Annotated in this window: 56 protein-coding genes (1 of these 56 only partly in view); 23 read left to right on the top strand and 33 right to left on the bottom strand. The window is 71.3% G+C overall.

Translation table 11 applies throughout. From position 1 onward, the window contains the following. Positions 1–529, bottom strand: partial view of a hypothetical protein gene (locus tag BC793_RS43870; RefSeq protein WP_109602566.1) — the start only. 701 nt of this gene lie to the left of the window's left edge; only the first 529 of its 1,230 coding nucleotides appear in the window; its start codon is at positions 527–529; its stop codon lies off the left edge, out of view. Next, positions 526–1,032, bottom strand: a complete 507-nt coding sequence (locus BC793_RS43865) for a SigE family RNA polymerase sigma factor (RefSeq protein WP_109602565.1) — start codon at positions 1,030–1,032, stop codon at positions 526–528. Before BC793_RS43865 ends, BC793_RS43870 begins: the two co-directional genes overlap by 4 nt. A gap of 79 nt (positions 1,033–1,111) precedes the next feature. Here BC793_RS43865 and manD point away from each other — a divergent pair, with 79 nt between their 5' ends. Beyond that, the gene (gene manD / locus BC793_RS43860; protein ID WP_109602564.1) at positions 1,112–2,320 is read left to right on the top strand and encodes a D-mannonate dehydratase ManD; all 1,209 of its coding nucleotides are present in this window, start codon (positions 1,112–1,114) and stop codon (positions 2,318–2,320) included. A 7-nt stretch (positions 2,321–2,327) separates the two neighbouring features. Here manD and BC793_RS43855 read toward each other — a convergent pair whose 3' ends face one another. The 6 genes from BC793_RS43855 to BC793_RS43830 all read right to left on the bottom strand — a co-directional run bounded on the left by BC793_RS43855 (position 2,328) and on the right by BC793_RS43830 (position 7,600). Then, complete coding sequence (locus BC793_RS43855) at positions 2,328–2,741, bottom strand: MarR family winged helix-turn-helix transcriptional regulator (RefSeq protein ID WP_211340664.1); 414 nt, start codon at positions 2,739–2,741, stop codon at positions 2,328–2,330. Between the two features lie 59 nt (positions 2,742–2,800). Further along, complete coding sequence (locus BC793_RS43850; protein WP_109602562.1) at positions 2,801–3,862, bottom strand: alkene reductase; 1,062 nt, start codon at positions 3,860–3,862, stop codon at positions 2,801–2,803. A 145-nt stretch (positions 3,863–4,007) separates the two neighbouring features. After that, positions 4,008–4,784: an aminotransferase class IV gene (locus BC793_RS43845; protein ID WP_109602561.1), complete on the bottom strand. Its 777-nt coding sequence runs from the start codon at positions 4,782–4,784 to the stop codon at positions 4,008–4,010. A 4-nt stretch (positions 4,785–4,788) separates the two neighbouring features. Beyond that, positions 4,789–5,673: a GNAT family N-acetyltransferase gene (locus tag BC793_RS43840; RefSeq protein ID WP_239170663.1), complete on the bottom strand. Its 885-nt coding sequence runs from the start codon at positions 5,671–5,673 to the stop codon at positions 4,789–4,791. A gap of 166 nt (positions 5,674–5,839) precedes the next feature. Next, entirely contained in the window at positions 5,840–6,598 is a 759-nt protein-coding gene (locus BC793_RS43835; protein ID WP_109602560.1) for an NAD-dependent epimerase/dehydratase family protein, read from the bottom strand. An 84-nt stretch (positions 6,599–6,682) separates the two neighbouring features. After that, complete coding sequence (locus tag BC793_RS43830) at positions 6,683–7,600, bottom strand: EamA family transporter (RefSeq protein ID WP_109602559.1); 918 nt, start codon at positions 7,598–7,600, stop codon at positions 6,683–6,685. A gap of 84 nt (positions 7,601–7,684) precedes the next feature. Between BC793_RS43830 and BC793_RS43825 the strand changes: the two genes are divergently transcribed. Further along, positions 7,685–8,578, top strand: coding sequence for a LysR family transcriptional regulator (locus BC793_RS43825; protein WP_109602558.1), 894 nt, complete (start codon positions 7,685–7,687; stop codon positions 8,576–8,578). Positions 8,579–8,615: 37 nt separating this feature from the next. Here the strand turns inward: BC793_RS43825 and BC793_RS43820 are convergent, their stop codons facing one another. The 3 genes from BC793_RS43820 to BC793_RS43810 all read right to left on the bottom strand — a co-directional run bounded on the left by BC793_RS43820 (position 8,616) and on the right by BC793_RS43810 (position 10,258). Continuing rightward, entirely contained in the window at positions 8,616–9,362 is a 747-nt protein-coding gene (locus BC793_RS43820) for a class I SAM-dependent methyltransferase (protein WP_109602557.1), read from the bottom strand. A gap of 55 nt (positions 9,363–9,417) precedes the next feature. Beyond that, positions 9,418–9,669, bottom strand: a complete 252-nt coding sequence (locus BC793_RS43815; protein ID WP_146246737.1) for a hypothetical protein — start codon at positions 9,667–9,669, stop codon at positions 9,418–9,420. A gap of 220 nt (positions 9,670–9,889) precedes the next feature. Then, a complete protein-coding gene (locus BC793_RS43810; RefSeq protein ID WP_158319552.1) occupies positions 9,890–10,258 on the bottom strand; it encodes a class I SAM-dependent methyltransferase in 369 nt (122 codons plus the stop codon). Positions 10,259–10,479: 221 nt separating this feature from the next. Between BC793_RS43810 and BC793_RS43805 the strand changes: the two genes are divergently transcribed. After that, the gene (locus BC793_RS43805; RefSeq protein WP_109602554.1) at positions 10,480–10,767 is read left to right on the top strand and encodes a hypothetical protein; all 288 of its coding nucleotides are present in this window, start codon (positions 10,480–10,482) and stop codon (positions 10,765–10,767) included. A 374-nt stretch (positions 10,768–11,141) separates the two neighbouring features. Here BC793_RS43805 and BC793_RS43800 read toward each other — a convergent pair whose 3' ends face one another. Together BC793_RS43800 and BC793_RS50865 are read right to left on the bottom strand one after the other, a co-directional pair. Beyond that, a complete protein-coding gene (locus BC793_RS43800; RefSeq protein WP_203896609.1) occupies positions 11,142–11,924 on the bottom strand; it encodes an LLM class flavin-dependent oxidoreductase in 783 nt (260 codons plus the stop codon). After that, positions 11,837–12,091 (bottom strand): CehA/McbA family metallohydrolase domain-containing protein, encoded by a 255-nt coding sequence (locus BC793_RS50865; protein ID WP_203896610.1) that lies wholly within the window; start codon positions 12,089–12,091, stop codon positions 11,837–11,839. The genes BC793_RS43800 and BC793_RS50865 overlap by 88 nt, the downstream gene beginning before the upstream one ends. A 97-nt stretch (positions 12,092–12,188) precedes the next feature. On the opposite strand from BC793_RS50865, the gene BC793_RS43795 reads away from it, so the two are divergent. Continuing rightward, complete coding sequence (locus tag BC793_RS43795; protein ID WP_203896611.1) at positions 12,189–13,037, top strand: helix-turn-helix transcriptional regulator; 849 nt, start codon at positions 12,189–12,191, stop codon at positions 13,035–13,037. Positions 13,038–13,232: 195 nt separating this feature from the next. Here BC793_RS43795 and BC793_RS43790 read toward each other — a convergent pair whose 3' ends face one another. Beyond that, positions 13,233–13,481, bottom strand: a complete 249-nt coding sequence (locus tag BC793_RS43790) for a hypothetical protein (protein WP_146246736.1) — start codon at positions 13,479–13,481, stop codon at positions 13,233–13,235. A gap of 380 nt (positions 13,482–13,861) precedes the next feature. Here BC793_RS43790 and sigK point away from each other — a divergent pair, with 380 nt between their 5' ends. The 3 genes from sigK (at position 13,862) to BC793_RS43775 (ending at position 16,786) form a co-directional block, all read left to right on the top strand. After that, entirely contained in the window at positions 13,862–14,476 is a 615-nt protein-coding gene (gene sigK / locus BC793_RS43785; protein WP_109602552.1) for an ECF RNA polymerase sigma factor SigK, read from the top strand. Continuing rightward, positions 14,473–15,204, top strand: coding sequence for an anti-sigma factor (locus tag BC793_RS43780; RefSeq protein ID WP_109602551.1), 732 nt, complete (start codon positions 14,473–14,475; stop codon positions 15,202–15,204). The genes sigK and BC793_RS43780 overlap by 4 nt, the downstream gene beginning before the upstream one ends. Before the next feature lie 67 nt (positions 15,205–15,271). Further along, complete coding sequence (locus BC793_RS43775) at positions 15,272–16,786, top strand: protein kinase domain-containing protein (protein ID WP_158319551.1); 1,515 nt, start codon at positions 15,272–15,274, stop codon at positions 16,784–16,786. An 80-nt stretch (positions 16,787–16,866) separates the two neighbouring features. On the opposite strand, the gene BC793_RS43770 is transcribed toward BC793_RS43775, so the two are convergent. Both BC793_RS43770 and BC793_RS43765 read right to left on the bottom strand, forming a co-directional pair. Next, the gene (locus tag BC793_RS43770; protein WP_109602549.1) at positions 16,867–18,582 is read right to left on the bottom strand and encodes a galactose-binding domain-containing protein; all 1,716 of its coding nucleotides are present in this window, start codon (positions 18,580–18,582) and stop codon (positions 16,867–16,869) included. Positions 18,583–20,144: 1,562 nt separating this feature from the next. Then, complete coding sequence (locus BC793_RS43765; protein WP_109602548.1) at positions 20,145–20,780, bottom strand: TetR/AcrR family transcriptional regulator; 636 nt, start codon at positions 20,778–20,780, stop codon at positions 20,145–20,147. 89 nt (positions 20,781–20,869) lie between these two features. Between BC793_RS43765 and BC793_RS52585 the strand changes: the two genes are divergently transcribed. After that, entirely contained in the window at positions 20,870–20,992 is a 123-nt protein-coding gene (locus tag BC793_RS52585) for a hypothetical protein (RefSeq protein WP_275416311.1), read from the top strand. After that, positions 20,989–21,624 (top strand): DsbA family oxidoreductase, encoded by a 636-nt coding sequence (locus tag BC793_RS43760; RefSeq protein ID WP_239170664.1) that lies wholly within the window; start codon positions 20,989–20,991, stop codon positions 21,622–21,624. The genes BC793_RS52585 and BC793_RS43760 overlap by 4 nt, the downstream gene beginning before the upstream one ends. 398 nt (positions 21,625–22,022) lie before the next feature. On the opposite strand, the gene BC793_RS43755 is transcribed toward BC793_RS43760, so the two are convergent. Both BC793_RS43755 and BC793_RS43750 read right to left on the bottom strand, forming a co-directional pair. Then, entirely contained in the window at positions 22,023–24,257 is a 2,235-nt protein-coding gene (locus tag BC793_RS43755; RefSeq protein WP_109602547.1) for a putative bifunctional diguanylate cyclase/phosphodiesterase, read from the bottom strand. Between the two features lie 96 nt (positions 24,258–24,353). Next, positions 24,354–26,618: a M4 family metallopeptidase gene (locus tag BC793_RS43750; protein WP_239170665.1), complete on the bottom strand. Its 2,265-nt coding sequence runs from the start codon at positions 26,616–26,618 to the stop codon at positions 24,354–24,356. A gap of 191 nt (positions 26,619–26,809) precedes the next feature. Here BC793_RS43750 and BC793_RS43745 point away from each other — a divergent pair, with 191 nt between their 5' ends. Further along, positions 26,810–28,420 carry a beta-1,3-glucanase family protein gene (locus tag BC793_RS43745; RefSeq protein ID WP_109602545.1) on the top strand — a complete coding sequence of 537 codons (1,611 nt, stop codon included), beginning with the start codon at positions 26,810–26,812 and terminating at the stop codon, positions 28,418–28,420. A gap of 53 nt (positions 28,421–28,473) precedes the next feature. Here the strand turns inward: BC793_RS43745 and BC793_RS43740 are convergent, their stop codons facing one another. The 5 genes from BC793_RS43740 to BC793_RS43720 all read right to left on the bottom strand — a co-directional run bounded on the left by BC793_RS43740 (position 28,474) and on the right by BC793_RS43720 (position 33,594). Further along, complete coding sequence (locus tag BC793_RS43740; RefSeq protein ID WP_239170666.1) at positions 28,474–30,246, bottom strand: carbohydrate-binding module family 20 domain-containing protein; 1,773 nt, start codon at positions 30,244–30,246, stop codon at positions 28,474–28,476. A 167-nt stretch (positions 30,247–30,413) separates the two neighbouring features. Beyond that, positions 30,414–31,328, bottom strand: a complete 915-nt coding sequence (locus BC793_RS43735) for an ABC transporter substrate-binding protein (RefSeq protein WP_109602544.1) — start codon at positions 31,326–31,328, stop codon at positions 30,414–30,416. Next, positions 31,329–31,985: an ABC transporter permease gene (locus BC793_RS43730; RefSeq protein WP_109602588.1), complete on the bottom strand. Its 657-nt coding sequence runs from the start codon at positions 31,983–31,985 to the stop codon at positions 31,329–31,331. Further along, a complete protein-coding gene (locus tag BC793_RS43725; protein ID WP_109602543.1) occupies positions 31,982–32,620 on the bottom strand; it encodes an ABC transporter permease in 639 nt (212 codons plus the stop codon). Before BC793_RS43725 ends, BC793_RS43730 begins: the two co-directional genes overlap by 4 nt. Further along, positions 32,617–33,594, bottom strand: a complete 978-nt coding sequence (locus tag BC793_RS43720) for an ABC transporter ATP-binding protein (RefSeq protein WP_109602542.1) — start codon at positions 33,592–33,594, stop codon at positions 32,617–32,619. Before BC793_RS43720 ends, BC793_RS43725 begins: the two co-directional genes overlap by 4 nt. Before the next feature lie 90 nt (positions 33,595–33,684). Here BC793_RS43720 and BC793_RS43715 point away from each other — a divergent pair, with 90 nt between their 5' ends. After that, positions 33,685–35,106 (top strand): aromatic amino acid lyase, encoded by a 1,422-nt coding sequence (locus BC793_RS43715; protein WP_109602541.1) that lies wholly within the window; start codon positions 33,685–33,687, stop codon positions 35,104–35,106. 301 nt (positions 35,107–35,407) lie between these two features. Here BC793_RS43715 and BC793_RS43710 read toward each other — a convergent pair whose 3' ends face one another. Next, positions 35,408–36,253, bottom strand: coding sequence for a cytochrome c biogenesis CcdA family protein (locus BC793_RS43710; protein ID WP_203896612.1), 846 nt, complete (start codon positions 36,251–36,253; stop codon positions 35,408–35,410). A 224-nt stretch (positions 36,254–36,477) separates the two neighbouring features. Here BC793_RS43710 and BC793_RS43705 point away from each other — a divergent pair, with 224 nt between their 5' ends. Next, positions 36,478–36,840: a hypothetical protein gene (locus BC793_RS43705; protein ID WP_146246735.1), complete on the top strand. Its 363-nt coding sequence runs from the start codon at positions 36,478–36,480 to the stop codon at positions 36,838–36,840. Between the two features lie 103 nt (positions 36,841–36,943). Here the strand turns inward: BC793_RS43705 and BC793_RS43700 are convergent, their stop codons facing one another. Beyond that, positions 36,944–37,417: a DnaJ family domain-containing protein gene (locus tag BC793_RS43700; protein WP_109602539.1), complete on the bottom strand. Its 474-nt coding sequence runs from the start codon at positions 37,415–37,417 to the stop codon at positions 36,944–36,946. Between the two features lie 169 nt (positions 37,418–37,586). Beyond that, the gene (locus BC793_RS43695; protein WP_109602538.1) at positions 37,587–38,453 is read right to left on the bottom strand and encodes an amidohydrolase family protein; all 867 of its coding nucleotides are present in this window, start codon (positions 38,451–38,453) and stop codon (positions 37,587–37,589) included. A 64-nt stretch (positions 38,454–38,517) separates the two neighbouring features. On the opposite strand from BC793_RS43695, the gene BC793_RS43690 reads away from it, so the two are divergent. The 6 genes from BC793_RS43690 (at position 38,518) to BC793_RS43665 (ending at position 44,311) form a co-directional block, all read left to right on the top strand. Beyond that, positions 38,518–39,582: an aldose epimerase family protein gene (locus BC793_RS43690; protein WP_109602537.1), complete on the top strand. Its 1,065-nt coding sequence runs from the start codon at positions 38,518–38,520 to the stop codon at positions 39,580–39,582. 111 nt (positions 39,583–39,693) lie between these two features. Next, positions 39,694–40,830, top strand: coding sequence for an RCC1 domain-containing protein (locus BC793_RS43685; protein ID WP_109602536.1), 1,137 nt, complete (start codon positions 39,694–39,696; stop codon positions 40,828–40,830). Between the two features lie 24 nt (positions 40,831–40,854). Continuing rightward, positions 40,855–41,769 carry a DUF1295 domain-containing protein gene (locus tag BC793_RS43680; protein ID WP_109602535.1) on the top strand — a complete coding sequence of 305 codons (915 nt, stop codon included), beginning with the start codon at positions 40,855–40,857 and terminating at the stop codon, positions 41,767–41,769. Between the two features lie 29 nt (positions 41,770–41,798). Continuing rightward, positions 41,799–42,605, top strand: coding sequence for an SDR family NAD(P)-dependent oxidoreductase (locus BC793_RS43675; protein WP_109602534.1), 807 nt, complete (start codon positions 41,799–41,801; stop codon positions 42,603–42,605). A gap of 114 nt (positions 42,606–42,719) precedes the next feature. Beyond that, on the top strand, positions 42,720–43,091 hold the full coding sequence (locus BC793_RS43670) for a YciI family protein (RefSeq protein WP_109602533.1): 372 nt from the start codon (positions 42,720–42,722) through the stop codon (positions 43,089–43,091). Positions 43,092–43,129: 38 nt separating this feature from the next. Further along, entirely contained in the window at positions 43,130–44,311 is a 1,182-nt protein-coding gene (locus tag BC793_RS43665) for an RNA polymerase sigma factor (protein ID WP_203896613.1), read from the top strand. Here BC793_RS43665 and BC793_RS43660 read toward each other — a convergent pair. Genes BC793_RS43660 through BC793_RS43645 form a run of 4 tightly spaced genes read right to left on the bottom strand, consistent with a single transcriptional unit; the run spans position 44,298 to position 49,043 of the window. Then, positions 44,298–45,053, bottom strand: a complete 756-nt coding sequence (locus tag BC793_RS43660; protein ID WP_109602532.1) for a discoidin domain-containing protein — start codon at positions 45,051–45,053, stop codon at positions 44,298–44,300. The genes BC793_RS43665 and BC793_RS43660 overlap by 14 nt on opposite strands. After that, positions 45,050–46,564 (bottom strand): alkaline phosphatase D family protein, encoded by a 1,515-nt coding sequence (locus tag BC793_RS43655; RefSeq protein WP_109602531.1) that lies wholly within the window; start codon positions 46,562–46,564, stop codon positions 45,050–45,052. The genes BC793_RS43660 and BC793_RS43655 overlap by 4 nt, the downstream gene beginning before the upstream one ends. A gap of 29 nt (positions 46,565–46,593) precedes the next feature. Continuing rightward, complete coding sequence (locus BC793_RS43650) at positions 46,594–48,351, bottom strand: sensor histidine kinase (RefSeq protein WP_109602530.1); 1,758 nt, start codon at positions 48,349–48,351, stop codon at positions 46,594–46,596. After that, the gene (locus tag BC793_RS43645) at positions 48,348–49,043 is read right to left on the bottom strand and encodes a response regulator transcription factor (RefSeq protein ID WP_109602529.1); all 696 of its coding nucleotides are present in this window, start codon (positions 49,041–49,043) and stop codon (positions 48,348–48,350) included. The genes BC793_RS43650 and BC793_RS43645 overlap by 4 nt, the downstream gene beginning before the upstream one ends. A 91-nt stretch (positions 49,044–49,134) precedes the next feature. On the opposite strand from BC793_RS43645, the gene BC793_RS43640 reads away from it, so the two are divergent. Genes BC793_RS43640 through BC793_RS43630 form a run of 3 tightly spaced genes read left to right on the top strand, consistent with a single transcriptional unit; the run spans position 49,135 to position 52,150 of the window. Next, a complete protein-coding gene (locus tag BC793_RS43640; protein WP_109602528.1) occupies positions 49,135–50,325 on the top strand; it encodes an efflux RND transporter periplasmic adaptor subunit in 1,191 nt (396 codons plus the stop codon). Next, a complete protein-coding gene (locus tag BC793_RS43635; protein WP_211340663.1) occupies positions 50,322–50,987 on the top strand; it encodes an ABC transporter ATP-binding protein in 666 nt (221 codons plus the stop codon). The genes BC793_RS43640 and BC793_RS43635 overlap by 4 nt, the downstream gene beginning before the upstream one ends. Then, entirely contained in the window at positions 50,984–52,150 is a 1,167-nt protein-coding gene (locus BC793_RS43630) for an ABC transporter permease (protein WP_109602527.1), read from the top strand. Before BC793_RS43635 ends, BC793_RS43630 begins: the two co-directional genes overlap by 4 nt. Before the next feature lie 54 nt (positions 52,151–52,204). On the opposite strand, the gene BC793_RS43625 is transcribed toward BC793_RS43630, so the two are convergent. Continuing rightward, positions 52,205–52,774: a hypothetical protein gene (locus BC793_RS43625; protein WP_109602526.1), complete on the bottom strand. Its 570-nt coding sequence runs from the start codon at positions 52,772–52,774 to the stop codon at positions 52,205–52,207. Positions 52,775–52,869: 95 nt separating this feature from the next. Between BC793_RS43625 and BC793_RS43620 the strand changes: the two genes are divergently transcribed. Continuing rightward, positions 52,870–53,202 (top strand): hypothetical protein, encoded by a 333-nt coding sequence (locus BC793_RS43620; RefSeq protein ID WP_109602525.1) that lies wholly within the window; start codon positions 52,870–52,872, stop codon positions 53,200–53,202. A gap of 6 nt (positions 53,203–53,208) precedes the next feature. Next, a complete protein-coding gene (locus tag BC793_RS43615) occupies positions 53,209–53,715 on the top strand; it encodes a GNAT family N-acetyltransferase (RefSeq protein ID WP_109602524.1) in 507 nt (168 codons plus the stop codon). A gap of 11 nt (positions 53,716–53,726) precedes the next feature. Here the strand turns inward: BC793_RS43615 and BC793_RS43610 are convergent, their stop codons facing one another. Next, a complete protein-coding gene (locus BC793_RS43610; protein ID WP_239170667.1) occupies positions 53,727–54,200 on the bottom strand; it encodes a nitroreductase/quinone reductase family protein in 474 nt (157 codons plus the stop codon). Beyond that, positions 54,197–55,165, bottom strand: coding sequence for an Acg family FMN-binding oxidoreductase (locus BC793_RS43605; RefSeq protein WP_109602583.1), 969 nt, complete (start codon positions 55,163–55,165; stop codon positions 54,197–54,199). The genes BC793_RS43610 and BC793_RS43605 overlap by 4 nt, the downstream gene beginning before the upstream one ends. Positions 55,166–55,338 lie beyond the last annotated feature (173 nt).

Here is a 55,338-nt window from a genome sequence, read left to right as displayed (position 1 = left end):
CGTCCGGCGAGAGGGCGGTGCTGCGCAGCGGCTCCGCCTGGTTTCCCCCCTCGTCATGGGTACGCACCAGGTCGCCGACGTCGACCCGGGTCCATCGCCCGGCCGCGTCGATCACGTGCAGCGGCCGCATCGACTGATCCGCCGACTCCCCGGCATGGTCCTGGACCACCGCGACCGCCTGCTCCACCGGGTGCTGGGAGAGCTTCGCCGCGTCGGCCGGAATCGCGAAGTTCACGGGCAGCCCCGGGAGAGCCCGCTGGACCGGTTTCGCGGGCATCACGTCGACGCCGGCCGGGGCCGCCGACGCGGGTGCGGACTGGGCCGGCGGGGCCGGGACGATGTCGTCGCCGCCCCGGTCACGCAGCGGCACCGTGACCGCGACCACGGCGGCGAACGCGGCCACCGACGCCAGCACCTGACGGCGGCGGCGTACCCGGCGGGCGGTGGCCCAGGCGGTGGCGGCGAAGGACGGCGGGGCGACCTCCGCGGAGCTGTCCTCGAGAAGTTCGGTGAGCCGGTCAGCCGTCATCGTCGATCCTTTCCGACCATCTCGCCGAGTTCCGGCGCGAGGTCCCGCAGTTTCCGCAGGGCGGCGCTGGCCTGGCTCTTCACCGTGCCGACCGTGACGCCGAGGATGTCCGCGGTGCGGGCCTCGGTGAGGTCGTCGAAGTAGCGCAGCACCAGCACCGCCCGTTGCCGTGGTGGCAGTCGCCGCAGCGCCGCCTCGAAGACCAGCCGGCTCGGCACGTCGTCGCCACCGGCCGGCCGTTCCGGGGGCGCGTCACTGAGCTGCTCCCGGCGGAACCGGCGCCACCAGGAGACCGCGTCGCGGTACATCACCGTGCGCAGGAACGCCTCGGGGTCGCCCTCACGCACCCGGTTCCACCGGAGCGCGAGTTTGACCAGGGCACCCTGTAACAGGTCCTCGGCAAGATGATGGTCGCCGCAGACCAGGTACGCCGAGCGCAGCAACCGGTGCTGTCGTGCCTCGACGAAGGCGGCGAAGTCGCTGTCCACACCTGTCCAACGCATGGGCACCCCCGAATGGTTGGCCAGACTCGAGCGGATCGATAAAGTCGGATCTCCTGGCCGCTGCCCCCGGAGGATTCCCGTGAAAATCGCCGACGCCCGGGTGATCGTGACCTGCCCCGACCGGAACTTCGTCACCCTGAAGATCGTGACGTCGTCCGGAGTGTACGGAGTCGGCGACGCGACCCTGAACGGGCGGGAACTGGCCGTCGCGGCCTACCTGCAGGAACACGTGATCCCGGCGCTGATCGGGCGGGACGCCTCGCGGATCGAGGACACCTGGCAGTACCTGTACCGGGGCGCGTACTGGCGGCGCGGGCCGGTGACCATGTCGGCCATCGCCGCGGTCGACACGGCCCTGTGGGACATCAAGGGCAAGGTCGCCGGGCTACCGGTCTACCAGCTGCTCGGCGGGCGGTCCCGGGAGGGGGTGACCGTCTACGGCCACGCCAACGCAGACACCGTCGACGCCGTCCTGCCGGAGATCGCCAACTATGTGGACCTCGGCTACCGGGCCGTCCGGGTGCAGACCGGCGTCCCCGGGCTGGCCAGCACCTACGGGGTGTCCAAGGACCGGCTCTTCTACGAACCCGCGGACGCCGCGCTGCCGACCGAGAACACCTGGTCCACCGCCCACTACCTCGACCACGTCCCGGAGGTGTTCGCCCGGGTCCGCGACGAGTTCGGGCCGACGCTGAAACTGCTGCACGACGTGCACCACCGGCTCACCCCGATCGAGGCGGCCCGGCTCGGCAAGAGCCTGGAGCCCTACAACCTGACCTGGATCGAGGACCCGGTGCCCGCCGAACTCCAGGAGGGCTTCCGCCTGATCCGGCAGCACACCACCACCCCGATCGCCGTCGGCGAGGTCTTCAACTCCATCTGGGACTGCCAGCAGCTGATCAGCGAACAGCTCATCGACTACATCCGGGCGACCGTCGTGCACGCCGGCGGGATCAGTCACCTGCGCCGCATCTTCGACCTGGCCAACCTGTATCACGTGCGCAGCGGGTCACACGGCGCCACCGACCTGTCCCCCGTGTGCATGGCCGCGGCGCTGCACCTGGATCTCGCCATCCCCAACTTCGGCCTCCAGGAGTACATGCGCCACACCGAGGCCACCGATGCCGTCTTCCCGCACGGATACCACTTCGCCGACGGCTACCTGCACCCGTCCGAGGAGCCGGGGCTCGGCGTCGACATCGACGAGGAGCTGGCCGCGCGGTACCCGTACCGCCCGGCCGCCCTCCCGGTGAACCGTCTGGAGGACGGCACCATGCACAGCTGGTGATCACGAATCACCGGGGCCCGCCCTTGATCGCCTCGGTCATCGCGTAGGCGGTCTGGATGAAGGACTGCGCCTGCTGCTCCGACAGGTCCCGCACGGAGATCTCCTCGAGGGCCCGCCACATCGCCGTCAGGGGCTCGCGCATGGCACGGCCCTTGTCGGTGAGGTGGACGACCAGGACCCGCCGGTCGTGCGGGGCCGGCTCGCGGACCAGCAGACCGGCGTCCTGCATGCGGCGCAGGGACTTGGAGACGGTGGAGTGGTCCAGGCCGACGCTGTCGAGCAGTTCGGACTGGGTCTGACCGTCCCGGTCGAGCAGATGCATCAGCAGCAGTTCCTGGCCGGGGTGCAGGTCCATCTCGCGCAGCATGGCGGCGGCGTGACCGCGGTGGGCGCGGGCGAGCTGGAAGATCGCGTAACTCACTCGGCCGTCACTGGCCGTAGTGGGGACCTGCGGTACAGGAACGTGCATCGTTCGGTTCCTTAGGCGGTGTGGAAGGGGTAGTCGGTGTAGCCGCCCTCCCCGCCGCCGTAGAAGGTCGCCGGATCGGGGGTGTTCAGGGGCGCGTCCGAGCGTAGCCGCTCGACCAAATCCGGGTTGGCCAGCGCGAGTGTGCCGACGGAGACCAGATCGGCCGTGCCCTTCGCGATGTCCCCGGCGCGGACGGGCAGGTCGGCACCGGCCCGGTTGAGGATCAGTGTGGTCGGCCACAACGCGCGCAGCTCGCCCAGCAGTGCGTCGTCGCCCAGGTGCATGACGTGCAGGTAGGCGAGGCCGAGCGGGCCGAGCGCGCGCACGAGCGCGGGATACAGCTCGGCGGTGTCGGACTCGGCGATGTCGTTGTACGGGTTGCCGGGGGAGATCCGCAGGCCGGTGCGGTCGGCGCCGATCTCGTCGGCCACGGCAGCGGTGACCTCGACGGCGAACCGGATGCGGTTGCCGATGGAGCCGCCGTAGCGGTCGGTGCGCCGGTTGGTGCTGTCGGAGAGGAACTGGTGCACCAGGTAACCGTTGGCACCGTGGATCTCCACACCGTCGGCGCCCGCCGCGACGGCGGCCGCGGCGGCGCGGCGGAAGTCGTCGACGGTCGCCGCGACCTCCGGCGTCGACAGCGCGCGGGGTGCCGGCATCTCCTGGGGCCCGGACGCGGTGAACATCACGCCCTGCGGCCGCACAGCCGAAGGGGCGACCGGCAGGCGTCCATGCGGGGTGTTGTCCGGGTGCGAGATGCGGCCGGTGTGCATCAGCTGGATGACGATCCGGCCGTCGGCGGCGTGCACGGCGTCGGTGACCTTGCGCCATCCGGCGATCTGCCCGTCGTCGTGGATGCCGGGCGTGAGCAGGTAGCCCTGACCGTCGGAGGAGGGCTGGGTGCCCTCGGTGATGATCAGCGCGTGCGAGGCGCGCTGGGCGTAGTACTCGGCGTTCAGCTCGGTCGGCACGCCTTCCGGGGTGGAGCGGTCACGGGTCATGGGAGCCATGACCAGGCGGTGCGGGAGGGACATGGCACCGACGGTGGCCGGCGTCCACAGGGCGTTCAGCATGAGGGGTTCCTTCGGTTCGGTGATGGGCGGAGGGGATCGGGGGTGGAACGGGCGGCACCACGTTATGTGGCTAGACACATAACGTAGCAGCGAATGTGTGGCTAGCCAAGTATTGAGTTCCAGGACACCCGGCACGGCATCGGTGTCAGCGCGGCGGAAGGGCCTGCCACGGGACTTCGTTCCAGGCTCGGCGCAGCAGGGCGGTCAGGTGGCCGTACGCCGGGAAGTCGATCTCGTCGATCGATTGGATCGCCTGGTCGGGGAGATGCGAGTTGGTCGCCGCCGCGGCCGGGAGGCCGGTCGTCGCGCCGAGCGGGAGCGGCCGTTCGGTCTGCGGGAGGCCGAGATCGGTCAGGGTGCGGCGCAGGACCCGCATGGTGATGCCGGCCAGCATCGGGGCCGCCGGCCAGACGACGCGGTCGCCGTCCCAGAAGACCACGTTCCAGACCGAGCCCTCGCAGATCAGCCCCTCACGGCCGAGGAACAGCACGTCGTCGAATCCGGCCCGTCTCGCCGCCAGGGCCTGGTGGGTCTGCGCGAGGGTGCCGCAGTGCTTGAGGTGCGGCAGCTGCCGTTCGAACTGAACCGTGCGCACCCGCAGCGGCGGTCGTGGGACGTCCGGGGCCGGGGCGTCCACCGACACCATGACGTCCATGCCGGGCAGCACCGTGACCCGCACCGAGGCGTCCCGCTCGTCGCGCAGGGCGTGGCTGATCAGCGCGGTGATCGTGTCGTCCGGCGGCGCGGGGTCGTCCGGGAACAACTCCGCGGACGCCTCGCGCAGCCGGGCCAGATGCAGGTCGAGGCCGGCCACCGCACGTCCACGCACCTGCATGGACGTGTAGTGGCCGAACCCCCAGGCGGCGGCCCGGTGCAGCGCCTCGACGGCCGGCGCGGCACCGTTGATCTCGACGTGGGTCACACGGCTACCAGATCATGTCGACCTGACGCTGGAACGTGCGGTAGCCGGCCCGGGCGAACGCGGCCGCCATCGGGACGTTGCCGACGTCGGTGGCCGCGCGGATCCGGGGCACGTCCTCGGCCGCGAGGATGCGGGTGCCCTCGGCGAGCAGGTCGTCGATGTGGCCGCGGCCGCGGTGCGCCGGGACGATCCCGATGTAGGCGATGATCGGGTTGTAGCCGTTGTGCGCCGGGATCACGAACCCGACCGGGTCGCCGTCCGGCAGTGCCGCGATCCGCCACCACTCCCGGGGACTGGGGTATTGGGTCAGTTCCGTACGGAACTGCTCCTCGGCGCACTCGCGGGGGGTCATCCGGGTCAGCTCGTCACGGCTGTGGGCGTCCAGGGAGCCCTCCAGCACCAGCGTCATCAGATCGATCAGTTCGCCGTCGCCGGCCGGGCGGAACGTCAGACGGCCGGACGGCGCCGGAACCGGGGTGCCCGGCTCCCACTGCAGGCGCAACCGCTCCACGAACGGTTTCGCCCCGCACTCCTCCAGCACCGACATCCACGTGTCGGAGCCGGACCGCCGCCAGTCCGGCGGGAGGAAGCGGGTGAACTCGGGCGCGGGATCGGGCAGCGCGGCCCGTACCAGCTGGACCGCGTCGTCGAGGTGGCCGTCGGCCACGTCGAGGAAGTCCATGACCAGCGGATGTTCGTCGCCGGGGCGGGACCACCAGGCGGCCCGGGCGGTCACCCGGTCGCCGCGCAGGGCCAGCCACAGCCACTCCGGACGTCGGCGGCCGGCGGCCAGGTCGCCGGCGATCTCCACGTTCAGGGGGTACGGGAAGGAGTTGAAGAGATCCAGCTCGCCGGGCATGACGGCGGGACGGATGGTCAACGGTGTCAAGGCGTTCTCCAGATCAGAGGCGCCCACTCCGTGGCCGGGAGGCTGGTCAGCCCTGTGCCCGGCAGGAGGTGAGCGGGTATGTCGTGCGGTACATGGCTCGCCCTCCTTTCTTGATCGCTGGGTTGCCGAAGCGCCCATTCCACCAGTCGTACGGTCCCGGCGCCACCTATTTCGTCCGGGTTCCCGGGATACCCCCGCCCACGAGGCGGTCCGCCGTACTCCCCGGGTCCGGCTCCCCCACCTCGGCCGCCCAGTCCTCGGCGTCGTCCAGCGGCCGGTAGCCGATCGCCCGGCCGCCCGCCGCCGACCACCAGCGCCGGGTGTTCGCCGAGACACCCCAGACCACGTGCCAGCCCGTCGCGGTCAGCGACGCCTCGACCAGCCTCGCCATGTCGTCCGGTGACAGCCACACCGCCAGCTCGCGGGGAGTCGACGGCCGGTCGGCGCATCTGCCGATCCGCAGGCAGACGACGTGCAGGCCGTCACGCTCGTGGTGCAGACGGGCCAGCGACTCGATCGCGGCCTTGCTCCAGCCGTAGTAGGAGTCCGGGCGCGGGGACACGTCGTCGGCGAGACCGCCGGGGCCGGCCTCATCGCGGGACCACAGACCGGCCGCGTGGTTGCTGGACGCGATGATCACCCGGGGCACGCCGGCGTGGTGGGCCCCGGACAGCACCCCTTCGGTACCGCGGACGTTCGCGGCCAGCACGTCCTCGAAGGACTGTTCGTCGGCGATGCCGCCCAGATGCAGGATCGCGTCGGCGCCCCGCGCGGCCCGCCGCACGGCCGCGCCGTCGGTCACGTCCAGTGCCGCGACGCCGTCGTCGGGCCTCAGATCGGTCAGACGCAGCTCGTGGTGTGCCAGCCGTTTCCGGAGCAGGGTGCCGATCCGGCCGGAGGCCCCGGTCATCAGTATCACCGCCATGGGCGGTTGATTCCCCGAAGCGCGGCCGATCAACATGCCGCTCCCACCCGGCTTCGCTGCACCGGCACCGCCGGCGAGGGACCGTCAGCGGGCGCCCGCCCGTTCGGCGCCCACGCCGGCCGTGACGACCAGGGCGATACCGGCGAGGGCCGCCCAGCCGGGAGCCTGATGCAGCAGGCCGAAGCCGACCACTACGGCGATCGCCGGTTCCAGGCTCATCAGGGTGCCGAAGGCGGCCGTCGTCAGCCGGCGCAGCGCCAGGAACTCCAGGACGAACGGCACCACCGGCAGCAGCACCGCCAGGAACAGGCCGGTCACCACGATCTGCGGCGTCAGCATCCCGATCGCCGACGGAGCCGCCACCAGGGTCGCGACCAGGCCGGCCACCGGCATCGAGATCGCCAGACCCCGGATCCCGGACACCTCGTCCCCGACATGCTGGGTGAGCAGGATGTAGGCGGCCCAGCAGACGGCCGCCCCCAGCGCGTACGCGACACCGAGAAGGTCGACGTCACCGTGCCACGGCGACGTCAGCAGCAGCACACCGGCCCCGGCCAGCAGCGGCCAGAGCAGACGCCGGCCGCGGAAGACCGCCACCCCGAGCGGGCCGAGGAACTCCAGAGCGCTCGCGGTACCGAGCGGCAGCCGCGCCACCGCCAGCATGAACAGCAACGTCACCCCGGCGGTGACGACACCCAGCGCGACCGCCCCGATCAGCCCCGAGCGGCTGATCCGGCTACCGGCCCGGCCCGCGGGTGCCGTCGCCCGGCGGGTGAGCCGGCCGGCCGCGGACCGGATCGCCGCGGTCACGGCCGGATGGGCCAGAACCACCAGGATCAGGCCCGCCCAGGCCAGCCGCAGCCACGCGACGCCGAGCGCGCCGATCTGCCCGGCCAGATCGACCGAGACGGCGAGGCCGAGTTGCACACAGGTCATCGAGGCGACGGCGAAGGCCGTGCCGGTGCGGGCCGCGCTCCGGGGCGGCGAGGCGAGAACGGTCATGTCCGGTAGTAGACGGCCCGGAAACCGTTCGCGTCCACATGACGATGGTGTACATACCGTTCGTGCAGGCTTAACAATGACGGCATGGACGTACGCCGCCTGGAGACTCTGCTGATGCTGTCCCGTCTCGGGTCGATGCGAGCGGTCGCCGATGAGATGTACACCACCACCTCGACGGTCTCCCAGCAGATCGCCGCGCTCAGCCGCGAAGCGGGAACCCCGCTCGTCGAGCCGGAGGGCCGTCGCGTGCGACTCACCCCGGCCGGCCGGCGGCTCGCCGAGCACGCGGTGACGATTCTGGCCGCCCTGGAAGCCGCGAGACTCGACCTGGACCCCGCCGCGGAACCCGCCGGGACGCTGCGCGTCGCCGGTTTCGGCACGGCCATCCGGCGATCACTGATGCCGGTCGCGGCCGCCCTGGCCGTCGATCATCCCCGGGTACGGGTACACATCCACGAACACGAACCCACCGAGGCCCTGGCCCTGATCGCGTCGGACGACATCGACCTGGCCCTCACCTACGACTTCAACCTCGCACCCGCGCCACTGGACCGCTCGGTCACCGCACGTCCGCTGTGGTCGGCGCCGTGGGCCCTGGGCGTACCGGCCGCCGACCCGCTGCCGGACGCACCCGCCCCGGAGGTCTTCACCCGCTACCGCGACGCCGAATGGATAGTCAACTCCCGCGGCGCAGCGGACGAGGAGGTGGTCCGCACGATCGCCCGGATGGCCGGCTTCGAGCCGCTGGTCACCCACCGCGCCGACAGCCTGCTCCTGCTCCAGGACCTGGTCGTGGCCGGTCTGGGCGTCGGCCTGCTCCCGGCCGACCAGCCCACCCGCACCGGCGTGCGCCTCCTGCCTCTGCGCGACCCCGGGCCGGTGCTGCGCACGTACGCCGTCGTCCGCGCCGGGCGCACCGGCTGGCCGCCCCTGGCCCTGCTGCTGAACCTCCTCCAGACCGTCCCGGCCACCTCCTGAGCCCGGTCCGGGACGCCGTCACGCGTTCCGGTCCCGGTCAGCCTCGTCGCACGGTGACCATGAAATCGGTGGCTGCCGACGTGACGGGGTGGCCGTCATCGTCGGTCACCGCGGTCACCCGAAGCCCCGCTTCGGAGCACAGTGCCTCGAAGGATCCGGAGGTGTACCAGTGCAGAACCCATGCGCGCTCGACACTCTCGACACCCGTGGCGGTGATGCGCTCGTATCGGGTGGTGGTCGTCCGCACCCGCGCCGCTTCGTCATACACCTCGGCGAGCGGCGTATAGCGCAGCACCGCACCGTCGTCCTCGGAGGCTTCGCGCGTCAGCCCCAGTTCCTCCGGCGGTGTGGGGTCCGGAATCCACAGCGGGATGAGCGCCGCGCCGTCGGTGGTCAGGTGTTCCCGGATCGCACGGAGAGCCTGGAGCGCCGTCGAGTCGTCAGGCAGCAGATTGAACGTCGGGCCCGCCAGATAGATGGAACGATACCGTCGCGGCAGAGACAGCTGTTCCATCTTCTGGTGGTACAGAGCGACGTCGACGCCGAGCGCTGAGGCATTGATCCGGCAGCGCTCGAGCATGTCGCTGGAGGAGTCCAGACCGTCGATGTCGAGCCCACGCCGGACGAGCTCCAGGAGCGGCTCTCCGTCCCCACAGCCGATCTCGAGAGCCGGCTGGCCCGTCACCGCGATGAACTCCGCATACGGCTCGGGGTCGAAATGAGCCGATTTCAGCTTCGCATAGGCGTCGACGACGATTCCGGTATAGAAATCAGCTGCATCCATCGATGCGACACGCTAGCAGCAACGGTGTCCCTCGGCGGCGACCTGCCGGAGCACCTCAGCGTTCCAGATCGGCCAGTTTCGCCAGCGCGTCGCGTACACCCTGATGAAGTTGTTCGTCGGTGGTGTCGCCGGGAGAACGCAGCGCCGGATCGATCGGATAGTCGTCGAGGAGGTAGAAGACCTCGCTCAGGGCGCGTTCGAACGGTTCCCGGACGCGCTCGCCGCCGTGCAGGAGGTCGCGGCGCGCCGCCAGCCAGGCGCGGGCGAAGTCCGGCCCGGTGAGGTGACCGTCCACCAGCCGCCTCATCAGGTCCAGCTGACGCGCGACAGCCGAGCCCGGCGTCACCTCCGACGGACGCCGCCACGTACGGATGCGATGCTCTCCGTGGGTCGTCACTTCAGGTAGCCCTTGTGGGGATCGAGCTGCGCTCCACTCCAGAACCTCCCGGTACTCGCATCCGGCATCATCATGAGCCTCGTCTGCGGGGTGATGAATCCGATGGCTCACACTCTGGACGACACGGGGCCTACGCGCGGGCCGTGAACAGCACCGCCGCCCGGCGCAGCAGCATCTCCGGCCGGTCGGCGAGGTCGGCGACGAACGTGGTGTCGCCGAAGGGCAGGGCCGCGGCGTCCGCCACCTGCACGCCCGGTAACGAGGCGGACAGCCGGGTCACCATCGCGGCCGAACCGTCGACCGCGGACACCTCGTACCCGCGGTGCCGGGCCGTCAGCGCCACCGCCCCGGTGCCCGCGCCGACGTCGAGCAGCCGTGCGCCCACGGCCGGCGGCGGCAACGCGGCGACCATGAGCCGGCCGAAGGAGCTGAAGAACGGGACGACGGTGTCGTAGGACTCCGCGACCCGGGCGAAGACATCGATCCACGCATCCCGCATGGGCAGGATCATCAGACCGATCGGCGGAGGGCGTCCACCCATATACCCGTCGCCTGCCGGCACGCCCCGTAAGCGTCGGGTCCGGTGCCCCCGTTCCGGCCCGGGCGGGGCGCAAGCTGGGGGCAGCCCGAAGGGATCGGCGGCGCTTTTCGGGATCGTTCGTCGAACGGCACAGTCGCCGCGGCACCGAACGGGGGCAGTCCGCGATAACCTTGCGGTATATGGCTACCTATCGCAGCGCCTCAGAGCTTCTCTCCTCGGACGGCACCCGGACCCCCGGCACCGCCGCCCTCTTCGCCGAGCCGGCCCGCAAGGGTGGGACCCCGCCGTGGGCGGGTGACTTCCGGCCCGCCAACAGTGCCGGCAACGGACCCAAGAACGCGGTCGGGAAGACCTTCACGCTGGAGCTGCCCGACGGCAGCACCGGCAAGGTCGTGGTCCAGGGCCTGAAGAGGGGAAAGGGCGGCGTCGTGCTGGCTTTGATGGGAGAGGGCGCGCCCCCCTTCTGATCACCAGTTGATCGCCGCCGCCACCGGCTGGAGACAGCCGGTCGGCGACCTCTGTCGACGTCAGTGCGTTCGGATGGCCTCCGGGCGCATTGCCTCACCGTTGGTCGGCCGCAACTGCCGTCTCCGGCTGGTCGTGGCCCCACATCGCATCGATCAGGCACTCGGTGCTGATCACCCGGCCGACATGCAACAAGCAGGCAGGCCAGGACCGCCCGGTGCCGTAGGGCGACCCCCGTGACAGCCTGGCCGCCAGAACAGCAGCAGGCCAGGACCGCCCGGTGCCGTAGGGCGACCCCCGTGACAGCCTCGCCGTCAGAACAGCAGGAGGCCAGGACCGCCCGGTGCCGTAAGGCGACCCCCGTGAAGCCTCGCCGTCAGACACGATCTGCACCGGGCCCCGGAGCCGGAATGTCGGGGCCGCGCCGCGAATCCACCGCCTCGCGGACAGCCGGGACGATGTCCGCGCCCCAGCGGGCGAGCGAGGCCGGATCCGGAGTGCCGCCGGACGGGGAGAAAAGCAGGAACCCGGACGCACCATGGTCGAGGACGGCCGACGTCAGCTCCTCGATCCACTGACCGGCGGAGCCACCGGCCCATCGGCCGTCCCTGTCGCGCGGGGCGGCGAGCGGCCGGTCGGTGATCCGCCCAGGCAGGTTGAACACGGTCCGGATGTGCCGGGGATCGCGGCCCACCGCTGCCGCCGCGTCGTCGATCACCGGCCGCGAGCTGTGATAGCGCGCGCTGAGCCAATCGGCGGCATGACCGGGGATCCAGCCGTCGGCGACCCGGCCGGTCACCGCTAGGGATCGTGGTCCGACCGAGCCGGTCCACACCGGAGGCGCGGCGACCGGGGCCGGCTCGATGCCCTCGACCCGGTAGTGGCGGCCGTGGTGGGTGACCGGAGGCCCACCACCGGACAGCTTGCGCACCAGGAGGATCGCCTCCTCGAACGCGTCGACGGCCTCGCCCGGCGACAACCGTGGCACGCCCATGTCGCTGATCCGGTCCCACCGGCCGCCGGCGCCCATGCCGAGCACGACGCGGCCACCGGACAGCGCGGACAACGACGTCACGGTGCGGGCCAGCACGGCGGCAGGCCGGGTGGGCAGATTGGTGACGTTGGCGAAACCGGCCAGCCGCCGGGTGGCACCGAGCACGAACCGACCGTCGCGTACGCGTCCAGCCGCCCGCCGAGATAGGGGTGGTCGGACAGGGAGAAGACGTCTAGGCCGTCCCGGTCGGCCTGCTGCGCCGCCCGGAGCAGCTCCGGCCCCTCGCTGATGTCGGTGTGCGCCCCGAACCCGAAGACGATCCGTTCCTTCATGTCCCGAGCATGCTCCGGCCGGAAGCCGTTGTGGAGGCCGTGCTGATAGTGGTACCAGGAGGGACACCTTGAGGGTCCACGGCGTTGTTACGGTCGGATGGTGAGCGACAACGAACTCGGACTGTTCCTGCGGACCCGCCGGGAGGCGATCACTCCGGCCCAGGTCGGGCTGCCCGCCGGCCCACGCCGGCGTGCCCCAGGACTGCGCCGGTCCGAGGTGGCCGCTCTCGCCCGGGTTAGCGTGGAGTATGTGACCAGGCTGGAGCAGGGCCGTGACCGCCGTCCGTCGCCGCAGGTGCTGTCGGCTCTCGCAGGCGCCCTGCGCCTGTCCCCCGCTGAACGCGCCCACCTGTTGCGGCTGACGAAGGCGTCCGATCCCGGTTACAACTGCCTCGGCGGCAACACCCGGCCGGCGCGCACGGTGCGTCCCACCGTGCGGGCGGTGCTCGATCGGCTCGAGCCCTCGCCGGCCGTGCTGCTCAATCGGCTCGGTGACGTCCTGGCCCACACGACGGCGTATGGGCGGCTGATGGGCCCGGTCGGGCTGCTGGACGCGCCACAGCCCAACGTCGCCCGGTTCGTTCTCACCGATGAGCGGGCGCGCAGTGCGTACCCCGATTGGGAGAAGATCGCCGATGAGGAGGTCGCGGCGCTCAAGCAGGGGCCGTTCCGGGCCGACCCGCACATCGCCGCCCTCGCCGACGACCTCACGATCACCGCCGGCGAGGTCTTCAGCCGGCGGGTCGAGACGGTTCCGGGGCTGCCGTGCGCCAGCGGTGTGCTCCGGCTGGCCCACCCGCTGGCCGGCCCGTTACGGCTGGCCTACGAGGTGCTGGAGCTGCCCGCCGGCGACGATCAGCGTCTGGTCGTTCTGCTGCCCGCCGACACGGTGACGGCGGCCGCGCTCGCCCGGCTCGAGACGCCGGCACTGCAACTGGCCGGCTGACCGGCCAACTTCCGCAGCCGCCCGCAACGGTCTGGTCGTCGGCCGGCGCTGAGGCGGCGCCAACGGCGGCTCGACCGGGCGCGACCGTGAACATCCGCCGACCGCGGATCGGCCGGATACGACCGTGAACATCCGCCTACCAGCGGATCGGCCGGGGCGCGGCCGCGGGTTCAGCCCGTCGGCCCGTGCACCGGGTCAGAACTCGTCGACACGTCCGCGCTGGTCGAAGCAGGTCGTGTCGATCGCCAGCTTGATCAGCTCACGGGCGGTGGCGTGATCGGTGGCCTCGGCGTCGAGGGTGCCGAGGGACCGGGTGGAGTCCACGATCTCGTCGGTGGACCGGCCGGCGGCGAGGCCGGCGCAGGCGGTGTCCGCGACCGCCTGGATGTCGGCGTCGCTCCGGCCGGCCGCGATGTCGGCGAGCTGCGCACGGACCACGCGCACGAACTCCCCAGACCGGCCGACGACGGCCGGAGACGACGACGAGGCAGCCGGCGGAACAGACGACGAAACGGCCGGCGGAGCGGACGAAGGGGCGGAGACACCGGAAGGCGATGAGGGCGACGAACCGGAACCCGTGCAGCCGGCCACCGCCAGGAGAACCCCCACCACCGCCGTGAGCGGCCACTTCGTCATCATCGCCCCGTCCCTGCCGTTCAAGATCCCATGAGCGTAGACCAGCCCGTCCGCACCGATCGGGTGACACGTGAGGGTCGCGCATGGTAGCCAGATGACAGAATCCGCCGGCCGTTCGAAAAGGCACCCATCCGCGGCCGTGGTGGCTCCGAACCCCACCCGGACGAGTCGATGCGGGATGGAGAACGATGGCAGAGCGTGGCGTCGGGGATCGGCCGGAGCATCTGACTCCGGTGCCGACCCCGGAGACGGTGCCGGATGCCGGACTGTTGCTGGCGTCGGTGGCGCGCGGCGACGAGAAGGCGTTCGGCAAGCTGTACGACCTGGTCACGCCACGTGTCTACGGCCTGGTCCGGCGGGTGTTGCGGGATCCGGCGCAGGCCGAGGAGGTCGCGCAGGAGGTCCTGGTGGAGATCTGGCGTAACGCGGCCCGCTGGGATCCGGACCGGGGGTCGGCGACCGCCTGGATCTTCATGATCGCGCATCGGCGGGCGGTGGACCGGGTGCGCGCCGAGCAGGCCGCCGGTGACCGGGCCGCCCGGGTGGCCGCCGCCTCGGTGGACACCCCCTATGACGAGGTGGCCGACGAGGTCGCGGTGCGCCTGGAACGCCAGCAGGTGCGGCACTGCCTGGACGCCCTGACCGAGGTGCAGCGGCAGGCGGTGACCCTGGCGTTCTATCAGGGCCACTCGTACCCGCAGGTCTCCGAGCTCTTACGGGTGCCGTTACCGACGGTGAAGAGCAGAATGAGAGACGGCCTGATCAGGCTGCGGGACTGCCTGACTCCGGAGGTGGCCGCATGACCGACGTCCACTCGCTGATCGGCGCCTACGTGCTGGACGCGCTCGACGACATCGACCGGGCCACCTTCGACCGCCATCTGCGCGACTGCGAGGTGTGCCGGCAGGAGGCGGACGAACTGTTCGAGGTGACCGCCCGGCTGGCGGACGGCGCCTGGTCGGTGCCGCCGCCCCGGCTGCGCGACAACGTGCTCGCCGAGATCTCGACCATCCGTCAGCTGCCGCCGACGATGGTGGCGCGCCCGCAGCCCCGGTCCCGGCGCGGGATGCGCCTGGTCGCCGCGGCCGCCGCGCTGGTCACCGCGGCTGGAGCGGCCGTGGCGGTCTATACCGTCCAGGACCAGCGGGTACGCGACGCGCAGTCCCGCCTCGAGGCCGCGCAGGCGAGCGAGGCCCGGGTCCGGTCGATCCTCGGCGCCCCGGACGTGCAGACACGTTCCGAGACGCTGAAGAGCGGCGGCCGGGTGACGGTGTCGAGTTCCCGGCTGCAGAACGCGGGTGTCATCATGCTGACCGCGGACAGCGCCCCGGCCGCCGGGAGCGTCTATCAGATGTGGACGATCCGGTCCGGCGCACCGGCGTCGGCGGGCGCGCTCCGCGAGGGCCAGTCGGCGGCCGTGCAGGTCGTCGAGGGCCTGCCCGCCGTGTCGAACGTGGGCGTCACCATCGAGAAGGCGCCCGAGTCGGCGACCCCGACCGCCCCGCTGGACGCGCTGGTGAATCTGGCCTGACGAAGGACCCATCCGCGGGCCGCCCGGCTCCGAATCCCCCATCGACGACGGGATGGGGGATCCGGGGATGGCCGGAGAGCTGGGTGGCCGCTACCGGCTGCTGGAGGTGATCGGGTCCGGTGGGATGGGCCGGGTCTGGCGGGCCGACGACACGCTGCTGCAACGAACGGTCGCGATCAAGGAACTGACCAGCCCGGCCAGCCCGGTACGGGAGGCGCGGGCCGCGGCACGCCTGGACCATCCGGGCGTGGTGAAGATCTACGACGTGCTCACCACCCATGACCGGGCGTGGATCGTGATGGAGCACGTGCCGTCGCGTTCGCTGCACCGGGTCGTCGTCGAGGACGGCCCGCTGTCCCCGGCCCGGACGGCCGGGATCGGTCTGCGGATGCTGGCGGCACTGCGCAGTGCGCACGCCGCCGGGGTCCTGCACCGCGACGTCAAGCCGGACAACGTACTGCTGACCCCGGAGGGCCGGGTGGTCCTGACCGATTTCGGGCTGGCCATGGTCAGCGGGGACGGCCCCGATCCGAGGCTGGGATCGCCGAGTTACATCGCCCCGGAGCGGTTGCTCGCCCGCGAGGCCGGGGTGGCGGGGGTGGCCGGCGATCTGTGGTCGCTCGCGGCGACGCTGTATTTCGCGGTCGAGGGCCGGCCCCCGTTCACGCGGGCCGACGGCGCCACCGCACTACGGGCGTTGATCAGCGAACCGCCGGACCCGCCGGTGCTGGCCGGGCCGCTGGCGCCGCTGCTGCTCGCGGTGCTGGACCGGGATCCGGGGCGACGTCCGTCGGGAGCCGCGATCGCCCGGCGGCTGGCGGCGGCCGCCGATCCCCCGGCACCCCGAGGTGCGATCCGTCCCCCGGCGGCTCCGGAGAGAAGGTCCACGGCGGTGCGCAGGCTCCGGCTCGGTCTGAGCGGTGCCGCCATCGCGGTGGCACTCAGTGGCACCGCAGTCGCCGCCGTCACCACCGCGAGGTCCGCCGGCCGGCCGGCGGTCGTGGTGCCGCCGGCTGCCGGATCCGCTGCCGCCGCCGACCGGACACCGGCGGCGCTGATGTCGTATCGGGTGGACGCCTGTGGTCCGGGCGCCGCCATGACTCCGGTCGCCGCCGCCACCCGCGACATCCCGGCCGGGCTGCCGGACGGCTGGGTGTGGTTCCGCGATCCGGCCGGTTTCGCGCTGGCTCTGCCGCCGGGCTGGCAGCGGTCGGCGGCCGGCAACGAGGTGTGTTTCACCGATGCGGACGGCGCCCGCGCGTTCACCGTCAATGTCGCCGCGGTCGTGACCCGCCGGCCGCTCGACTACTGGGAAAACCGGGAGGCCGCGGAACGGGCCCGCGGTGACCTGCCCGGCTATCAGCGCATCAGCATGGGTGTCCTGCTGCTGAAACGGGGCGGCGCGGACTGGGAGTACACCTGGCGGCCCGGCTCGGACGAGGTGCGGCACGAGCGCCGGGTCCTGGTCGCCGTCGACGACACCCGTTCGTACCTGTTGCGGTGGACGGTCGCCGACTCCGGCTGGGCCGCCGGCGCCGCCCTGCAACGGCAGCTCGTCGAACTCTTCGAATCCCGACGATGATCGCTGCTCGCCCTGCTCCCGTGCGGCGGCCGGTTCGGCCGCCGCACGGGACATCATGTTCGCTCAGGGACTCCGGCCTGCTACTGGTAGACGCGGACGTAGTCGACCAGCATCTGGCTGGGGAACGGGGTGGTGGCGTCGATCGGGCCGGGGAAGTCGCCGCCGACGGCCAGGTTGAGGATCAGGTAGAACTTGTGGTCGAAGATCCACGGGCCGCGGGTGTTCTCCACGGTCTCCTTGGCGGCGTCGAAGACGAGCCGGCCGTCGAGGAAGAAGCGGATCCCCTTGCTGTCCCACTCGGCCGCCCAGACGTGGTAGTCCTGGGACAGGTCGACGGTCGCGTACTTCTGGCCGTACCCCCCGGCTCCGTTGTAGGCCGGCGCGTGCAGCGTCGAGTAGGCCTCGCTGGTGTTGCGGCCGAGGACCTCCATGATGTCGATCTCCCCGTTGTACGGCCACGGCCGCCCCTGGAGGAAGTCGTCACCCATCAGCCAGAACGCCGGCCAGAGCCCATTGCCCTTCGGCACCTTGACGCGGGCCTCGATCCGGCCGTACTGGACGCTGAACTTGTTGCTCGTGTTCATCCGGTGTGAGGTGTACTGCCGGCCCTGGTAGTCCTGCCGGCGCGCCTCGATGACCAGCGAGCCCGAGCCGTTCATCGACGCGTTCTCGCTGTTGGGGGTGTAGTACTGGACTTCGCCGTTCTGCGGGACGCCCGGGTCGTACGTCCATTTGGCGGTGTCCGGCTTGCTGCCGGCCGCGCCGTTGAACTCGTCGGCGAAGACCAGGCGGGTGGCGGGGAAGGTCGGGTCGGCGGGTCGTGCGGGCGGGGCGGTGGGGTTGCCGCCGGTGCCGTAGACACTGAACTCCCACAGGGAGTAGCCGTAGGCGCTGCTCCGGGCGGTGCCGTACATCCGCACGTAACGGCCGGTGCCGGTGGCGTTGACGACGTCCTTCAGACCGTCGCCGGTGGTGGTGCTGTAGAAGGTGGTCCAGTTGACGTTGTCCGCCGACACCTGCAGCTGGTAGGCGCGGGCGTAGGCCGGGTCCCACTGGAGCACGACCTGGCTGATCTGGGCGGTGGCGCCCAGGTCGACGGAGATCCACCCCGGGTCCACCCAGCCGTTGGTCGAGCTGGTCGCCCACCGGCTGGCCGGGTCGTTGTCGAACGCCTTCTCCGGGCTGCACGGGTTGCAGTTGACGTCGTTCTGCCAGGTGGAGGCGAGCGCCGGCTTGCCGTAGGAGAGCAGCCGCGTGGCCCCGGTCGGCGGGTTCTCACCGTCGCCGGAGTAGACCTGGAACTCCCAGAACGAGTAGCCGTAGGCCTCCAGCGCCCGCTGCGTGAGGTTGATCCGCACGTAACGGGCGGTGCCGGAGACGGTGATGCTCTGCTGGCCGCCGGTACCGGTGGTCGTCGCGTACGCCTGGGTCCAGGTGCTGCCGTTGGTGGAGAACTGGACGTTGAACCCGCGGGCGTAGGCGGCCTCCCAGTTGATCGCGATCCGGCTGACCGCGGTCGAGGCGCCGAGGTCGACCTGGAACCACTGGGTGGCCGCGTAGGTGCTGGCCCAGCGTGTGCCGGTGTTGCCGTCGACGGCTTCGGCCGCGAGGTAGGCGCCGGCGGCCTCGGTGGACGACGCGGTCGCCGCCTTTCCCTGCGAGACGAGAACCTCGGCGGCCGCCGCGGGGCCGCTGGTCACCGCGACGAAGCCGGCCATCAGACCGGCGAGACCGACGGCGAGAGCAATCCTTCTGGTACGGCCGGAGCGCGGCCGTTTTCGGGCAGGAGTGATCATGGGACGGGACTCCTCGAGATGTGACGAAACAGTTTCCAGTTGGGGAACAGCCTGTGAAACCGCTCTCTTGCCCGCCACCGTGGCAGCCGTCGTAGAGGGGTGTCAATGCCCCCCGAAACCGGTTCCGGCACCGGTTCCGCATTAGCGCTGCTCAGAGCCTCTCCACCGCCGAAGTTCCGGAACCTGGCACCCCTTCCCCACCGCCTCCACAGCACCCCGATGACCGCCCCGAACCGCCCGTGAACGCCCGCCGCCCGGCCTCTTGAGAAAGCGCTTCCCCGGATCCAGCCCCGAGCCGGAGCACCGTCGAGGTAGCCATGCCGTTCCCTTCGACTTACCGACGGGACGATGGCGCCCCGGATCAGCCGACCACCCCGCCCCCGGCAGTCCGCGAAGCGGCCACTCGCCCGGGCAGTCCGGGAAGCGGCCGCCCGCCCGGGCAGTCCGGGAAGCGGCCGCCCGCCCCGGCAGTCCGCGAAGCGGGCGCCCCGCCCGGCAAGGTGCCAGGCAAAGGCAAACCTTCGTGAGGTTCGCTTCGAACGATGATCGTTCTTCGCACCCCGCCCGCCTTGATAAGCGAATACGGAACCGGTTCGCGGCACCGACGCTTCGAACAGAATGCTGAGCCTTCATCGTCGGAGATGGACCCGCCTCGACAAGAGGCGGAGGCCTGCTAGAACTCCGGCGCCCTGGGCCTGCCGTTGCTCGCCCTGCCGCCGAACACCAGTGGTCTTCGGCGCCTCCAACAGGTGCGGACAGCCGCATGTGAGGGAGCCGGGTCCGGCAGCGACTCCTCTGCATGGAGGCGAGGCGGGCCGGTTAGAGCACTTCCGCATAGGCGGACGATCATCTTCGGCCGATCTGAGAGCCCACCTGTGGGTTATGGCTACCTCCCGGCCCAGGAAGCAGCCATAACCCACAGCCGATTGATCAAGTGAGCGTTGGAACGCCGCATTCCGAGCGGCCCGATCCTGTGCGGCGGGCTTGACGTAGAGCGCCTTCTCATCGGCACGGTCAAGCCTTGAGCTCGGCGACATTCCAGAGGCCATGAAGGCGGCGAGGATCTGCTGGCGCGGCCGAGCTTCTTGCTGGCGCGGCCGAGATCGCTGCGGGCACTGTCTACGTTCTTGCGGGGCTGGTCGAGGTTGCTGCAGGCACGGCCGAGATCGCTGGAGATGCGGTCTAGGTTCTTGCAGGCGTGGGCGAGCTTCTTGCTGGCATGCCGAGATCGCTGCGGTGCGGTGAGGTCGTTGTGGGGGCGGTCGGAGTCGTTGCGGGCAGGACCGATATCGCTGCGGGCCTGGTCTAGGTTCTTACGGGAGTGGTCGAGGTTGCTGCAGGCACGGCCGAGGTTGCTGCAGGTGCGGTCTAGGTTCTTGCGGGCCTGGCAGAGGTTGTTGCAGGCAAGGTCGCAGCGGGGTTGTCCGAGGGTCGGTGTGGCGGGCGGCGGTCTGGGCGTCGCCGAGGCTCAGGCCAGCGCGGAGCGTCACTGTGGCGAAAGTGGGCCGCAGCAGGTGCGGTGCGTGTTCGGGCTCCGGGGATCGGCGTTCTTTGTCAGGTGCTCAGCCGGCCGGCGTGGCGGAGCCCTCGATGAGCAGGTGGTTGATCTGTTGCGGGGTCATCGGCGCGGTGGGCAGCGGGGTGGCCGCCGGGGTCCGCAGGCCGTCGAGCATGAAGCCGACCGCTCGCCGCCACGAGTCGGAGCCGGCCGCCGCCGCGGAACGGGCCAGCGGCGCGTGCGAGGCGAGGAAGAACAGCAGGTCGGCGGCGGTGAAGTCGGGTCGCAGGGAACCGTCCCGGCGGGCCCGATCGATGATCGACTCGGCGGCGGAGTACGAGTTGTCGCAGACGGCCATGAGGCGGCTCGCATCCGGGAAGCGACGGGTCAGCACGTCACCCAGGGCCGGATCGGTGGCCTGCAGCTCGCAGACCTCGGCGACGTAACCGGCGAAGCCCTGCCACGGGTCGGGACAGGCCAGCGCCGCACGGGCGGCGTCACCGAGTCGGACGGCGGCCAGATCGGCGATCACCTCGTCGATCAGCGCCTCGCGCGAGCCGAAGAGGTTGTAGAGCGTGCCGTGACTCACCCCGGCGCGCCGGGCGATCTCCTTGAGCGAAACCTGAAGGCCGCGCTCCTGGAAGAGGTCGGCGGCGGCGGCGCGCAGTCTGGCCGCGTTGCGCTGTGCGTCCGCTCGCATGCCCCTCCATAACTTGACCCTGCGGTCAACATGTCTGCTACCGTTGCCGGACAAGTTGACCCTCGGGTCAGGATAGCGGAGGAGCGGCCGTGCCGGAGACCCCAGCTGAGCAGATCGCCGACGAGGAGATCCCCGCCGAGGAGCTGCCGCAACTGATCATCCTCGACGGCGCCGAGGACGCGCCGGTCTGCGAGAACGGAGTGTGCCTGTGAGCATCCGCATCGACGTCTGGTCCGACGTGGTCTGCCCGTGGTGCTACATCGGCAAGCGGCGCCTGGAGACGGCGCTCGGCCGGTTCGAGCATGACGTCACCGTCACCTGGCACAGTTTCCAGCTCGACCCGACCATCCCGCAGGGCAGCCGGGAGCCGGTCCACGAGATGCTGGCCAAGAAGATCGGAGCGCCCGCGTCGCAGGTGCGGGCGATGACCCACCAGGTCACGCAGCTCGCCGAGGCCGAGGGCCTGACCTACGACCTGGGCAACGCGATCTCGGTCAACACCCGTGACGCGCACCGGGTCGCCCACCTGGCCGGTGAGCACGGCCTCGGCACCGAGATGCACGAGGCACTCCTCAAGGCCCACCTGTCCGAAGCCGCGGTGGTCGACGACCCGGACACGCTGGTCCGGCTCGCGGCCGGCGTCGGCGTCCCGGCGGAGGAGGCGGCCGACGTGGTCCGCGGCACCAAGTACGGCGCCGAGGTCGACGCCGACATCCAGCGGGCCCGGCAGCTGGGCATCAGCGGCGTGCCGTTCTTCCTGATCAACCAGAAGTACGGCATCTCCGGCGCCCAGTCCGCCGACGCCTTCCTGGGCGCCCTCAACAAGGTCCACGCGGAAAGCTGACCGGCCGCCCGTGCGGTCGAGGGGGACCTTCACAGGCTGCCATCTACGGGCTGCCCGGTCCGCCCGTGGGCGGACCGGTGGCGGGCTGCCGGTTGCAGGCGGCCGTCCGGGGGCTGTCCGCGCACGGGCTGCCGGTTCCAGGCGGCCGTCCGAAGGCTGTCCGCGCGGACCGGCCGGCACGTCGGTGAACCGCCGGGGCAGCGGCCCAACCAGTAGCCGCAGCAGCAGCCACAAGCCAACCGCCAACCGCAACCCAACCGGCAGCCCTAACACAACCGGCAGCCACGGCCCAACCGGCGGACGGAGCCCAACCCGCAGCCACAACGCAACCGGCAGCCGGAGCACAGCCGCCGACGAGGTCGGCGGCGGGCCGTCGGAGATGCGGGACGGCGGCTGGGCTACGGCTGGTGGGCGGGGGTACGGACGGCCGTCTGTTCCGCGGCGGGCAGTGGCCGGCCGTAGAGCCAGCCCTGGGCGAAGTCGCAGTCGTTGGCCCGCAGCCAGTCCCGCTGGGTGGCGGTCTCGACGCCCTCGGCCACAACCCGGTGGCCGAGCGCGTGGGACATGGCGAGGACCGCCCGTACGATCGGCTCGTTGGGCCCGCCGTCACCCACGCCGGTGATGAACGCCCGGTCGATCTTGACGATGGTCACCGGCAGCCGCTGGAGGTAGCTCAGCGACGAGAAGCCGGTGCCGAAGTCGTCGATGCACAGGGTGATGCCGAGGTTCCGCAGCTCGTGCAGGGTGTGCAGGCAGGCGTCCGGGTCCTCCATGAACCCGGACTCGGTGATCTCCAGCCACAGGCCCTCCGGTGGGAGCCCGGTGCGGGCCAGGATGTCCGCGACCCGGTCGACCAGGCCGGGCTCACGCAACTGCCGTACGGCCAGGTTGACCGACACGTGCACGGGCGCCGCCTGCCGCCAGGCGAGGGTGCGGGCCGCCGCCTCCTCCAGCAGCCAGGCTCCGGCCGCGACGATCAGGCCGGTGTCCTCGGCGATCGGGATGAACTCGACCGGCGACACCTGCCCCAGTTCCGGGTGGGTCCAGCGCATCAGGGCCTCGAACCCGTCGACCCGCTCGGTCGGCAGGTGCACGATCGGCTGGTAGTGCACGTCCAGTTCGCCGTGGTCGAGGGCGCCGGACAGCGCGCGTTCCAGGGTGAACCTGCGCCGCAGCCGCTCGCGCAGCCCCGGGTCGAAGGCGGCCCAGCGGTTGCGGCCGGATTCCTTGGCGCGGTACATCGCCGTGTCGGCGTCGCGCAGCAGTGCCACGGCGCTGGTGCCGGCGGCCGCGGTGGCGATGCCGATCGACGCGGTGGTGTCGACCGCCCCGACCGACAGCGGCAGTGGCTCGATCAGCGCGGTGAGCAGGCGCCCGGCCAGCTGCCCGGCCGCGGCGTCTCCGGAGCCTGCCGGGAAGACGGTCGCGATCACGAACTCGTCGCCGCCGGTCCGGCAGACCAGGTCCTCGGCGCGGACGGTGGCGGTGATCCGGCCGGCGACCACGCGCAGCATCTCGTCGCCGACCTCGTGGCCCCAGTGGTCGTTGACCAGCTTGAACCGGTCGAGGTCGAGCAGTAGGACGCTCACCTCCGTGTCCGGGGCGGTCCAGCCGGCCACGGTGACGGCCAGCCGCTCCCGGTTGGGCAGCCGGGTCAGGGAGTCGTGCTCGGCACGCCAGCGGGCCTCCTGTTCGGCGCGGGCCCGGGAGTTGTTGGCCCGCACCACGCGGGCGACCACGATGCCGATCAGGGCCAGCGACAGCATCGCCCGTACCAGTGAGAAGGTCTGACTCCGTGGCGGCGCGGCGACGCCGAGGATCGTCGGCACGCACAGCGTCGCGCTGATCAGGGCGGTCCGGCCGCGACGAAGTACGTGGGAGCGGGCCGACACCCGCTCGGTGAGGACGCGCACGGTGGGATGCAGCACGCAGGCGGCGATGGCGAAGTCGGTGGCCAGCACGAGGGCGCCCATGAGCTTGAGCGGGATGCCGTCCGGGCCCTGGACGAACCAGCCGCGGTTGGCCAGCACGATGTTCGCGGCCAGCAGGGTCACCCCGCTGGCGACGAAGAACCACATCGCGGGGACGCGGGTCCGGCCGAGCAGCAGCATCGGCAGGGCGATGGTCAGCAGCATCCCGGCGGCCAGTGGCAGCGCCGCCGCGACCAGGTTCTGCCATCGTGGGTCGTCACCGGCGATCCACGGCTCGATCCAGAGCGACCACACCAGCAGCGCGGCGCCGACGCCGATCAGGGCGGCGTCCACCCGGGCCGGGTCGTCGGCGGTGGCCCGGGTGCGGCGTACCAGGTCGGCGGTGCCCGCGGTGAGCAGCAGATAGATGGGGAGCAGGGCGGCGTCCGGGAGCATGGCCAGGACGGTGCCGCTCTCGGCCACCAGCCGGATGGACTCGCCGGTCAGCGAGACCACCTCCGCGGCCAGCAGGAGCAGCCAGGGGCGGCGGTGACCGACCGGGACGTTGTGGCGGATGCCGACGGCTGCCGCGATCACGCAGACGAGGACGCCGGCCAGGTAGCCGTAGGTGGCGCCGGGCGGATCCGCGACACCGACGAGCACGGCGGTCGGCGCTCCGGCGCCCAGCAGAACCCAGGAGGAGACGGCCCACCGGTCTCTCACGTCTGTCGTATCGGTATCTCCGCGCCGGGGCTTAGCGGCACTCCGCGATCACCACCCGCCAGGGCGATGACCGCGGAGTGTGCTGTCACCGAGGGATCAGAGGGTCAGGGTCCAGCTGTTGATGTATCCGGTGTCGGCGTTCGCGGCGTCCTGGACCCGCAGGGTCCACGTGCCGTTGGCCGCCTCGGAGGAGAGGTTGGTGGTGTACGTGGTGTCGATGTTGTCGGCGCTGCCACCGCTGCGGTTGCGCAGGTTGTAGACGCTGCCGTCCGGGGCGACGAGGGCGACCACGAGGTCACCGACGTACGTGTGGACGATGTGGATCTCGACCTTGCTGGTCGACGAGGCGCTGCGGGCGCAGCCGCTGATCGCGATCGGCGACGTGACCGTGGCGTTGTCGGAGATCGTCACGTCGGCGGCGTTGGTGCCGGAGCAGGTGCCGCCGGCGCCGTTGACGGTCAGCGAGAAGGTGGCCGTGCGGGTGGCCGAGGTTCCGGCGCCGCTGATGGTGACCGCGTAGGTGCCGGCCGGGGTGGCCGTCGTGGTGGCGATGGTCAGCGCCGAGGTGCCGCCGGCGGTGACCGACGACGGGCTGAAGCTCGCGGTGGCGCCGGCCGGCAGGCCCGACGCGGTGAGGGCGACGGTCTGTGCGCTGCCGCCGGTGACCGCGGTGCTGACGGTGGCGGTGGCCGACGATCCCGGGTTCACCGAGGCGGCGGCCGGGTTGAGCGACACCGAGAAGTCGTTGCCGGTGGAGCAGGTCGCGTCGTTGCCGGCGACGTTGACCGCGGTCCAGGCGGCCTGGACGGCCTTGTACTCGGTCGAGCACGAGCCGTACAGGTCGGTGGCGGCCCGCAGCGTGTAGGCGCGGGACGTGTTGGCCGGGGTCGACGAGTTCACGTAGCGGGTGTTGGAGGTGAAGTAGGTGTCGAGCGCCCGGTACCAGATGGCGCCGGCCTTGGTGCGGCCGATGCCGGTGACGGCCGGGGCCGAACCGCAGACCGGGGAGGTGCCGAACGCGGTGGCGCCGGTGCCCTCGGCCAGGTTGAAGAAGAAGTGGTTGCCCGGTCCGGACGAGTAGTGCACGTCGATGCTGTTGGTGCTGGTCGACCAGCAGCCGTGCGACGAGCCGTCCAGGGTGGGGTTGTACATGTACCGCAGCGGCGTGTTGTTGCCGTTGATGTTGATCTTCTCGCCGACCTGGTAGTCGCCCGGGTCAGAGGTGGTGTTGGCGTAGAACTCGACCATCGAGCCGAAGATGTCGCTGGTGGCCTCGTTGAGGCCGCCGGACTCGCCGGAGTAGGTGAGGCCGCCGGAGACGACCGCCTCGGTCACGCCGTGCGCCATCTCGTGGCCGGCCACGTCGAGGGAGACCAGCGGCTTGGTGTTGCCGGATCCGTCGCCGTAGGTCATCTGGGCGCCGTCCCAGAAGGCGTTGACGTACGCGTTGCCGTAGTGCACCCGCGACGGCACGCCCGCGCCGGTGCCGAAGATGCCGTTGCGGCCGTGCACGTTCTTGAAGTAGTCGTAGGTCTTCGCCGCGCCGAAGTGGGCGTCGACGCCGGCCGACTGGCGGTTGGAGGTGGCGCCGGTGCCCCAGGTGTTGTCGGCGTCGGTGAAGGTGGTGCAGGTGCTGGTGCCGTTGTTCATGTCGCAGGTGCGGCCGTTGCCGCGCAGCGGGTCGATCATGCTGTAGGTGGAGCCGGACAGCGTGGTGTCGACGGTGACGGCGCCGGAGTAGACGCTGTTGCCGGTGCCGGCGACCGTCTCGATCTGGTCGAACTCACCGATGTACGCGCCGGTCTGGGCGTCGCTGATGACGTGCAGGCGGGAGGGGGTCTGCTTGTCGGGGGCCCAGCCGCTGACCACGGTCTCCCAGGCGAGGCGGCCGCTGCCGTCGCTCGCGTCGATGAACAGTTCGGGAGTGCCGGTGGCGGTGCGGGTGCCCTCGAAGTTCGCCTCGGCGGTTTTGGCCGCCTTGGCCGCGGTGATCTTCGGGGTGACGCTGAGGGTGAGCGGGGCCTCCAGCCCGACCGAGGCACCGTCGTAGGCGCCGCCCGGCTTGCTGTGCACGACGAAGTCGCCGCCGTAGACCCGCAGGCCGTGGTAGAGGCGGTCGTAGCGGACGTGCGAGGCGCCGTTGACGTCGACCGTGGCGCGGTAGACCCGGTAGGTCTCGCCGTCGGCGGCTTCGATGTCGGCGGGGCGGGTGGCGATGTGGGTCTCCGCGCGGGCGGCCGCCTGTGCTTCGGACGGCGGCGCGGCGGGGGACGGCGGTGCGGCTGAGGTGCCCGTGGCGGTGGCCACGAGCGCGCTACCGACCAGCAGGGTGGCGCTGGTCAGTGCAAAAGCTTTGTTCACTCGGTTCCTCCCCGAACCTGACATTCACACATGGCTATGTGTCGCATCAGTATGGGGATCGCACCACGATGGCCGTATATATCTCTAGGGTCATACCGTCCGGTAACTTTTTAAGAAACCTAACTGAAATATTGACAACTGTTAACAGTGCGGCAACGCTGTGAGAGCGCTCTCTTCCCCGAGGAGTCCCCATGAAAGGCATGCTCAAGGCATTGGCGGTCGCCCTGATCGCCATCCCTGCCGCACTGACCGTCACCCAGGCTCCGGCCCAGGCCATCGGCCCTGACCTGCTGCCCGTGACGGTCACCAACAACACCGGCCGCAGCGAGCCGGTCCACCTCTACATCCTGGGTCAGGACATCCGGCCCGGCGGACGGCTCGGCTACGTCAACGCGGCCGGCCAGTTCACCAACTGGCCGGCCGGCGGGCTCCCGCCCACCCCCGCGCCGGACGTCTCGATCGCCGGGCCGGCCAACGGTGGCAGCGTCACCGTCCGGTTCCCGCGGTTCATCTCGGCCCGGATGTACTTCTCGCTCGGCCGCAAGCTGGACTTCCGGCTCACCCCGGACGGCCTGGTCCAGCCCGCGCCGTGGGCCGGCGGCGACCCCAACCGGGACACCCTCTTCGACTGGTCGGAGTTCACCTACAACGACGCGGGGCTGTGGCTCAACAGTTCACAGGTCGACATGTTCGCCCTCCCGCACGCGGTCACCGTGACCGGCGCCGACGGGCGGACCATCCGCACCGGCGACCCGGTCAGCAACGGGCGGCAGAACGTGATCGACCAGATTCGCGGCATCAGCGACTTCAGCCGTTCCGTCATCACCCGCTCGGACGGGACAGTCCTGCGCGTTCTGGCCCCCGGCAAGGCGATGGACGCCGGGCTGATGAACGCCAACTACCTCGACTCGTACATCACCTCGGCATGGAACTCCTACACCAGCCGGACCCTGACCGTGGTTCCGCGGGTCAACGAGCCGAACCGCCGGTTCTTCGGCCGCACCTCCGGCAACACCATGGTCTTCACCGACTCGGCCGGCGCACAGGTGGCCACCGTGGCCAAGCCGACCACCGGCAACGTCTGGGGCTGTGACGGCGTCTTCAACGCGCCGAACACGCCGCCCTTCATCGAGCCGGAGATCAAGCGGACCCTGTGCACCGCGCTGAACCGGGGCACCCTCGGCACGTCGACACAGGAGCCGGTGCTCGACGCGGGCCAGTTCTACCGCAACAGCGCGCCCAACCACTACTCACGGGTGATCCACGCCAACATGGCCGACGGGAAGGCGTACGGGTTCGCGTACGACGACGTCGGCGGCTTCGAGTCGCTCGTGCACAGCAGCGACCCGCGCTCGGCCTCGGTGATCCTCTCCCCGTTCACCGGCGGCAGCCCGCCGCCGACGAACCCGCCGCCGGCCACCGGTAACGCGATCGTCAGCAACTGGCACAACAAGTGTGTCGACGTGCCGAACGGGAACTTCAACGACGGCCAGCGGCTGATCGTCTGGGACTGCACCGGCGGCACCAACCAGCGCTGGGAGTTCGTCAACGGCACACTGCGCACCCAGAACAACAAGTGCATGGACGTGGCCTGGGGCGGCACCGCGGACGGGACCCCGGTCCAGATCGCGACGTGTAGCGGCAACCCGGCGCAGCAGTTCGTGCTCAACGGCGCGGGTGACCTGGTGAACCCCCAGGCGAACAAGTGTGTGGACATCGCCGAGATGAACCCGAACAACGACGCGGTCCTGCACCTGTGGACCTGTGTCGGCGGCGCCAACCAGAAGTGGCGCCGGGGCTGAGAACCCCTCGCGAGCCGGGCCACCGCGTGCGGTGGCCCGGCTTGTGCGCGGACTCAGCGCCAGGTGTCGGTCAGCGTGACCTGACCACCGGCCGGGACCGTGGCGGTACGGTTCGCTCCCGACTCCCAGGTGAAGCTGCCATCGGCGTTCTTACGGACGTACTTGTACTCGAACGCCGTCCCCGCGGGCAGGGACACCGTGCCCTTCCACACCGGGTAGGCGGTGGCGGACAGGGCGACCGCACTCGCCGGGGCCCAGTTGCCGAGTGCCGCCCGGTTGCCGACGACGAAGATGCCCTGGCCGGGCGAGGTGGTGGCGGTGACGTTGAAGCCGGCGCCGGCCGCGACGCTGCCGGACGGGGTGGGCGACACCGACGTGGTCGGGGTGACGCCACTGGCGCCGACGTAGAGGGCGATCGCGTCACCCGCCGGAATCGTGGCGGTGAACTGGCCGGCGGAGTTGACGGCGTACGTCGTACCCGTGCATCCGCCGTTGGCCCTGGGGTCGCCGTGCTGGACGTCGCAGTAGGTGCCGGCCGGCAGAGACGTCTGGAAGGTCCGCGTCAGCGCGGCGCCCTCGTGGTTGATCGCGACGTAACCCCTGTTGCCACGGCCGAAGGCGATCTGGTCGGCGCCGTTGGACCACCAGTTGGTGACCGCCGTGCCGCGGGTGGCGTTGCGGAACCCGACCATGTTGCCGATCTGCCGCCATGCGTGCTGGCACTTCCACCCGTCGGTGTAGCAGGCGTTGACCGTGCCGTTGTTCGGCGGGCCGGCGTCGTGGTTGCTGAACTCGTAGCCGGAGTTGACGTCCGGCGCACCGTACGGCCAGGCCAGCGTGAAGACCTGGGCCAGGGTGTACGCCGACCCGTTCTTGTAGCTGAGGGTGTCCCCGCCCCGCTCGGTGTCGTGGTTGTCGACGAACACGGCGGCCTGGTTGCCGGGCAGGTAGCCCCATGCGGTGCCGAAGTTCGACAGGTAGGCGAGGTTCTCGCTGAGGAAGACGCGCTTGAGGTCGCGGGCGAACCGGAACTCCTGGACGTCACCGGTGCCGGTGTACTCGCCGGGCTGGACCGCCTCGCCGGAGCCGAAGATGACCTCCTGCTTCCAGTACGCGCCGGTGTTGGCGAGCTTGCCCTTGATGGCGGACAGGTCGGCGGCGGAGATGTGCTTGGCCCCGTCGATCCGGAATCCGTCGACACCGAGCGACGCGAGGTCGTTGATGTAGCCGGCGATCCGGCCGCGGACGTACTCGCTGCCGGTGTTCAGGTCGGACAGATTGACCAGCTCGCAGTCCTGCACGTTGCCGCGGTTGGTGTAGTCGTTGATCGCGGTCCGGCAGGTGTGGAAGTCGGCGTCGGAGTAGACGCCCGGGTAGTTGTACTTGGAATACTGCGTGCCGCCGGTGCCGGTGCCGGAGCCCGCGGACATGTGGTTGATCACCGTGTCGGCGACGACCTTGACCCCGGCGGCGTGGCAGGTGTTCACCATGTTCGTGAAGGCGGCGCGGTTCCCGAGGCGGCCGGCGATCTGGTACGAGACCGGCTGGTAGGAGGTCCACCACTGGCTGCCCTGGATGTGCTCCTGGGGCGGGGACACCTGGACGTAGCCGTAGCCGAGCGGACCGAGGGTGGTGGTGCACTCACGCGCGACCGAGGCGAACGTCCACTCGAACATGACGGCGGTGACGTCCTTCTCGCCGGGCGGGGCCGCGAAGGCGTCCGGGCCGGTGACTACCTGGGCGACACCGAAGCCGCCGACGCCGAGGGCGAGGGTGGTGGCGGCCAGGATGCGGGTCAGGCGTCGCCGCCTGCGGGGACTGTCCACATCTACCTCCGGGCGAAGGGGAGAAGCTGCAAGCCCTTGCAGTAACAGGCCTGAAACTTTCTGAAAATCTTTGCGGCAAAGATAGATACCAGCGAGTACACCCGTCAAGACATCTGCCGGAAACAGAAAAACGCCGCCCCACCCGGGACGGCGTTTTCCGATCAGCTCTAGCCGAGGCCGTTCTCGGAGAGGAAGGCCTTCGCCACGACCGCGATGTCCTTCTTGTCCACCTGAACCTGCGCCAGGTAACTGGTCAGGTTCTCGGTGGTCAGCTTGCCCGAGACGGCGTCCAGGGCACCGGTCACCGTCGCGTTGTTCGCCTCGCTGCGGATCAGCGGGATGACGTTCTGCGAGGTGAACAGGTTCTTCGGGTCCGCCAGGGTGACGAACTTGTTGGTCACGATCGACGAGTCGGTGGAGAACAGGTTCGCCACCTGGATGTCACCGTCCTTGAGGGCGTTGACGGTCAGCGGGCCACCCGGGTCCAGCGGCTTGTACTCCTTGAACTCGACGCCGTACACCTCCTTGAGGCCCTTGAGGCCCTGCTGGCGCTCGGTGAACTCGGGGCCGCCGCCGGCGACCAGCGTCGGCGCCACCGCCTTGAGGTCCTCGATGGACTTCAGGTTGTTCTTGGCCGCGGTGTCCGCACTGACCGTCAGGGTGTCCTTGTCCTCGGCCGTCGACTGCGCCAGGACCTCGGTGCCGGACGGCAGCACCTTCTTCAGCTCGGCCAGAACCGTGTCGGAGCTGCTCACCCCGGCCGGGATGCCGTTCGGGGAGAGAGCGGCCAGCAGCGCGCCGTTGTACTCCGGGAGCAGCGAGATCGAGCCGTCCTGAAGCGCCTTGAGGTAGACCTCGCGGGCGCCGATGTTGAACTTGCGGGTGACCTTGACGCCCTTGGCCTCCAGGGCCTGCGAGTAGATCTCGGCGAGCAGCTGGCTCTCCGGGAAGTTCGCGGAACCGACGGTCACCGAGCCACCGGCGGCGCCGGAGGCCGCCGGTTCGTCGGCTAGCGGATCACTGTTCGTGCCACACGCGGTGAGCGTGAGCGCCATGGCGACAGCAGCGACGATGCGCTTCATCTATGAGCCTTTCAATCCGGGTGAGACGATCAGGCGCTGGATCAGCGCCAGAAAGAGATCGACGAGTACGGCCAGTGCGGCGACGACGATGGCGCCGGCCAGAACTCGGGAGTAGTCGTTGACGGCCAGGCCGTCGATCAGAAGCCGGCCCAGCCCGCCCAGGCCGACCGCGGCCGCCACCGTGGCGGTGGCCACCACCTGCAGAGCGGCGTTGCGGAAGCCGCTGAGCATGATCGGCAGCGCCATCGGCAGCTCGACGCGGCTCAGCACCTGCCACGGGCGCATGCCCATCCCGCGGGCGGCGTCGACGACCCGGTGGTCCAGGTTGCGCATGCCGGCGTACGCCGAGGTCAGGATCGGCGGGATGACCAGGACGGTCAGCGCGATCAGCACCGGCAGCAGGCCCAGCCCGAGCAGCGTGACCATCAGCATCAGCAGACCGAGTGTAGGCAGCGACCGGCCGGCGTTGCCCGCGTTGATCGCGATGAACGAGCCCTTGCCGGTGTGGCCGATGTAGAGCCCGACCGGCAGGGCGATGACCGCACCGATCAGCAGCGCCAGCGCCGTGTAACCCAGGTGCGACAGGATCAGGTTCGGGATGCTGCCGGGGTTACTCGGGTCCCAGTGCGCCGGATCGGTCAGGTAGGAGAAGTTCATGCGGCACGCGTCCACGGGGTGACGGCCCGCTGCACGAGCACGATGATCAGGTCGGCGATCCCGGCGAGCACCACCGACAGGATGACGCCGATCAGGATCGGTTCCAGGTAGAACAGCTGGAAGCCGCGGGTGAACAGCTGCCCGAGCCCGCCGATGCCGATCAGCGAGCCGACGCTGACCAGGCTGATGTTGGACACCGTGGCGACCCGGAGACCGGCCAGGATGACCGGCAGCGCGATCGGCAGCTCGACGTCGACGAGCCGGCGCGTGCGGCGGTAGCCCATCGCGGTCGCCGCCTGCACCACGACCGGGTCGACCGCGCGCAGTCCGTCGGCGACCGTACGAGCCAGCAGTGCCACCGTGTAGATGGTCAGTGCCACCACGACGTTGACCGGCGACAGCACCTTGGTGCCGAGGATGACCGGCAGGAAGACGAACAGCGCCAGCGACGGGATCGAGTAGAGCACCCCGAACGTGTTGATCAGCGGGTGGTAGAGCCAGGTGAACCGCACCGCGAGATAACCCAGCGGCAGCGCGATCGCGAATCCGAAGAGGATCGGCAGCAGCGCGAGGTACAGATGCTCCTGCAGGGCCTGCCAGACGATCACGTGATTGTTCGTCAGATACTGGATCATGAGCGGCGGCTCGCCAGGTAGTCGGCCAGGTCGTGGTGACTGACCAGGCCGTCGGCGGCTCCGTCCGGCCCGACCCGCACCGCGATCCCGCCCGGCGAGCTGATCACCAGATCGGTGACCACCCGCAGCGAGTCGTCCTTGGTGAAGACGCCCGGCAGGCCGAGGGGGCGGCCGGAGTCGTCCAGGTCGATCCCGTCGACCGGGCGGACCGGCAGCTCGGCGGCGCTGTCGAAGGAGAGGCTGCGCAGCCCCCGGTCACGGCCGACGAACGAGGCCACGAAGTCGTCGGCGGGCTCGGCCAGCAGCTCCCGCGGGGTCGCGAACTGGGCCAGCCGCCCACCGGTACGGAACACCGCCACATGGTCGCCGAGCTTGATCGCCTCGTCGATGTCGTGGGTCACCATCGCGATGGTCTTGCCGAGATCCTGTTGCAGGCGCAGGAACTCGGCCTGCAACTGGGCGCGGACCACCGGGTCGACGGCACTGAACGGCTCGTCCATCAGCATGATCGGCGGGTCGGCGGCGAGCGCCCGGGCGACCCCGACGCGCTGCTGCTGACCGCCGCTGAGCTGGGCCGGGTAGCGCTTCGCGAACTCGGCGGACAGGCCCACCCGTTCCAGCAGGCCGAGCGCGGCCTCGCGGGCCGCGCGGCGGGTCTGGCCGAGCAGCACCGGGACGGTCGCGACGTTGTCCAGCACGGTGCGGTGCGGAAACAGGCCGGCGTGCTGGATGACGTAGCCGATGCTCCGCCGCAGCCGGGCCTCGTTCTGCTGGGAGACGTCCGCACCGTCGACCAGGATCCGGCCGGAGGTCGGCGTGACCATCCGGTTGATCATCCGGAGGGACGTGGTCTTACCACAACCGGAGGGCCCGACCAGTACGGTGATCTTGCCGGTGGGCAGTTCCAGGTTGAGATGGTCCACCGCCGTAGTGCCGCCGGGGTAGACCTTGACGACGTCCTCGAATGTGATCATGGCACTCCCAGTTGATCTTCTGAATTCTACTATTCATACTCGCCAAGTAGTGAATAATGTGTCAACGTCCGGTCACGGTCTGGAGACTTCGTGCAGGTCCGGCTAGATGGGCGCTCCCTGACAGTTCCAGAACTGGAGACGATCGCCTCCGGTGCGACCGGGATCACCGTCGACCCGGCGGCCCTCACCCTCGTCGACGAACGGCACACCGGCCTCCGCGAGGCACAGGCCCGCGGAGCCGTCTACGGCGCCAACACCGGCGTCGGCGCGAACCGGCACGAACAGGCCGGCGACCCCGACGGTCACGCGCTGCGCCTGCTGCTCAGCCACTGCGCCGGCGTCGGGCCCGAGGAGGACGACCGCACCGCCCGGGCCGTCATGGCCGTACGCCTCAACCAGCTCCTCGCCGGCGGATCCGGCGTCTCGCGCCGGACCACCGAGGCGCTCGCCGCCGCGGTGCGGGCCGGCGCCGTCCCCACCCTGCACCGCTGGGGCGCCATCGGCACCTCCGACCTGTCCGCACTCGCCGAACTCGCCCTCACCCTCGCCGGCGCCCGCCCCTGGCGCAGCGGCACGGCACCGGCCGTCGAACTGGACGCCACCGACGCACTGCCGATGATCAGCTCCAGCGCCCTCACCGTCGCCACCTCCGCGCTAGCCGTCTCGGACGTCCACCGTCACCTACGGGCCTCAACGATCATCGCCGCGCTTTCCTTCCTGGCCCTGCGCGGCAACCCCGAGGCCTACGATCCTGCCGTGCACGCGGCCCGCCCGCATCCGCACCAGATCGCCGTCGCGGAGACACTGCACACCCTGGTCGACGGCGCGTCACCGGCGCTGCGCATCCAGGATCCGTTCGGCCTGCGGGTGGTTCCCCAGGTCACCGCGCCCGCCCTGCACGCCACCGAGACCCTGACCGCCGCGGTCACCGCCGAACTCAACGCCGCCGTCGAGAACCCCCTGATCACCGCCGACGGTGTGCACCATCACGGCCAGTTCCACACCGCCGCCCTCGCCGCCGGACTGGACGCCGTCCGCGGCGCGTTCCTGCCCGTCATGTCCCTGTCCGCGGCCCGCCTCGGCCTGCTGATGCGCCCCGACATGACCGGCCTCCGCGCCTTCCTCGCCGACGGCCCACCCGGCAGCTCCGGCCTGATGATCACCGAATACGTGGTCCAGGACCTGCTCGCCGAGATGCGCGCCGCCGTCCAGCCCACCGCCTCCGGCACCCTGACCATCTCCCTGGGCCTGGAGGAACACGCCAGCTTCGCCACCCAGGGCGCCCGCTCCCTGCGCACCATGACCCGCCTCACGCCCACCCTGCTGGCCGCCGAACTGGTCGCCGCGGTCCGCGCCCTGCGCCTCTCCCCCGAACGCCTCACCACCGGAACCCTGCGCGACGCCTACGACCTCGCCGCCGACGCCCTCTCCCCCGACCTGACCGATCGCCCCCTCGACACCGACCTCACCGGCGCCGCCGCGCTGCTCCCCACCCTCGCCGCCCTCCTCTGACCTGCCAGCTCCGGCCCCTCACCCCAGGCGGCCTCATCCGGTACGGGACACGCGAACCGTGGCCGGCAGACCCGCGAGAGGCTGCCCCCTCACGGCCGCAACGCGACCGCCGGGCTGGTTGCCCACTCACCGGCCCCGCGCTCCCGCCCCCCGAGACAGCGGTGAGAACCAGCCACCAACACCCGGCTGGCCGTCACCGCTGTCTCACGACGCCTGAGACAGCGGTGGGGGCCAGCCATGAAGATCGGGCTGGTCGTCACCGGTGTCTCGTGACCGTTGAGACAGCGCGGGGTGTGGGGCTTCAGGGGTGGGGGGTTGGGGTGGAGGGGCCGGGGGTGTGGCGGCGGCGGGTGGCTATCGCCAGGAGGGCTACCAGGGTGAAGGCGGCGGCCGTCCAGCCGATGCCGATCGTGTCCAGCCAGGTGGTCACCCGGCCCTGGAGTTCGCCGACCGCGCCGATCACCGGGTCGGTGGGTGAACCGCCGGCGGCCAGGCGCAGTTCGTACCAGCCGTAGTAGGTGACGTACAGGCCGGCTGCCAGCAGGAAGGCGCCGGAGAGGCGGGAGATCCACGGAAGTACGGCACGGGTCCGGCGGACGGTGGCCTCCCGGGCGAAGGCGACCAGCATCGCCAGCAGACCGACGACCAGGCCCATGCCCAGGCCGTAGGCGACGAACGCGGCCACCCCGGACCGGATGTCGGCGCCGCCGGAGACCAGGCCCGTCACGGCCAGGAACGGGGCGATCGTGCAGGACAGGGATGCCACCGCGTAGGACGCTCCGTAGCCGTACAGGGCGAGGATCGAACCCGTCGGAGAGCCGGCGGCGAGCCGCGGAAGCCGGACCTGCAGCTCCCGGCCGGACAGCAGCCAGGCGCCCAGCAGAACCAGGACGCCTCCGGTGACCACCGCCGCCCACGGCAGGTGCCGCTGGATCGGCGCCGTCGTCACGGCCAGTACCACCCCGATCAGGCCGAAGACGGTCACGAATCCGGCTGTCATCGCCGCCGACAGGCGCAGCGCCCGCAGCACCCCGCCGGGGCCGGCGACCAGCAGCGCCAGGAACGACGGCAGCAGCGCGAACCCGCACGGGTTGAACGCCGCGAGCAGCCCGGCGGCCAGGGCGAAGGTGAGCGTCTCGAAGTCCACGACCGTGCATACGGTTGTGGGCCGTCCGCGGATTACCGGGCCGGGACGCGGCGATCGTCTGGGTGGCGGGCGGGTCGGGACGCACGGTTGACCGGCCTTTCGGCCGTTCGACCAGGAAAGCCGGGTACGCCTCCGGGTACCGCCGCCCGCGCGCACGATGGTCCTCAAGGAATACGGCAGCGAAAGAGGGGGACATCGTAATGCGGAAGAACATGATCGCGCTCATGGCCACGACCGTCATGGCGGCCGGGGCGGCTCCTGTCGTCGGTGCGGCTCCGGCATACGCCGAAAGCCGGTTCGGATGCGATTATCCGCGTATCTGCTTCTACCTGACCAGCGCGGACTGGCTGGCCCGTAAGCCGACTTCGGCTTTCCGGGACATCACTCAGGATTTCCAGAAACTGGGGCCGCGGGCTCGTGGTGCCTATGCCGCCTACAATTCTCGGATAGACGATTCCGCCTGGCTCGAGATGTCGGATGGATCGCAGACCTGTCTGGCGCCGGCCGATACCTGGTTCTTCGATCAGGTCAGCCCACCGCAGAGGGTGATCGGCGTGCAGATCACCGATCAGAACGAGTGTTTCTGAGTGCCTTCCGGCGGCGCCCCGGTGCGCCGCCGGAACCGTTCGCGGCGACAGCGTCATCGTGATGTGCCGGCGGTGTACTTCGGGTACGTGCGGAGGAAGCGGCTCAGCTCGGGAGTGTGAAGAGGCGCCGCCACCACGGGGGCCGGGTGGGCGGCGGCGGGTCCTCGGGTGGCGGCAGGGTCGGGCGGGTCGCCAGCCAGAGCGCGACCACCGGCTCCGGGTCGACCTTGCGGACGAACAGGCCGGGGTGGGCCGGCCGGCGCCAAGACTCTTCGATGCGGCGGTTCAGGTCGGCGATCGCGGCACGGACCTTCTCCTCGGTGGGCAGGTCACGGACCGTGTCGTCGAGGTCTTCGGACTCCTTGCGCAGCAGCAGCGGCAGTGGCAGCGCGACGTCGGCGGGGACCTCCTCGCGCTCCAGGTAGCCGCGGATCCACCAGTCCTCGTCGTCGCCGCCCGGGGGCAGGGCCTTGCCGGTGCCGGGCAGGTTGTCGAAGGCGCCGCGCTCGGCGGCCTCGGTGATCTGCTGATCGATCCACGACTCGAAGCTCACGCCGATCGGTTTGCGTTCGGTCATCGCGACCCCCGAATCCATCGAGACAACTCACGGCCAGCGTAACCGCCGACAGCGGTGACCGTCGCCCACGCCCGGCGGGCGCGCTGCCGGCCGGGAGCGGGCAGCCCCGTCGCGCCGGTAGGCCCGGGGCGGCGTGGGTTGCGGCCGGGGAGGGGTGGTTCGTACCGGATCAGGGTTGTCGCAGTAACCGGGCGGGATTCGCGGTGAAGTAGGCCTCGTGGAAGGCGACCGGGTCGAGGGGCTCGGCGTAGGGCCGGTCGGAGCCGTGCACGACGGCGGCCGGGCCGACGACGCGGGCCAGCGCGGCGATGGCGTCGGTGCGGTAGGACGAGGTCTCGTAGAAGACGTTCGGGTCGCGGTCGAAGGCGGGACCGCCGCGGGCGGCGAGGCGTTCGTGATGCAGGGGGGCGAGGCCGGCCAGGGCGACGAAGGCGATCCGCAGGCCGGGGTGGCGTCGACGGCCGGCGACGTGCCAGGACATCCAGGAGCGGTGCATCTGCGCCACGTACGGCACCAGCGCCGGCCACCAGTCGGGCAGCCCGCCGGGCTCGGCCGGAGCGGGCCCGGGGTGCACGAGCAGGGGCTTGCCGGACCGTTCGAGGACCTCCAGCAGCGGCGCGACGTGGCCGATGGCGTCGGGGCTGTCGAGTGCCGTGGCGGGCAGTTGCAGGCCGGCGATGCGGTCCTCGCGCAGCACCCGGGCCAACGCGGGCCCGTCGGGTGCGGCGACCGGCGCGGCGGCCCACACCCGGAACGGGTCGGGCAGTGCCAGCGCGCTCGCGTGCCAGATGTCGATGAGGTCGGCGCCGTCGGCGGCGTGTTCGATGCCGAGGGGGCTGGACAGCGAGACGAGGACCCGGTCGGCGTGTTCGGCGGCGCGCCGGCGTTCCACATCGTGGGCGGCCGGGTCGACCTGGTACGGGTTCTCCCCCGGCAGATACAGGGTCCAGTCCCGCAGGTACGGCATGACGTCGCGCTCGCGCAACGCGGTGACCAGGGCCGGAGGCCAGATGTGCTGATGGCAGTCGACCCGCATGCCGACGAGCCTACCGGCCGAGGTGAACGTTAACAGTCACCGCTTATCTGGCACGATGCCGCCCATGACGAGTATCGACAGGGTGACATTCGGCGAGCTGGCCGACGGCACGGGCATCGAGAAGTGGACGCTGACCAATCCGGGCGGCGTGTCCGTGTCGATCCTCACCTGGGGTGCGACCATCCAGTCCGTGCTGGTGCCGGACCGCGCCGGCGACCTCGCCAACGTGACGCTCGGGTTCGCCGACCTGTCCGGGTACACCGATCCGGCCTATCTGGCCGGCAACCCGTTCTTCGGCGCGACGGTCGGGCGGTACGCGAACCGGATCGCCGGTGGCCGCTTCACCCTCGACGGGGAGAGCCACAAGCTGGTGCAGAACGAGGGCAAGACCACCCTGCACGGCGGGTCGCACGGCTTCGACCAGCGGGTCTGGTCGGCCACCGAGGTGGACGGCGGGGTGCGGATGACCCACACCTCGGTCGACGGGGAGCAGGGCTTCCCGGGGACGGTGCAGGTCGGCGTCACGTTCACCCTCGACGAGCGCAATGCGCTGCGCCTGGACTACGAGGCGGTCACCGACCGGGCGACGGTGGTCGCGCTGACCAACCACGCCTACTGGAACCTGGCCGGCGAGGGCAGCGGCACCGCCGAGCACCACCTGCTGCGCATCGACGCCGGGCACTACACGCCGGTCGACGCGACGCTCATCCCGACAGGTGAGATCGCGCCGGTGGCGGGTACGCCGTTCGACTTCCGGGAGTTCCACCCGATCGGCGAGCGGGTCCGGGGTGGGCACCCGCAGCTCGGGATCGGCCGTGGGTACGACCACAACTACGTGCTGAACGACGGCGAGGGCCTGCGGACGGCGGCGGTGGTACGCGACCCGTCGAGCGGGCGGGAGATGACCATCGAGACGACCGAGCCGGGCCTGCAGTTCTATTCGGGCAACTTCCTCGACGGCAAGCTGCGCGGCGGGGGCGGGCTCACCTACCGGCAGGGTGACGCGTTCGCGCTGGAGACTCAGCATTTCCCGGACAGCCCGAACCAGCCGGCGTTCCCGTCGACGGTGCTGCGGCCGGGCGAGACCTACCGGTCGACCACGGCCCACATCTTCTCGCTGCTCGCCTAGGGGTTGCGGGGCCACGGCCCCGCAACCACCGCTTGTCCATTGCTCCGGATCGATGGTTAACTTCTGGGAGCGCTCCCACTCCTTCCCGTTCCCATCCCCCGGAGTTGGTACATGGCTAGATTCCGTATCTTCGCCGCCCTCGCGGCCCTGGCCCTGGGTGTGGTCGTCGGCCCAGCCTCGGCCGCCCAGGCAGCCACCACCCCGGCAGTGGCCACCGGCTACGCCCACACCTGCACCATCCCCGCCGACGGCACGCTGTGGTGCTGGGGCGGGAACTACACCGGCGCCCTCGGCGACGGCACCACCAACCACCGGACCACCCCGGGCCGCGTCGGCACCGCCACCGACTGGGCCTCGATCGACGCCGGTTTCCTGCACAACTGCGCGGTCCGCTCCGGCGGCACGCTGTGGTGCTGGGGCAACAACTTCCGGGGGCAGCTCGGCGACGGCTCCACCACCACCCGCTCCGCCCCGGTACAGGCCGGGACGGCCACCACGTGGGCCACGGTCAGCGCCGGCGACAGCCACACCTGCGGCGTGCGCACCGACGGCACGCTGTGGTGCTGGGGCTTCAACCGGTCGGGGCAGCTCGGCACCGGGCCGGCGTCCTACACCGAGAACTCCCCGGTGCGGGTCGGCACGGCGAGCAACTGGGCGACGGTGGCGGCCGGGTTCGCGCACACCTGCGCGACCCGTACCGACGGGACGCTGTGGTGCTGGGGTGACAGCACCAGGGGACAGCTCGGGCTCGGCATCCTCAACTACCGGGCCACCCCGGAGCAGGTCGGCACCCTGACCACCTGGAAGACCGTCACTTCGGGGTACGCGTTCAGCTGCGCCACCCGTACCGACGGGACGCTGTGGTGCTGGGGCGAGAACGGCTACGGGCAGCTGGGCATGGCCGGCAACTACCAGACCACGCCGGCCCGGGTCGGCGACGCCAGCACCTGGAACCGGGTCACCGGCAACGACAACTCGGCGTGCGGGTCGCGTACCGACGGCAGCCTGTGGTGCTGGGGCAACAACATGGAGGCGCAGCTCGCCGACGGGACCACCACCAACCGGTACGCCCCCACCCGCGTGGGTACGGCCACCGACTGGACCGGTGACTTCGCGATCGGCTACCACGGCTGCGGCCTGCGTACCGGCGGCGCCCTGTGGTGCTGGGGCAACAACGCCAACGGTCAGCTCGGCGACGGGACCACCACCCGCCGTCCGGCACCCCAGACGGTGACCCTGCCCAACTGAGCCGTAGGCCATTAGCATCCGTCTATGACCTACCGGATCGGCGGGAACCTGGCCGGCTCTTCACGGCCGGCCGGGTTCGCCGTCGTGACACTCGCCTACGTGGCGGCCGGCCTCGCCGCGTGGGCGGTCGCCGCCCTGGTGACCGGGCCGCACCCGCTGCTGGTCACCTTCTACGCCGACCTGGCCGCCACCGTCGTGGTGTTCGCGGCGAGCATGCTGGTCGCCAACGCGAGCCTCTACGACCCGTACTGGAGCGTCGCCCCCGCCGCGATCGTGGTCGTCTGGGTCACCCTGGCACCACCGCTCACCGGCCGGCAGGTCGCCGTGCTGCTGCTGGTGCTGGCCTGGTCGGCCCGGCTGACCGCCAACTGGGCGCTCTCCTGGCGCGGCCTGCGCCACGAGGACTGGCGGTACGTGCAGTTGCGGGAGCAGCGCCGGCCCGGTGTCCCGTGGTGGCTGATCAACCTGGCCGGCATCCAGCTGATGCCCACACTCGTGGTCTTCGCCGGCCTGCTCGCCGTCTGGCCCGCCACCACCGTGACCGGCCGCTCGTGGAACCTGCTCGACGTCGCCGCCGTGGCCGTGACCCTCGGCGCGATCCTGCTGGAGGCCACCGCCGACCGGCAGCTGCACCGCTTCGCCGGCGATCCGGCCAACCGGGGCGCGATCATCGACCGTGGCCTGTGGCGGTACTCGCGGCACCCCAACTACCTCGGCGAGATCGCCTTCTGGTGGGGGATGTGGCTGTTCGGGCTGGCCGCGGCACCGGACTGGTGGTGGACGATCATCGGGCCGGTCACCATGGTGCTGCTGTTCACGTTCGTGAGCGTGCCGATGATGGACCGCCGGTCGCTGATCCGCCGGCCCGCCTACGCCGAGCACATGCGGCGTGTCCCGGCGCTACTGCCCCGGCCCGCCGGTTTCCGATCGGGTGGTTGAGTCCCGCTTTCCGGGGCACACGTGCCGGTATGACGACAATGAGCGAAAACCGGTTCGCCGTGATCACCGGAGGGTCCAGCGGGATCGGCTACGAGCTTGCCCGGCAACTCGCCATGCAGGGCTTCGACCTGCTGATCGTCGCCGAGGACGCGGGCATCGAGGAGGCCGCCGCCGATCTGCGCCGCGACGGCCGCAACCAGATCACCGCGATCCGCGCCGACCTCGCCCAGTACGAGGGCGTCGAGCAGGCGTGGGCCGCGATCGAGGCGACCGGCCGGGACGTGGACGTGCTCGCCCTCAACGCGGGCCGCGGCATCGGCGGCGAGTTCGTCGGCGGCACCGCGCTGGCCGACGAGCTGAACGTGATCGACGTGAACGTCACCTCGACCGTGCACCTGGCCAAACGCGCCCTGCCCGGGATGGTCGCCCGGGGCCGCGGCCGGGTGCTGATCACCTCGTCGATCGCGTCGATGATGCCCGGCACCTACCAGGCGGTCTACAACGCGTCGAAGTCGTTCGTGCAGTCGTTCGCCGAGGCACTGCGCGCCGAGCTCAAGGACACCGGCGTGACCGTCACCTCGCTGATGCCCGGCCCGACCGAGACGAACTTCTTCCACCGCGCCGACATGGACGACACCCGGGTCGGCGCGAGCAGCAAGGACGACCCGGCGCAGGTCGCCGAGCAGGCCGTCCGGGCACTGCTCGACGGGCGGGAGAAGGTGCTGGCCGGCTCGGTGACGACGCGGGCGCAGGCGGTCGCGAGCAAGGTCGCACCCGACCGGGTCAAGGCGGCCATGCACGCGCGGATGGCCGAGCCCGGATCGGCGCCGGAATGAGGGCGTGACCCTGCTCCGCACCCCGCGCGGACGGGCCGTTCGCCGCGGGTGACGATTCGCCGGCCGCCGGTTCGTCATCATGGTGAAGGTTTCCGACGAACAGGGAGACAGACCATGCGGTACGCGCTGATGACGCACCACTTCGAGCCGGCTGAGGGCGAACTCAGCGACGAGACACTGGCCGCCGGCCGGCAGGCGTTCGACGTCTACGCGAAGGCTCTGCACCGGGCCGGGGTGCTGCTGTCGGCGGACATCCTGTTCCCGACGGGGTCGACGACCACCGTCAGCCGGCGCGACGGTACGCCGCGGGTGCAGGACGGACCGTTCGCCGAGACGAAGGAGGCACTGGCCGGGGTGTTCCTGATCGACGTGCCCGACCTGGACGCGGCGATCGGGTGGGCGGACAAGTGCCCGGTCGTGGAGTGGGGCTCCGTGGAGATCCGCCCGGTGGCGACCTCGTTCCTCGACGGCGCCTGGACCCACTGAGACGGGCCGGGCGGGAGCACGGTGCGAGACACCGGCCGATGGACGCGCTGACCGCGGCCGCCGCGGCCGCCCGTGACTGGCACGGGCGGCTGCTGGCCCTGCTGGCCTCCGGGTCGGGAGACATCCCGGCTGCCGAGGACGCGCTGGCCGACGCCTACGAGGCGGCCGTCCGGACGTGGCCGGAACGCGGCGTTCCGGGCAATCCGGGCGGCTGGCTGCTGACCGTGGCCCGCAACCGGCTACGGGACCGGTGGCGGGCGGCCGAGGTCCGGCGGACCGTGGCGCTCGACGTCGAGCGGGACGCCCCGGCCCACCTCGACGACGTGGACGTGGACGCGGTTCCGGACCGGCGGCTGGAGCTGATGCTGGTCTGTGCGCATCCGGCGATCGACCGGGCGATGCACACGCCGCTGATACTCAACACCGTGCTCGGGTTCACCGCCGAGCAGATCGGGCGGGCGTTCTCGGTGCCGGCGACGACCATGGCGACGCGTCTGGTGCGGGTCAAGAAGCGGATCAGGACGACCGGGATCCCGTTCCGGATCCCGGACCGCGACGGCCTGCCGCCCCGGATGGCGGCGGTGCTCGAAGCCGTTTACGGGGCGTACGTGATCGACCGGACCGAGGCCCTCCACCTGGCCGGGGTGCTGGCCGCACTGGTCCCCGACGACCCGGAGGTGCACGGGCTGGCCGCGCTCGTGCAGCTGTCCGCGGCCCGGGCCGGTGCCCGGACCGGCGTGGACGGACGGTTCGTGCCGCTCGGCGAGCAGGATCCGGCCCGATGGGACCGGGGGCTCATCGCGCGGGCGCACGAGCATCTGCGGGTGGCGCACGGGCTGGGGCGGCTGGGCCGGTTCCAGGTGGAGGCGGCCATTCAGGCGCTGCACTGCTCGGGGGCGGCGGATGCCCGTACCCTGCTGGATCTGCATCTGATCCTGCACGCTCTGGCGCCGTCGCTGGGTGGTGGCGTCGCGCTCGCCGCCGTGACCGCCGAGGCCGAAGGCCCGGCCGCGGGGCTCGCCCTGCTCGACGACCTGCTGGCCGGAGCCGGTGAGGCGGGGGAACGGTTCCAGCCGGCCCGCGCGACCCGTGCGCATCTGCTGGACCGTCTCGGCCGGCCGGCGGAGGCGACCGCCGAGTACGACCTGGCCATCGCCCTCACCCGCGACGACGCCGAACGGGAGCACCTGCGCGAGCGGCGCGCCGTCAGGAGACGGTGAGTTCGGCGATCCGGGACAGGTCGTTCACGCCGTTCGCGGCGAGGGTCAGGATGCGCACCGCCGTCGTGGGGCGGGCCGGGAACTCACTGGTCCGGGTGGTCGCGGAGTTGCCGCGCACGGAGGCGACGGTCTGCCAGTCACCGGCCCAGACCTGGACGTCCCAGTCGCGCAGGCCGCCCTCGGCGGGGGTCGTGACGTCCACCCGGGACGCGGTGACCGGGGTGTGCCAGTCGAGTTGGTACCAGTCGGGCCAGTAGCGGTTCGTGCCGTCGGACCAGAACGTGGCCGGGTCGCCGTCGGCCGCGTCGCAGATCGGGTTCGCGGCGCGGAACGACGCGGCGGTCACCCCGGTGGCGTGGGTGGTCAGGCCGGCGGCCGGCGGCGGGGCGGCCACCGTGACCGGGACGTCGACGTGCCGGCTGCCGCTGTCGACCCGGATGACGTAGGCGCCGGGTGGGGTACCGGTGGCGGCGCCGACCCGGACCGGCACGGCGCGGGTGTAACCGGCCGGCAGCCACGTCGACACCAGGGTGCGCTGGAGGTGCAGGGCCTTCGGCGCGGTGAGTTCGGCGTCGGCGTACACCGGCCGGCCGGAGATGTTCGCCAGGCGTACGGAGAGATTGCGGGCATTGCACGGGCCGGTGGTGAGCGGAAGGGAGTGCGGGTTCACCGTCAGGTGGACCGGGTCCGGCGCGGGCAGCGCCGGGAGGAGCGCGCACAGCAGCGCCGCCGTCGTGTTCATGCCGGGACCAGTCCGGGCCGGGCGCGCTCGGAGACGAACGTGGCACGCGTGGTGATCGGGGAGCCGGGACGGGTCACGTGCGACAGCACCCGGAAGTCGGCGCGCAGGGTGTCCCGGGTCAGTTCGCAGCGCACGTAGCCACGCTGCCCGTTGGTGAACCGCAGGTGCGGGCTGAACCGCTGTTGCAGCTGGAGTTTCGGCACCACGTCGGCGCCGTCGCCGCCGCTGGTGAGGGAGGTGCCGACCAGTTCCACGGCGACCGGTGGGGTGTCCGGGCGGGCGAAGTCGGTACGCAGGTCGGCGGCGTAGTTGAAGTGGATGTCACCGGTCAGCACCACCGTGCCGGGCACGCGGGCGGCGGTGCCGAGGATCGCCGCGCGGTCGGCCGGATAGCCGTCCCACTTGTCCATGTCGAGGCGGCCGGCCTCCCCGCCGTAGCGGCACTCGGCCATCATCACCTGCTGGGCCAGCAGGTTCCAGCGCGCGCCCGACGTGGCCATGCCGTTGAGCAGCCAGGTCCGCTGGCCGGGACCGAGCAGGGTCCGGCCCGGCTCGTCACGTTCCCCGCAGACGTCCCGGATGCCGTCGCCGCACGCCTGGTCGGTGCGGTACTGGCGGGTGTCCAGCAGATAGGCGTGGGCGAGATCGCCGAACCGCAGCCGCCGGTGCAGTGGCATGTCCGGTCCGGCGGGCTGCCGCGGGCGGCGCAGCGGCTGGTTCTCCCAGTAGGCGCGGTACGCGTTGGCCCGGTGCACCAGGAAGTCCGCGGGCGGCACCTCGAACCGGGGCACACCGGCCGCGTAGTTGTCCTGCACCTCGTGGTCGTCCCAGGTCAGCGCCCACGGGACGGCGGCGTGCGCGGCCTGGAGATCCGGGTCGGTGCGGTAGAGGGCGTACCGCATCCGGTACAGGTCGAGGGTGTCGGTGGCCAGCTCGAACGTGTCGGGCAGCCGCAGGGACGCGTCGTTGCGGGCACCGCCGGCGCTGGTGACGGCTCCCTCGTAGAGGTAATCGCCGAGGAAGAACAGCACGTCCAGGTCCTCACCGGCCAGATGCCGCAGGGCCGTGTACCAGCCGTCGGTGTAGTTCTGGCAGGAGGCGATCGCGAACCGCATCCGCTCCGGTCGCGCCGTTCGCGCCGGCGCGGTCCGGGTACGCCCGGCCGGGCTGATGTGCCGGCCGGTGCGGAACCGGTAGAAGTAGTCGCGGCCGGGCTCCAGACCGCGCACGTCGACGTGGACCGAGTGCCCGTAGGCGGCGGCCGCGGTGGTGGCGCCGTCCTTGACGATCCGGCCGAACCCCTCGTCCTCGGCGACCTGCCATCGCACCGGGAAGTCCGCCTTCGGCAGGCCACCGGCCGGTTCGAAGGGTCGCGGCGCGAGGCGGGTCCAGAGGACCACACCTTCCGGGAGCGGATCACCGGAGGCGACCCCGAGGGTGAACGGATCGGCTTTCGGCGGTGCGGGGGTCAGCGTCGCGAGGGGCAGCGCGAGGAAGCCACGACGATCCACTACGCCCCACTTTCACCGTTTTTGTGATCTTAACCGGACAACCGGACGGTGAAGACGGTTCCCTCGCCGGGAACACTCGCCACGTCGATCGTGCCGCCGTGGGCCTCGACCAGCTTGCGGGTGATCGCCAGACCCAGGCCGCTGCCCCCGGTCGCCCGGCTGCGGGACTCGTCGGCACGCCAGAACCGGTCGAAGACGCGGGGCAGATCGTCCGCGCCGATGCCGATGCCGGTGTCGCGTACCGTGATGGTGCTCCGGGACGCGGCGACGGTGACCGTCCCGCCGGGCGGGGTGTAACGGATCGCGTTGGACACCAGATTCCCGACCACCTGCCGCAACCGCACCGGATCGGCCCGCACCACCGGATCGCCGTCGACCGACGTCTCCAGCCGCACCGACGCGGTCCCCCGGTGGGCGTCGGTGACCTGCTCGATCACGTCCCGGACCCGGATCGGCTCCGGATGCACCCGCAGCGTCCCGGCGTCCACCGCGGCCAGATCGCTCAGATCGTCGATCAGGTGCTGCAACTGCACCGACTCCTCGTGCAGCAGGTCCACCAACTGGGCGTCGGTGGGCGCCAGATCATCCTGGGCGGCCTCCAGCCAGCTGCGGATGTTGGTCAACGGCGTCCGCAGCTCGTGCGCCACGTCGTTGACCATGGCGCGCCGCTGCTCCGCCGACGCCTGCAGCGCCCGGGCCAGGTGGGCGATCTCGTCCCGGCCGGAGATCACCACGGGCGCCTGCCGGTCGGCGGCCTCGGTCAGCGCCCGCAGCGGCCGCACCAGGCGGCGGCCGGCCAGCACGGTCACCACGATGGTGGCGAACAGGACCGCACCGGTGACCGTGACGATCCGGACGGTGTTCTCCTCCGACAGCGTGAACGTGGTCTCGTCGGTGCCGGTATCCGGGTCGGTGACGAACAGCAGGGCGGGCGGGGCGACGTACGGCTGGAGCTGGGTGCGGCGGGACTTCTCCAGGCAGGACCGGATCCGCGCCGTCGTGCCGGCCTCGGCGACCTTGAATCCGGGGACGACCGGCTCCGCGACCCGGTCAGCGGACTGCTTCCAGCTGAGGACGTAGGCGGTGAACCGGGGTGACACCACGACGGTTCCGCCCTCCACCCCGCCGAGGCAGGCGCCGGTCATTCTGCCGAGGATGTTCAGCGCCTTCTTCTCGGTGGCGGTGACCTCCTCGTCCAGAACGCCGGCGCACCGGGCCAGTGCGCCGGACGTGTCGGGCACGGTCAGCTCCACCGACGGACGGCCACTCGGCGTCTCCACCACCCGGCCGGCGGCGCCCATGTCCTCCAGGCAGGACATCGTCCTCGTGGCGTAGGCGCGCAGCCCGGCACGTTCGGCGGCGGGCAGCAGGTACGGTCCGACGGCCCGCGGGTCGATGCGCTCCGTGCCGCCGGTCAGGCCGAGATCCAGGTTCAGCGGGTCGACGACGGCCGACGGGCGGGCGGCGGCCAGTGACGGGCCGGTACCGGAGTCGATGAGCACCTGACGGTCCTCGGTCATCAGGGTGATCCGCCGGCTCAGCTTCGCGGCCCGCTCCCGGATCAGCGCGGGAGCCTCCGACCAGTCCGGATGTCCGGCCGCGTAGGCGACCAGCATGTCGTAGACACCCTTGTCGTCGGTGAGCGACCGGCCCTGCTCCTGACTGATCGCGCGGGTCGCCGTCCGGGTGGCCAGCCAGGCGGTGGCCCCGATCGCGGCGATCGCGATCAGCACCGACGTCGCCAGCAGCCGGGTCACCAGGCTGTGCCGCCACGGCACCCGGTTCATGCCCCACCCGCCGTCAGGCGGTATCCCACGCCGTAGACCGTGAGCAGCTGCACGGGCCGTTGCGGATCCGTCTCGATCTTGCGGCGCAGATTCATCACGTGCACGTCGATGGTCCGCTCGGTCGAGCTGCGGTCGATGCCGCGGGTGTGATGCAGCAGCTGGGCCCGGCTGAACACCCGGTCCGGCTGCTCGCACATGGCGGCCAGGATCGCGAACTCGCCGCGCGTGCACTCGATCGGCTCGCCCTCGACGGTCACCCGGCGCGTGCCCGGGTCGAGTGTCACCCGGCCGACCCGCCTCGGGGCCCTCCCGGTCTCCTCCACCGGCCGGCGCGCCCGGCGCAGCAGGGTCCGCACCCGGGCCATCAGCTCCCGCGGACTGTACGGCTTCGTCAGATAGTCGTCGGCGCCCAGCTCCAGGCCGAGCAGCAGATCATCCTCGCCGGTGCGGGCGGTCAGCATCAGCACCAGCACCTCGGACTCGGCGCGCAGCGTCCGGCACACGTGCAGGCCGTCCAGCTCCGGCATCATCACATCCAGGACCAGCAGGTCCGGCCGCAGCCGCCGGGCCTGCTCCAGCGCCTGCCGCCCGTCGTGCACGACCACCGCCTCATGCCCGTCGGCCTCGAGATACCGCCGGACCACCTCGGCCTGCCGGCGATCGTCGTCGGCGACCAGCACATGTGCGCACATGGCGGCGACTATAGGTGCGGGTACCACGATCGGACCCGTCGTCGGGCCGGACCTGACAGCTTTCTAACGATCTCCGCACAGGCTCTCCGGCATGCCTGCGAACACTCACCTCCGGCGGATCGGGCTTCTGCTGGCGCTGCTGCTGCTGTCCGGCGCCGGGATCTTCCTGCTCACCCGGCACCGGTCCGCGGCCTCCCCCTCCCCGGACGCCACGGCGACGGTCGAGACCGCCAAGCTCGAACGACGCGATCTGAGCACGTCGAAGACCATTCCCGGGACCATCGGGTACGGGACCTCGCGCGCCGTCGAGGGCCACAAGGACGCGACCGTCACGTGGCTGCCGGCGCCGGGGACGAGCATCAAGCGGGGGCAGCAGCTGTATCGGGCCGATGACCGGCCGGTGCCGCTGTTCTACGGCGGGATGCCGCTCTACCGCACCATCGGGGGCAGAGGGCTGGTCGGCCGGGACGTGGAGATCATCGCGGACAACCTGGACCGGCTGGGCTATGCGCTCGGTCACCGGCCACGCGCGGGCTCGTGGGTGACTCCGCCGGCGTCCTCCCCGCCTCCGCCCTCTGCGCCTCCGTCCGCCCCGCCCGGGTCCCCGGCCTCCTCACCGCCCGCCTCCCCCGGGTCCCCGGCACCCGTCAAGATCAAGAAGGACGAGGGGGTGCTCACCGCCGGGATGATCGCGGCGATCAAGAAGTGGCAACGCGACCTCGGCCTGCCCGAGACCGGCACGATCGCCGTCGGTGACGTCGAGATCCTCGCCGGCGCCGTCCGCGTCGAGTCGGTCGCCGTGCAGCCCGGCGCACCGGTCGGCGGCCCGCTCATGTCGGTCACCCCGACCCGCAAGGTGATCACCGTGGCCGCCGGCCTGTCCGAAGCCGCATCGATCGAACGCGGTGCCGCCGTCACGGTGATCCTGCCCGACGAGAAGGAGATCCCCGCCCGCGTCCTGTCGGTCGGCCGCTCCCTGGCCGCCCCCGAGGGCTCGGTCGGCAGCGGCACCCCGCAGCTGACCGTCACGGTGACCGTCAACGACCCGGCCACCCTCACGAAGATCGACTCCGCGGAGGTGACCGTCAGTTTCGCCGGCAGGGCCCGCGAGGACGTGCTGGCCGCACCGGTCGAGGCCCTGATCGCGCTCGCCGAGGGCGGTTACGCCGTACAGACCCCGTCCGGCCTGGTCGCCGTCACCACCGGCATGTTCGCCCAGGGCTGGGTGGAGATCACCGGCGACGGGCTGACCGAGGGCACCGACGTCGTGGTGGCGTCGTGACCGGCCCGGTTCTCTCGGTCCGCAACGCCGGCATGGTCTACCCCGGAGGCGTCACCGCCCTCGACGGGATCGACCTCGACATCCACGCTGGTGAATTCGTCGCGATCGTCGGCCGGTCCGGCTCCGGCAAGTCCACCCTGCTCAACATCATCGGCACCCTGGACCGGCCCACCTCCGGCACAGTGTGGATCGCCGGTCAGGACGTCACCACCCTCTCCGACAAGCGGCTGTCGGCGCTGCGGGCCCGCGAGATCGGCTTCGTCTTCCAGCAGTTCCACCTGACCGACGGCCTCAGCGCCACCGACATCGTCGCGACCGGCCTGCTCTACGCCGGGGTGCCGCGACGCAAACGGCCGGCGATGGCGGTACAGGCCCTGGACCGGGTCGGTCTCGCCCACCGGGCCGGGCACCGCCCGCACCAGCTGTCCGGCGGCGAACGGCAACGCGTCGCGATCGCCCGCGCCCTCGTCAACAACCCGGCCCTGATCCTCGCCGACGAGCCGACCGGCGCCCTCGACACCACCACCGGGCAGACCGTGCTGGCCCTGCTGCGCCGGCTCAACACCGAGGGCGCCACGATCGCCCTGATCACCCACGACCGGGAGATCGCGGCCGCCCTGCCCCGCCGGATCGAGATCCGCGACGGGCGGCTGGTCGCATGATGAACCCGATCGACCTGCTCGGCCTCGGTGTCGTCGGATTACGGACCCGGCCGCTACGGGCGCTGCTCTCCGGCCTCGGCATCGCGATCGGCATCGCCACCATGATCGTGGTGACCGGCATCCCCGCCTCCAGCCAGGCCGCCCTGGTCCGCGAACTGACCGCCCTCGGCACCGACACGCTCCAGGTGATGCCGGTACCCGACCAGGATCCGCCGGCCCGGCTGCCGGAATCGGCGGTGGCGATGGCCAGGCGGATCGGCCCGGTCCGGGCGGCGAGCGCGGTCGGCAACACCCATGCACCGGTACGCCGCAGCGACCGCGCCGACCCCACCAGCGGCACCGGCCTGAGCGTGCTGGCCGCCCGGCTGGACCTGCCGCCGGTGATCGGTGCGCGCGTCGCGTCAGGACGGTGGCTGACCGCGGCCACCGCCGAGTTCCCGGCCGTGGTGCTCGGCTCGGTCGCCGCCACCCGGCTCGGCATCACCGCGGTGACCGCCGACCCGCAGGTGATGATCGCCGACCGCTGGTTCACCGTCGTCGGGATCCTCGCCACCACTCCCCTGTCCCCCGACATCGACCGGTCGGTACTCGTCGGATGGGAGTCCGCCCGCACCGAACTGCGATTCGACGGCCGCCCCACGGTCGTCTACCTGCGGGCCGACGAGACGCAACTGGAAACCGTCCGGTCGGTGCTCGCCGAGTCGATCAATCCGGAGCGGCCCGGCCAGGTGCTCGTCACCCGCCCGTCCGACGCGCTCGCCGCCAAACGCGCCACCGAGAGCAGCTTCTCCGTACTGTTCCTGGCCCTCGCCGCGGTGGCCCTGGTCATCGGCGGGATCGGGGTCGCCAACACGATGGTGGTGTCGGTCCTGGAACGCCGCTCGGAGATCGGATTACGGCGGGCGCTCGGTGCCACCCGTGGACAGATCCGCGGGCAGTTCCTCACCGAGTCGATGGTGCTGTCCACCGCCGGCGGGATGGCCGGCACCGTGCTGGGAGTGGTGGCCACGGTCGCGTACGCCCGCTGGCAGGACTGGCCGATCGTGGTGCCCGTCGGATCCGCCGTCGTGGGGGTGGGCGGCGCCGTGGTCATCGGGGTCCTCGCGGGGGTCTACCCGTCCGTACGCGCGGCTCGTCTGCCTCCGGCGCAGGCCCTGCACTGACCGGGAAAGGGCGGCCGGGATGATCCCGGCCGCCCTTCGTCTCCGGCTCCGGCACTACCGCTTGGCCGCGACCTCGCGCTCGCAGTCGGGGATGCGGTCCATGCCCAGCGAGATCGACCGCGAGTCGTTCTGGTCGCCGCCGAGCGCGATCGAGATGCCGTCCTCACTGACCTCGACGAACTTGACGCCCTCCCGCTTGAGGCACTTCACCACGTCGAGGGCGAAGTCCCGCGCCTCCGGGTTCGCCGGATCCTTCTCCCACGGCGGCAACGGCAGGAACTGCGGCTCACAGATCTGACTCGCCTTCTCCGCCTTCTCCTCCTGCGCCGAGTCGGCCGGCGCCAACTCGGCCTGCTTCCGCTCGAGCTGCACGTCGAAGCCCTGCTCCCGCATGCACCTGTTGTACGGCTCCAGCAGCGCCTCGTACTCCTCCGGGGTCATGTCGAGCCGTTCGCGGGGCCGCTCCGCCTTCTTCGACGCCGCCGCCGACGGCGCGGTGGCGGCCGTGCTCTGCAACGTCGCCACCCGCGGCGCACCCTGCTCATCCGCCTTCTCCGGGGAGCCGCAGGCCGGCAGCGCGGTGAGCGCCACCGCGGCGAACATGAGCGCGGCATTCCTGCGCATGGGAAACCCTCCTGTCCGGCAGGGACGATCCCCGCCGCGCCGGAAAGCCTGACGAGCAATAATCAGGAAGTCGTCAGGTTCGATCAGGAGCGTTCATGTCAGCGTTCGGTCCCGCCCTGTTCGTGTCCCGCGCCGACGGCACGGCCATCACCGAGGCCGAGCAGTCGGCGATCCTCACCCGCATCCGCACCGCCACCGCCCGCCTGGGCCTGCCCCGGGCGGTGCCCCGCGTCTACGACTACGACGGATACCAGCCGTTGGCGCTCGGAGTGCTCCTCTACTCCGAATACGGCTACCAGCACATGCCCGCCGAGGTCCGCGAGGACCAGGATCAGGCGTGGGCCGACCAGAGCCGCCTGGTCGGTGCCGCGGTGGACAGCCAGATCCCCAGCGTCTACCGCTTCACGGCGTCCACCGTGGAGGATTGAGCCGCCGTGCGGACGGCACTGGTCACGACCCGGCTGCGGCTGGACGCCTGCACACCCTCAGATGCCGCCGAACTGCACGTCCTGTTCAGCGATCCGCTGACCAACACGATCGGGTCCGGCCCGTTCACCGCCCTCGACCAGACCGAACAATGGATCCGCAAACGGATACGGTTCCAGGAGGAACACGGCCTCTGCTGGTACGCCGTGCGCACCCTCGGCACCGGCACCCTGATCGGCAACTGCGGCCTCCTGGTCGGACGAACCTGGCCGGCGGGCCCGGAACTCGGCTACCTGATCGGCGCCGCCCACCAGCGCCGCGGCTACGCCTCCGAGGCAGCGATCGCGGTCGTCGCCGAATGCCGCGCCTCCCGGGTGCCCCGCCTGTGGTCGACGATCCGGCCCCACAACGAGCCGTCCCGCCGGATAGCGGAACGTCTGGGCCTACGTCTCGACCACACCGGCCACGACGACCGCGGCGCCCTCGACCACTACGCCGCCGACCTCACACCCTGACCTCTCGGCCGTCAAGCACGTGCCGTGATGCGGAAGACCGGATAGTCGGGGGCGATCCGTTCGAACTGTGCCAGTGGCTGCCGGCGGTGGACCGGGAAGTGGGCTCTGGCACCGGGTGCGACGGCGAGGTAGCGGCGCAGAATCGGGGCCCGGTCGGTGGCCGGCACCTCGATCAACCGAACCGGATGCCGGCGGCCATGACGCAGAACCGCCTCGCCGCCCGCGGCGCGGACATTCGCCACCCAGTTCGCGTTCTCCCCCAGCATCGACACCAGGTAGCGCGCGCCGTCGTGGTCGGCGGTCACCAACGGGAACCCGATCGTGCGTCCGCTGACCCGGCCGGTCACCTCCAGCGTCACCCACCCCGCCGGGCCGAGGAGGCCGGTACCGTGCTGAACACCGGCGATCCGGTTCAGCAGCCGGGCGAGCCGGTTCGGGCGGCCGCCGCGATACATCCATCGCCGCCACCGGCGCGACAGGCTCATGGCTGCCCGCTCTCGAGAATGTCGGTGAGCGGGCGGCGGGGCGTCGCCGCGGCGGGTGCGGCGTAACCCAGCCGGATGATGATCTGCGCGGTCCGGCCGGTGGCCGGGTCGGTGAGCAGGTCACGCACGGCGGGAATCTCCACGGGCTGGCTGATCGGGGTGGTGGCCAGGTGATGGTGAGTGGCGGTCAGCAGCACCCGTTGCAGAGCCTGTCCGGCGCGGACCCAGTCGGCCGGCGTGTCGTCGTCGGTGGCGAGGACCACGATCGTCGGGTGAGCCTCGAACCGGGCGGATGGACGTTGCGGCTGGGGGTGGACCAGGCCGAAGTCACGCAGCGGCAGGTGCTCCAGAGCATCCCACGGCCCGTACGCGGTGTGCGGGATCCCGTCCTGGCGGTACGACCGGGGCCGGGTCCACCGGCCGAGTTCGGCGCGGTAACCGCCGCGGCCGCGTAGCCGTGCCTCCGCGGTCCGGGCGAGGCCGATGATCGTGTCCCGGCTTACCGCGCCGGCCCGGGTGAGGGTGGCGCCTTCCCGGGCGGCGGCGGCACACAGGTGCTCCATGCTGTCGGCCGGTACCACCGCGTTCGCGAACGGGAGCCGATTGGTGTGCCGGCTCCCGATCGCCGCGGCCAAAGCGTTGACCTGCGCCGATGGTGTGGTGACCTGGCCGGCCCGGATCCGGGCGACGAGGTCCGGGCGGGCCGGGTCGGGGAAGATGGTCACCTCCGGTATCCGGCCCTGCATGCCGATGGCCAGGCGCAGGGTGAAGACGGCGGCGCCGACGCTGATCAACAGCTCGCGGCCCGACGGGTCGAGGACCTCCAGTTGCCGGCTGCGGTCGGCGAACACCTCGACCGTGCCGCCGTCGATCCGGAACCGCCATGGCTGGCTGTTGTGCAGCGACGGCGCAAGCGTGGCGGTCCGTACACAGCCGGCCAGGGCTTGTTCGTCCAGGGGTGTCATCGTCACCGCACCTCTCCCATCATCTCGTCCCGGCCGGTGATCCTGGCGGCTGCCGCCCGGCCGCGGTCAGCGGTATCGGCCCGGCTCGGTGTCCGGGTAGGCGTACAACTCGGCGAGCCGGGCACGGGCGGCGTGCAGCCGGTCGGCGAGCACGGCGAGGAACCGGGCGTTCA

This window comes from Actinoplanes xinjiangensis, assembly GCF_003148685.1.
Classification (GTDB): domain Bacteria; phylum Actinomycetota; class Actinomycetes; order Mycobacteriales; family Micromonosporaceae; genus Actinoplanes; species Actinoplanes xinjiangensis.
Note: the sequence above shows the minus strand (reverse complement) of the source record. Positions and strands in the feature narration are given on the sequence as shown.

What these genes read in the sequence shown, in the direction of transcription:
- BC793_RS43865 (WP_109602565.1), bottom strand. Translation starts at nt 1,032, where the DNA reads ATGCGTTGGACAGGTGTGGACAGCGACTTCGCCGCCTTCGTCGAGGCA.
- BC793_RS43850 (WP_109602562.1), bottom strand. Translation starts at nt 3,862, where the DNA reads ATGCTGAACGCCCTGTGGACGCCGGCCACCGTCGGTGCCATGTCCCTC.
- BC793_RS43835 (WP_109602560.1), bottom strand. Translation starts at nt 6,598, where the DNA reads ATGGCGGTGATACTGATGACCGGGGCCTCCGGCCGGATCGGCACCCTG.
- BC793_RS43830 (WP_109602559.1), bottom strand. Translation starts at nt 7,600, where the DNA reads ATGACCGTTCTCGCCTCGCCGCCCCGGAGCGCGGCCCGCACCGGCACG.
- BC793_RS43825 (WP_109602558.1), top strand. Translation starts at nt 7,685, where the DNA reads ATGGACGTACGCCGCCTGGAGACTCTGCTGATGCTGTCCCGTCTCGGG.
- BC793_RS43820 (WP_109602557.1), bottom strand. Translation starts at nt 9,362, where the DNA reads ATGGATGCAGCTGATTTCTATACCGGAATCGTCGTCGACGCCTATGCG.
- BC793_RS43815 (WP_146246737.1), bottom strand. Translation starts at nt 9,669, where the DNA reads ATGAGGCGGCTGGTGGACGGTCACCTCACCGGGCCGGACTTCGCCCGC.
- BC793_RS43810 (WP_158319552.1), bottom strand. Translation starts at nt 10,258, where the DNA reads ATGCGGGATGCGTGGATCGATGTCTTCGCCCGGGTCGCGGAGTCCTAC.
- BC793_RS43805 (WP_109602554.1), top strand. Translation starts at nt 10,480, where the DNA reads ATGGCTACCTATCGCAGCGCCTCAGAGCTTCTCTCCTCGGACGGCACC.
- BC793_RS50865 (WP_203896610.1), bottom strand. Translation starts at nt 12,091, where the DNA reads ATGAAGGAACGGATCGTCTTCGGGTTCGGGGCGCACACCGACATCAGC.
- BC793_RS43795 (WP_203896611.1), top strand. Translation starts at nt 12,189, where the DNA reads ATGGTGAGCGACAACGAACTCGGACTGTTCCTGCGGACCCGCCGGGAG.
- sigK (WP_109602552.1), top strand. Translation starts at nt 13,862, where the DNA reads ATGGCAGAGCGTGGCGTCGGGGATCGGCCGGAGCATCTGACTCCGGTG.
- BC793_RS43780 (WP_109602551.1), top strand. Translation starts at nt 14,473, where the DNA reads ATGACCGACGTCCACTCGCTGATCGGCGCCTACGTGCTGGACGCGCTC.
- BC793_RS43775 (WP_158319551.1), top strand. Translation starts at nt 15,272, where the DNA reads ATGGCCGGAGAGCTGGGTGGCCGCTACCGGCTGCTGGAGGTGATCGGG.
- BC793_RS43770 (WP_109602549.1), bottom strand. Translation starts at nt 18,582, where the DNA reads ATGATCACTCCTGCCCGAAAACGGCCGCGCTCCGGCCGTACCAGAAGG.
- BC793_RS43765 (WP_109602548.1), bottom strand. Translation starts at nt 20,780, where the DNA reads ATGCGAGCGGACGCACAGCGCAACGCGGCCAGACTGCGCGCCGCCGCC.
- BC793_RS43745 (WP_109602545.1), top strand. Translation starts at nt 26,810, where the DNA reads ATGAAAGGCATGCTCAAGGCATTGGCGGTCGCCCTGATCGCCATCCCT.
- BC793_RS43735 (WP_109602544.1), bottom strand. Translation starts at nt 31,328, where the DNA reads ATGAAGCGCATCGTCGCTGCTGTCGCCATGGCGCTCACGCTCACCGCG.
- BC793_RS43730 (WP_109602588.1), bottom strand. Translation starts at nt 31,985, where the DNA reads ATGAACTTCTCCTACCTGACCGATCCGGCGCACTGGGACCCGAGTAAC.
- BC793_RS43725 (WP_109602543.1), bottom strand. Translation starts at nt 32,620, where the DNA reads ATGATCCAGTATCTGACGAACAATCACGTGATCGTCTGGCAGGCCCTG.
- BC793_RS43720 (WP_109602542.1), bottom strand. Translation starts at nt 33,594, where the DNA reads ATGATCACATTCGAGGACGTCGTCAAGGTCTACCCCGGCGGCACTACG.
- BC793_RS43705 (WP_146246735.1), top strand. Translation starts at nt 36,478, where the DNA reads ATGGCCACGACCGTCATGGCGGCCGGGGCGGCTCCTGTCGTCGGTGCG.
- BC793_RS43700 (WP_109602539.1), bottom strand. Translation starts at nt 37,417, where the DNA reads ATGACCGAACGCAAACCGATCGGCGTGAGCTTCGAGTCGTGGATCGAT.
- BC793_RS43695 (WP_109602538.1), bottom strand. Translation starts at nt 38,453, where the DNA reads ATGCGGGTCGACTGCCATCAGCACATCTGGCCTCCGGCCCTGGTCACC.
- BC793_RS43690 (WP_109602537.1), top strand. Translation starts at nt 38,518, where the DNA reads ATGACGAGTATCGACAGGGTGACATTCGGCGAGCTGGCCGACGGCACG.
- BC793_RS43685 (WP_109602536.1), top strand. Translation starts at nt 39,694, where the DNA reads ATGGCTAGATTCCGTATCTTCGCCGCCCTCGCGGCCCTGGCCCTGGGT.
- BC793_RS43680 (WP_109602535.1), top strand. Translation starts at nt 40,855, where the DNA reads ATGACCTACCGGATCGGCGGGAACCTGGCCGGCTCTTCACGGCCGGCC.
- BC793_RS43675 (WP_109602534.1), top strand. Translation starts at nt 41,799, where the DNA reads ATGACGACAATGAGCGAAAACCGGTTCGCCGTGATCACCGGAGGGTCC.
- BC793_RS43670 (WP_109602533.1), top strand. Translation starts at nt 42,720, where the DNA reads ATGCGGTACGCGCTGATGACGCACCACTTCGAGCCGGCTGAGGGCGAA.
- BC793_RS43665 (WP_203896613.1), top strand. Translation starts at nt 43,130, where the DNA reads ATGGACGCGCTGACCGCGGCCGCCGCGGCCGCCCGTGACTGGCACGGG.
- BC793_RS43660 (WP_109602532.1), bottom strand. Translation starts at nt 45,053, where the DNA reads ATGAACACGACGGCGGCGCTGCTGTGCGCGCTCCTCCCGGCGCTGCCC.
- BC793_RS43650 (WP_109602530.1), bottom strand. Translation starts at nt 48,351, where the DNA reads ATGAACCGGGTGCCGTGGCGGCACAGCCTGGTGACCCGGCTGCTGGCG.
- BC793_RS43645 (WP_109602529.1), bottom strand. Translation starts at nt 49,043, where the DNA reads ATGTGCGCACATGTGCTGGTCGCCGACGACGATCGCCGGCAGGCCGAG.
- BC793_RS43640 (WP_109602528.1), top strand. Translation starts at nt 49,135, where the DNA reads ATGCCTGCGAACACTCACCTCCGGCGGATCGGGCTTCTGCTGGCGCTG.
- BC793_RS43630 (WP_109602527.1), top strand. Translation starts at nt 50,984, where the DNA reads ATGATGAACCCGATCGACCTGCTCGGCCTCGGTGTCGTCGGATTACGG.
- BC793_RS43625 (WP_109602526.1), bottom strand. Translation starts at nt 52,774, where the DNA reads ATGCGCAGGAATGCCGCGCTCATGTTCGCCGCGGTGGCGCTCACCGCG.
- BC793_RS43620 (WP_109602525.1), top strand. Translation starts at nt 52,870, where the DNA reads ATGTCAGCGTTCGGTCCCGCCCTGTTCGTGTCCCGCGCCGACGGCACG.
- BC793_RS43610 (WP_239170667.1), bottom strand. Translation starts at nt 54,200, where the DNA reads ATGAGCCTGTCGCGCCGGTGGCGGCGATGGATGTATCGCGGCGGCCGC.
- BC793_RS43605 (WP_109602583.1), bottom strand. Translation starts at nt 55,165, where the DNA reads ATGACACCCCTGGACGAACAAGCCCTGGCCGGCTGTGTACGGACCGCC.